The 53,697-nt window shown below is 71.7% G+C and carries 61 protein-coding genes and 3 pseudogenes (1 of these 64 only partly in view); 40 read left to right on the top strand and 24 right to left on the bottom strand.

Annotated features, from left to right (window positions below):
* The 3 genes from ACIBF8_RS20415 to ACIBF8_RS20405 all read right to left on the bottom strand — a co-directional run.
* A protein-coding gene (locus tag ACIBF8_RS20415; protein ID WP_396784798.1) for a hypothetical protein crosses the window boundary here: on the bottom strand, positions 1 to 433 show its beginning. It extends 845 nt beyond the left edge of the window; only the first 433 of its 1,278 coding nucleotides appear in the window; its start codon is at positions 431 to 433; its stop codon lies beyond the left edge, outside the window.
* Complete coding sequence (locus ACIBF8_RS20410) at positions 430 to 1,062, bottom strand: ATP-binding cassette domain-containing protein (RefSeq protein ID WP_396784797.1); 633 nt, start codon at positions 1,060 to 1,062, stop codon at positions 430 to 432. Before ACIBF8_RS20410 ends, ACIBF8_RS20415 begins: the two co-directional genes overlap by 4 nt.
* A gap of 92 nt (positions 1,063 to 1,154) precedes the next feature.
* Positions 1,155 to 2,132: a helix-turn-helix transcriptional regulator gene (locus ACIBF8_RS20405; RefSeq protein WP_396784796.1), complete on the bottom strand. Its 978-nt coding sequence runs from the start codon at positions 2,130 to 2,132 to the stop codon at positions 1,155 to 1,157.
* Between the two features lie 44 nt (positions 2,133 to 2,176).
* Here ACIBF8_RS20405 and ACIBF8_RS20400 point away from each other — a divergent pair, with 44 nt between their 5' ends.
* Positions 2,177 to 2,656 (top strand): hypothetical protein, encoded by a 480-nt coding sequence (locus tag ACIBF8_RS20400; RefSeq protein ID WP_396784794.1) that lies wholly within the window; start codon positions 2,177 to 2,179, stop codon positions 2,654 to 2,656.
* Positions 2,656 to 3,114 carry a hypothetical protein gene (locus ACIBF8_RS20395; protein ID WP_396784793.1) on the top strand — a complete coding sequence of 153 codons (459 nt, stop codon included), beginning with the start codon at positions 2,656 to 2,658 and terminating at the stop codon, positions 3,112 to 3,114. Before ACIBF8_RS20400 ends, ACIBF8_RS20395 begins: the two co-directional genes overlap by 1 nt.
* 43 nt (positions 3,115 to 3,157) lie before the next feature.
* Here the strand turns inward: ACIBF8_RS20395 and ACIBF8_RS20390 are convergent, their stop codons facing one another.
* The gene (locus tag ACIBF8_RS20390; protein ID WP_396784792.1) at positions 3,158 to 4,339 is read right to left on the bottom strand and encodes a low temperature requirement protein A; all 1,182 of its coding nucleotides are present in this window, start codon (positions 4,337 to 4,339) and stop codon (positions 3,158 to 3,160) included.
* Between the two features lie 19 nt (positions 4,340 to 4,358).
* Entirely contained in the window at positions 4,359 to 4,778 is a 420-nt protein-coding gene (locus tag ACIBF8_RS20385; RefSeq protein WP_396784791.1) for a hypothetical protein, read from the bottom strand.
* Between the two features lie 184 nt (positions 4,779 to 4,962).
* Here ACIBF8_RS20385 and ACIBF8_RS20380 point away from each other — a divergent pair, with 184 nt between their 5' ends.
* The 5 genes and pseudogenes from ACIBF8_RS20380 to ACIBF8_RS20360 all read left to right on the top strand — a co-directional run bounded on the left by ACIBF8_RS20380 (position 4,963) and on the right by ACIBF8_RS20360 (position 9,186).
* Positions 4,963 to 6,051: an S-(hydroxymethyl)mycothiol dehydrogenase gene (locus ACIBF8_RS20380; protein WP_396784789.1), complete on the top strand. Its 1,089-nt coding sequence runs from the start codon at positions 4,963 to 4,965 to the stop codon at positions 6,049 to 6,051.
* A complete protein-coding gene (locus tag ACIBF8_RS20375) occupies positions 6,048 to 6,677 on the top strand; it encodes an MBL fold metallo-hydrolase (protein ID WP_396784788.1) in 630 nt (209 codons plus the stop codon). Before ACIBF8_RS20380 ends, ACIBF8_RS20375 begins: the two co-directional genes overlap by 4 nt.
* Before the next feature lie 56 nt (positions 6,678 to 6,733).
* Positions 6,734 to 7,123: a VOC family protein gene (locus ACIBF8_RS20370; RefSeq protein WP_396784787.1), complete on the top strand. Its 390-nt coding sequence runs from the start codon at positions 6,734 to 6,736 to the stop codon at positions 7,121 to 7,123.
* A 33-nt stretch (positions 7,124 to 7,156) separates the two neighbouring features.
* Positions 7,157 to 8,035 (top strand): annotated as a pseudogene (locus tag ACIBF8_RS20365) (DUF3626 domain-containing protein); the annotation flags it as partial.
* A gap of 428 nt (positions 8,036 to 8,463) precedes the next feature.
* Positions 8,464 to 9,186 (top strand): hypothetical protein, encoded by a 723-nt coding sequence (locus ACIBF8_RS20360; RefSeq protein WP_396784785.1) that lies wholly within the window; start codon positions 8,464 to 8,466, stop codon positions 9,184 to 9,186.
* Between the two features lie 69 nt (positions 9,187 to 9,255).
* On the opposite strand, the gene ACIBF8_RS20355 is transcribed toward ACIBF8_RS20360, so the two are convergent.
* Complete coding sequence (locus ACIBF8_RS20355; RefSeq protein WP_396784784.1) at positions 9,256 to 10,623, bottom strand: alpha/beta hydrolase family protein; 1,368 nt, start codon at positions 10,621 to 10,623, stop codon at positions 9,256 to 9,258.
* A gap of 226 nt (positions 10,624 to 10,849) precedes the next feature.
* Here ACIBF8_RS20355 and ACIBF8_RS20350 point away from each other — a divergent pair, with 226 nt between their 5' ends.
* From ACIBF8_RS20350 to ACIBF8_RS20330, 5 genes are all read left to right on the top strand, one after another.
* Positions 10,850 to 11,173: a MazG-like family protein gene (locus ACIBF8_RS20350; protein ID WP_396784782.1), complete on the top strand. Its 324-nt coding sequence runs from the start codon at positions 10,850 to 10,852 to the stop codon at positions 11,171 to 11,173.
* A gap of 946 nt (positions 11,174 to 12,119) precedes the next feature.
* Entirely contained in the window at positions 12,120 to 12,704 is a 585-nt protein-coding gene (locus ACIBF8_RS20345) for a hypothetical protein (protein ID WP_396784780.1), read from the top strand.
* Between the two features lie 90 nt (positions 12,705 to 12,794).
* Entirely contained in the window at positions 12,795 to 13,946 is a 1,152-nt protein-coding gene (locus tag ACIBF8_RS20340) for a hypothetical protein (RefSeq protein WP_396784779.1), read from the top strand.
* 248 nt (positions 13,947 to 14,194) lie between these two features.
* The gene (locus tag ACIBF8_RS20335; RefSeq protein WP_396784778.1) at positions 14,195 to 15,169 is read left to right on the top strand and encodes a pirin family protein; all 975 of its coding nucleotides are present in this window, start codon (positions 14,195 to 14,197) and stop codon (positions 15,167 to 15,169) included.
* A gap of 50 nt (positions 15,170 to 15,219) precedes the next feature.
* The gene (locus tag ACIBF8_RS20330) at positions 15,220 to 15,888 is read left to right on the top strand and encodes a hypothetical protein (protein ID WP_396784776.1); all 669 of its coding nucleotides are present in this window, start codon (positions 15,220 to 15,222) and stop codon (positions 15,886 to 15,888) included.
* Positions 15,889 to 16,167: 279 nt separating this feature from the next.
* Here ACIBF8_RS20330 and ACIBF8_RS20325 read toward each other — a convergent pair whose 3' ends face one another.
* Positions 16,168 to 16,836, bottom strand: coding sequence for a DUF1345 domain-containing protein (locus ACIBF8_RS20325; RefSeq protein WP_396784775.1), 669 nt, complete (start codon positions 16,834 to 16,836; stop codon positions 16,168 to 16,170).
* Positions 16,837 to 16,878: 42 nt separating this feature from the next.
* On the bottom strand, positions 16,879 to 17,151 hold the full coding sequence (locus tag ACIBF8_RS20320) for a DUF2795 domain-containing protein (protein WP_030332551.1): 273 nt from the start codon (positions 17,149 to 17,151) through the stop codon (positions 16,879 to 16,881).
* A 157-nt stretch (positions 17,152 to 17,308) separates the two neighbouring features.
* Here ACIBF8_RS20320 and ACIBF8_RS20315 point away from each other — a divergent pair, with 157 nt between their 5' ends.
* The 6 genes from ACIBF8_RS20315 to ACIBF8_RS20290 all read left to right on the top strand — a co-directional run bounded on the left by ACIBF8_RS20315 (position 17,309) and on the right by ACIBF8_RS20290 (position 21,232).
* Positions 17,309 to 17,719 (top strand): DUF2267 domain-containing protein, encoded by a 411-nt coding sequence (locus ACIBF8_RS20315; RefSeq protein ID WP_396784774.1) that lies wholly within the window; start codon positions 17,309 to 17,311, stop codon positions 17,717 to 17,719.
* A gap of 230 nt (positions 17,720 to 17,949) precedes the next feature.
* On the top strand, positions 17,950 to 18,975 hold the full coding sequence (locus ACIBF8_RS20310) for a TerC/Alx family metal homeostasis membrane protein (RefSeq protein ID WP_396784772.1): 1,026 nt from the start codon (positions 17,950 to 17,952) through the stop codon (positions 18,973 to 18,975).
* Between the two features lie 75 nt (positions 18,976 to 19,050).
* Positions 19,051 to 19,650, top strand: coding sequence for a sulfite oxidase-like oxidoreductase (locus ACIBF8_RS20305; RefSeq protein ID WP_396784771.1), 600 nt, complete (start codon positions 19,051 to 19,053; stop codon positions 19,648 to 19,650).
* 7 nt (positions 19,651 to 19,657) lie between these two features.
* Positions 19,658 to 20,422 carry a ferredoxin reductase gene (locus ACIBF8_RS20300; protein WP_396784922.1) on the top strand — a complete coding sequence of 255 codons (765 nt, stop codon included), beginning with the start codon at positions 19,658 to 19,660 and terminating at the stop codon, positions 20,420 to 20,422.
* A 35-nt stretch (positions 20,423 to 20,457) separates the two neighbouring features.
* Positions 20,458 to 20,751, top strand: coding sequence for a DUF6510 family protein (locus ACIBF8_RS20295; RefSeq protein ID WP_396784770.1), 294 nt, complete (start codon positions 20,458 to 20,460; stop codon positions 20,749 to 20,751).
* 34 nt (positions 20,752 to 20,785) lie between these two features.
* Positions 20,786 to 21,232, top strand: a complete 447-nt coding sequence (locus ACIBF8_RS20290; RefSeq protein WP_396784769.1) for a hypothetical protein — start codon at positions 20,786 to 20,788, stop codon at positions 21,230 to 21,232.
* Here ACIBF8_RS20290 and ACIBF8_RS20285 read toward each other — a convergent pair.
* The 4 genes from ACIBF8_RS20285 to ACIBF8_RS20270 all read right to left on the bottom strand — a co-directional run bounded on the left by ACIBF8_RS20285 (position 21,211) and on the right by ACIBF8_RS20270 (position 22,787).
* Complete coding sequence (locus ACIBF8_RS20285; RefSeq protein WP_396784768.1) at positions 21,211 to 21,372, bottom strand: hypothetical protein; 162 nt, start codon at positions 21,370 to 21,372, stop codon at positions 21,211 to 21,213. The genes ACIBF8_RS20290 and ACIBF8_RS20285 overlap by 22 nt on opposite strands.
* Before the next feature lie 146 nt (positions 21,373 to 21,518).
* A complete protein-coding gene (locus tag ACIBF8_RS20280; RefSeq protein ID WP_396784766.1) occupies positions 21,519 to 21,854 on the bottom strand; it encodes a hypothetical protein in 336 nt (111 codons plus the stop codon).
* A 23-nt stretch (positions 21,855 to 21,877) separates the two neighbouring features.
* Positions 21,878 to 22,285 carry a pyridoxamine 5'-phosphate oxidase family protein gene (locus ACIBF8_RS20275; protein WP_396784765.1) on the bottom strand — a complete coding sequence of 136 codons (408 nt, stop codon included), beginning with the start codon at positions 22,283 to 22,285 and terminating at the stop codon, positions 21,878 to 21,880.
* A 313-nt stretch (positions 22,286 to 22,598) separates the two neighbouring features.
* Positions 22,599 to 22,787: a hypothetical protein gene (locus tag ACIBF8_RS20270; protein ID WP_396784764.1), complete on the bottom strand. Its 189-nt coding sequence runs from the start codon at positions 22,785 to 22,787 to the stop codon at positions 22,599 to 22,601.
* On the opposite strand from ACIBF8_RS20270, the gene ACIBF8_RS20265 reads away from it, so the two are divergent.
* The 3 genes from ACIBF8_RS20265 to ACIBF8_RS20255 all read left to right on the top strand — a co-directional run bounded on the left by ACIBF8_RS20265 (position 22,764) and on the right by ACIBF8_RS20255 (position 24,825).
* Positions 22,764 to 23,411, top strand: coding sequence for an RHS repeat-associated core domain-containing protein (locus ACIBF8_RS20265; RefSeq protein WP_396784763.1), 648 nt, complete (start codon positions 22,764 to 22,766; stop codon positions 23,409 to 23,411). The two genes, ACIBF8_RS20270 and ACIBF8_RS20265, sit on opposite strands and share 24 nt — an antisense overlap.
* 80 nt (positions 23,412 to 23,491) lie before the next feature.
* On the top strand, positions 23,492 to 24,004 hold the full coding sequence (locus ACIBF8_RS20260) for a hypothetical protein (RefSeq protein WP_396784761.1): 513 nt from the start codon (positions 23,492 to 23,494) through the stop codon (positions 24,002 to 24,004).
* Between the two features lie 155 nt (positions 24,005 to 24,159).
* Positions 24,160 to 24,825 (top strand): suppressor of fused domain protein, encoded by a 666-nt coding sequence (locus ACIBF8_RS20255; RefSeq protein ID WP_396784760.1) that lies wholly within the window; start codon positions 24,160 to 24,162, stop codon positions 24,823 to 24,825.
* A gap of 80 nt (positions 24,826 to 24,905) precedes the next feature.
* Here the strand turns inward: ACIBF8_RS20255 and ACIBF8_RS20250 are convergent.
* Positions 24,906 to 24,950, bottom strand: a pseudogene (locus ACIBF8_RS20250) (hypothetical protein); the annotation flags it as partial.
* Positions 24,951 to 25,159: 209 nt separating this feature from the next.
* On the opposite strand from ACIBF8_RS20250, the gene ACIBF8_RS20245 reads away from it, so the two are divergent.
* Together ACIBF8_RS20245 and ACIBF8_RS20240 are read left to right on the top strand one after the other, a co-directional pair.
* Positions 25,160 to 25,576 carry an antibiotic biosynthesis monooxygenase gene (locus ACIBF8_RS20245; protein WP_396784921.1) on the top strand — a complete coding sequence of 139 codons (417 nt, stop codon included), beginning with the start codon at positions 25,160 to 25,162 and terminating at the stop codon, positions 25,574 to 25,576.
* 79 nt (positions 25,577 to 25,655) lie between these two features.
* Positions 25,656 to 26,772, top strand: a pseudogene (locus tag ACIBF8_RS20240) (IS630 family transposase).
* 24 nt (positions 26,773 to 26,796) lie between these two features.
* Here the strand turns inward: ACIBF8_RS20240 and ACIBF8_RS20235 are convergent.
* Entirely contained in the window at positions 26,797 to 27,216 is a 420-nt protein-coding gene (locus tag ACIBF8_RS20235) for a GNAT family N-acetyltransferase (protein WP_396784758.1), read from the bottom strand.
* Between the two features lie 208 nt (positions 27,217 to 27,424).
* Between ACIBF8_RS20235 and ACIBF8_RS20230 the strand changes: the two genes are divergently transcribed.
* The 4 genes from ACIBF8_RS20230 (at position 27,425) to ACIBF8_RS20215 (ending at position 30,584) form a co-directional block, all read left to right on the top strand.
* On the top strand, positions 27,425 to 27,661 hold the full coding sequence (locus tag ACIBF8_RS20230) for a hypothetical protein (RefSeq protein ID WP_396784756.1): 237 nt from the start codon (positions 27,425 to 27,427) through the stop codon (positions 27,659 to 27,661).
* A 250-nt stretch (positions 27,662 to 27,911) separates the two neighbouring features.
* Positions 27,912 to 28,634, top strand: a complete 723-nt coding sequence (locus ACIBF8_RS20225) for a VOC family protein (RefSeq protein ID WP_396784754.1) — start codon at positions 27,912 to 27,914, stop codon at positions 28,632 to 28,634.
* Between the two features lie 52 nt (positions 28,635 to 28,686).
* Positions 28,687 to 29,214 (top strand): GNAT family N-acetyltransferase, encoded by a 528-nt coding sequence (locus ACIBF8_RS20220; protein WP_396784752.1) that lies wholly within the window; start codon positions 28,687 to 28,689, stop codon positions 29,212 to 29,214.
* Positions 29,215 to 29,282: 68 nt separating this feature from the next.
* On the top strand, positions 29,283 to 30,584 hold the full coding sequence (locus ACIBF8_RS20215) for an NAD(P)/FAD-dependent oxidoreductase (protein ID WP_396784750.1): 1,302 nt from the start codon (positions 29,283 to 29,285) through the stop codon (positions 30,582 to 30,584).
* Positions 30,585 to 30,599: 15 nt separating this feature from the next.
* Here the strand turns inward: ACIBF8_RS20215 and ACIBF8_RS20210 are convergent, their stop codons facing one another.
* The 3 genes from ACIBF8_RS20210 to ACIBF8_RS20200 form a co-directional block, all read right to left on the bottom strand.
* Positions 30,600 to 31,217, bottom strand: a complete 618-nt coding sequence (locus ACIBF8_RS20210; RefSeq protein ID WP_396784748.1) for an AI-2E family transporter — start codon at positions 31,215 to 31,217, stop codon at positions 30,600 to 30,602.
* A 63-nt stretch (positions 31,218 to 31,280) separates the two neighbouring features.
* Positions 31,281 to 32,075 (bottom strand): spermidine synthase, encoded by a 795-nt coding sequence (locus ACIBF8_RS20205; protein WP_396784747.1) that lies wholly within the window; start codon positions 32,073 to 32,075, stop codon positions 31,281 to 31,283.
* 115 nt (positions 32,076 to 32,190) lie between these two features.
* On the bottom strand, positions 32,191 to 33,168 hold the full coding sequence (locus ACIBF8_RS20200) for a DUF2267 domain-containing protein (RefSeq protein ID WP_396784746.1): 978 nt from the start codon (positions 33,166 to 33,168) through the stop codon (positions 32,191 to 32,193).
* Between the two features lie 200 nt (positions 33,169 to 33,368).
* On the opposite strand from ACIBF8_RS20200, the gene ACIBF8_RS20195 reads away from it, so the two are divergent.
* The 6 genes from ACIBF8_RS20195 (at position 33,369) to ACIBF8_RS20170 (ending at position 38,414) form a co-directional block, all read left to right on the top strand.
* Positions 33,369 to 33,683 carry a hypothetical protein gene (locus tag ACIBF8_RS20195; protein ID WP_396784745.1) on the top strand — a complete coding sequence of 105 codons (315 nt, stop codon included), beginning with the start codon at positions 33,369 to 33,371 and terminating at the stop codon, positions 33,681 to 33,683.
* A gap of 332 nt (positions 33,684 to 34,015) precedes the next feature.
* On the top strand, positions 34,016 to 35,776 hold the full coding sequence (locus ACIBF8_RS20190; protein ID WP_396784743.1) for a PP2C family protein-serine/threonine phosphatase: 1,761 nt from the start codon (positions 34,016 to 34,018) through the stop codon (positions 35,774 to 35,776).
* The gene (locus tag ACIBF8_RS20185) at positions 35,773 to 36,810 is read left to right on the top strand and encodes a B12-binding domain-containing protein (RefSeq protein WP_396784742.1); all 1,038 of its coding nucleotides are present in this window, start codon (positions 35,773 to 35,775) and stop codon (positions 36,808 to 36,810) included. The genes ACIBF8_RS20190 and ACIBF8_RS20185 overlap by 4 nt, the downstream gene beginning before the upstream one ends.
* A gap of 88 nt (positions 36,811 to 36,898) precedes the next feature.
* Positions 36,899 to 37,246, top strand: a complete 348-nt coding sequence (locus tag ACIBF8_RS20180) for an STAS domain-containing protein (protein ID WP_396784741.1) — start codon at positions 36,899 to 36,901, stop codon at positions 37,244 to 37,246.
* Positions 37,247 to 37,331: 85 nt separating this feature from the next.
* Positions 37,332 to 37,778 (top strand): response regulator, encoded by a 447-nt coding sequence (locus ACIBF8_RS20175; protein WP_396784740.1) that lies wholly within the window; start codon positions 37,332 to 37,334, stop codon positions 37,776 to 37,778.
* Between the two features lie 114 nt (positions 37,779 to 37,892).
* Positions 37,893 to 38,414, top strand: coding sequence for an ATPase (locus ACIBF8_RS20170; RefSeq protein WP_396784738.1), 522 nt, complete (start codon positions 37,893 to 37,895; stop codon positions 38,412 to 38,414).
* 29 nt (positions 38,415 to 38,443) lie between these two features.
* Here the strand turns inward: ACIBF8_RS20170 and ACIBF8_RS20165 are convergent, their stop codons facing one another.
* The 3 genes from ACIBF8_RS20165 to ACIBF8_RS20155 all read right to left on the bottom strand — a co-directional run bounded on the left by ACIBF8_RS20165 (position 38,444) and on the right by ACIBF8_RS20155 (position 41,115).
* Positions 38,444 to 39,292: a hypothetical protein gene (locus ACIBF8_RS20165; RefSeq protein WP_396784737.1), complete on the bottom strand. Its 849-nt coding sequence runs from the start codon at positions 39,290 to 39,292 to the stop codon at positions 38,444 to 38,446.
* Between the two features lie 378 nt (positions 39,293 to 39,670).
* On the bottom strand, positions 39,671 to 40,096 hold the full coding sequence (locus ACIBF8_RS20160; RefSeq protein WP_396784736.1) for an OsmC family protein: 426 nt from the start codon (positions 40,094 to 40,096) through the stop codon (positions 39,671 to 39,673).
* Positions 40,097 to 40,167: 71 nt separating this feature from the next.
* On the bottom strand, positions 40,168 to 41,115 hold the full coding sequence (locus ACIBF8_RS20155) for a serine/threonine-protein kinase (RefSeq protein WP_396784735.1): 948 nt from the start codon (positions 41,113 to 41,115) through the stop codon (positions 40,168 to 40,170).
* Between the two features lie 200 nt (positions 41,116 to 41,315).
* Between ACIBF8_RS20155 and ACIBF8_RS20150 the strand changes: the two genes are divergently transcribed.
* The 3 genes from ACIBF8_RS20150 (at position 41,316) to ACIBF8_RS20140 (ending at position 43,889) form a co-directional block, all read left to right on the top strand.
* A complete protein-coding gene (locus ACIBF8_RS20150; RefSeq protein ID WP_091408172.1) occupies positions 41,316 to 41,546 on the top strand; it encodes a hypothetical protein in 231 nt (76 codons plus the stop codon).
* A gap of 113 nt (positions 41,547 to 41,659) precedes the next feature.
* Complete coding sequence (locus tag ACIBF8_RS20145) at positions 41,660 to 42,406, top strand: response regulator transcription factor (protein ID WP_396784919.1); 747 nt, start codon at positions 41,660 to 41,662, stop codon at positions 42,404 to 42,406.
* Complete coding sequence (locus ACIBF8_RS20140; RefSeq protein ID WP_396784734.1) at positions 42,384 to 43,889, top strand: sensor histidine kinase; 1,506 nt, start codon at positions 42,384 to 42,386, stop codon at positions 43,887 to 43,889. The genes ACIBF8_RS20145 and ACIBF8_RS20140 overlap by 23 nt, the downstream gene beginning before the upstream one ends.
* Before the next feature lie 17 nt (positions 43,890 to 43,906).
* On the opposite strand, the gene ACIBF8_RS20135 is transcribed toward ACIBF8_RS20140, so the two are convergent.
* From ACIBF8_RS20135 to ACIBF8_RS20120, 4 genes are all read right to left on the bottom strand, one after another.
* Positions 43,907 to 45,040 (bottom strand): aromatic acid exporter family protein, encoded by a 1,134-nt coding sequence (locus ACIBF8_RS20135; RefSeq protein ID WP_396784733.1) that lies wholly within the window; start codon positions 45,038 to 45,040, stop codon positions 43,907 to 43,909.
* Between the two features lie 47 nt (positions 45,041 to 45,087).
* Positions 45,088 to 45,462, bottom strand: coding sequence for a sensory rhodopsin transducer (locus tag ACIBF8_RS20130; RefSeq protein ID WP_396784732.1), 375 nt, complete (start codon positions 45,460 to 45,462; stop codon positions 45,088 to 45,090).
* A complete protein-coding gene (locus ACIBF8_RS20125) occupies positions 45,459 to 46,676 on the bottom strand; it encodes a D-arabinono-1,4-lactone oxidase (protein WP_396784730.1) in 1,218 nt (405 codons plus the stop codon). The genes ACIBF8_RS20130 and ACIBF8_RS20125 overlap by 4 nt, the downstream gene beginning before the upstream one ends.
* A gap of 228 nt (positions 46,677 to 46,904) precedes the next feature.
* Positions 46,905 to 47,762 carry an arginase family protein gene (locus ACIBF8_RS20120; protein WP_396784729.1) on the bottom strand — a complete coding sequence of 286 codons (858 nt, stop codon included), beginning with the start codon at positions 47,760 to 47,762 and terminating at the stop codon, positions 46,905 to 46,907.
* Positions 47,763 to 47,953: 191 nt separating this feature from the next.
* Between ACIBF8_RS20120 and ACIBF8_RS20115 the strand changes: the two genes are divergently transcribed.
* From ACIBF8_RS20115 to ACIBF8_RS20100, 4 genes are all read left to right on the top strand, one after another.
* Complete coding sequence (locus ACIBF8_RS20115) at positions 47,954 to 48,103, top strand: hypothetical protein (RefSeq protein ID WP_165947858.1); 150 nt, start codon at positions 47,954 to 47,956, stop codon at positions 48,101 to 48,103.
* Between the two features lie 17 nt (positions 48,104 to 48,120).
* Positions 48,121 to 49,551, top strand: coding sequence for a class I SAM-dependent methyltransferase (locus ACIBF8_RS20110; protein ID WP_396784728.1), 1,431 nt, complete (start codon positions 48,121 to 48,123; stop codon positions 49,549 to 49,551).
* Entirely contained in the window at positions 49,544 to 51,547 is a 2,004-nt protein-coding gene (locus ACIBF8_RS20105; RefSeq protein ID WP_396784727.1) for a sulfatase-like hydrolase/transferase, read from the top strand. Before ACIBF8_RS20110 ends, ACIBF8_RS20105 begins: the two co-directional genes overlap by 8 nt.
* Before the next feature lie 289 nt (positions 51,548 to 51,836).
* A complete protein-coding gene (locus ACIBF8_RS20100; protein WP_396784726.1) occupies positions 51,837 to 53,120 on the top strand; it encodes a citrate synthase in 1,284 nt (427 codons plus the stop codon).
* Positions 53,121 to 53,697: the final 577 nt, after the last annotated feature.

Here is a 53,697-nt window from a genome sequence, read left to right as displayed (position 1 = left end):
AGGGCAGGTGCCAGACCAGTGACTTGTGCGCCGCCTTCACCCAGACGCCGTAGCGCTGCTCCTCGGCCGTCAGCAACTCGCCCAGCCCGGAGGGTACGGCGTACCCGGTGGACGGGCGCACCGGGCTCAGCCACCCGCGCTGGGCATATTCGGTGACCAGACCGGGGCGCGGCAGGATCGCCACGTCCGGGCTGGTGCCGGCGAGGTGCCGGGCCCGTAGGAAGGCGTCGATGTCGTTGCCGGCGCTGACCACCTGCACCGGGGCGGGGTAGCCAGCGACCACGTCGCGGAACCGGTCCAGCTCGCTGGTGCTCCAGACCACCGCGACCTGCACCGACCGGGCTCCGCCGGAGCAACCGGTGGCCAGCGCGGTGGCGCCCGCGGCGGCGGCGCGCAGCAGCGTCCGGCGGCTCGCCCGGGCGGCCGGCCTCATCGGGTCGCCTCGCTCGGCTCGGTGACCAGCTCGTGCTGGACCGGGATCTCGGCCAGGGTGGCCGGGTCGGCGGTGCAGACCAGCACCGCCACCCCGGGGGCGTCCGGTGGGGAGAGCCGGGGCATCAGGTCACCGAGGCGGCTGTCACCGGCCGAGCCGGCCGGCAGGTCGACCACCAGCACCTCGGGCAGGCAGGCCGCCGCGCGGGCGAGCGCCACCCGGAACCGCTGGGCGGCGGAGATCTGGTGCGGCAGCAGGGCGAGGCAGAGCCCCAACTCGAGCCGGTCGACGACGGTGGCCGTCCAGTCGTTGGCCACCTCGTGCACCCGTTCGCGTTTGCGTTGCCCGTACTCGATGTTGCGCCGCACGGTGAGCTGCGGCAGCAGTGCGCCACCCGCGGGCACGTAGCCGATCTGCCGACGCGGCGGCGGCAGGCCGGTGACGTCCCGGTCGCCGACCAGGATGCGACCGGTCACCGGCGGGGCGAGCCCGGCCAGCACCCGTGCGACCGCCGTGCCGAACCGGGGCGGCGCCACCAGGGCGGCGAGCGTGCCGGCGGGAACGTCGAGGGTCACCGGGCCGGTGCCGGGGACGGCGACCAGTGCGCGTAGCCGTAGCGTGACCCTCACCTCCGGAGACCATCGATGACCGTCCCAGGGTGGCACACCGTGCCGACAACCGACGCCCCCGAGCCTTCCACTGTGGAGACGGTCGGGGCTGTTCAGGCGGGGGAGTAGAGCGCGGCGAGCCCGGCCGCCGTGGCGGCCAGCCGCTCGCGCAGCGCCGCCGGGGTCAGCACTTCGACGTCGGCGCCGAGGCGCAGCAGGTCACCGTGGGCGTGGGTGAGCGACTCGATCGGCAGCACCGCCGTCACCCAACCCCGGGCGTCCGGTGGACCGGCGCTGGCGTCCATCGCGGTCACCACCGGAGCGCTGCCGATCTCGCGCAGCCGCTCCCGACCGGCGGGGGAGAGCCGGACGGTGGCCTCGTCGCGGTGCAGCCGCGCCCGGAACTGCACCACGTGCGCCCGCCACCAGGCCGGCAGGTCGAAGTCGGCGGGTCGGTCGAACTCCTGGGCCAGTGGAGTGAGGGTGAGGATCTGGTTGACCCGATAGGTCGCCGGCGCGCCCCGGCCGGGCTGGTCGGCCACCACATACCAGCGGCCGCCCTTGAGCACCAGGCCGTACGGCTCCAGGACCCTGCTCACCTCGCCGTTCCAGCCGCGGTAGCGCACCTCGATGCGGTGCTGCCGCCAGACCGCCTCGGCCGTGCGGGTCAGCTCGGGGGAGGCGTCGCCATCGGCGTACCAGCCGGGGGTGTCGAGGTGGAAGCGCTGCTGCAGTCGGGCCGCCCGGTCGCGCAGTGGCGCGGGGAGCGCGGCGTGCAGCTTGAGTTGCAGCGCGGCCACCACGTCGCCGTAGCCCAGCTCGTCGGCGGGGCCGGGCAACCCGGCCAGGAACAACCGGTCGGCCTCCTCGCCGGTCAGCCCGGTCAGTCGGGTCCGCCACCCGTCGACCAGCTGGTAGCCACCGGCGTGCCCGGCCTCGCCGTAGAGCGGGATGCCGGCGGCGTGCAGCGACTCGACGTCCCGGTAGATGGTGCGGGGGGAGACGGCCAACCGCTCGGCGAGCTGCGCGGCCGTCATCCGCCCGTGTGACTGGAGCAGCATCAGGACGGAGAGAAGTCGACTGGCCCGCACTTCACTGACACTAGCTGTCAGGGGACCGCTCGTACCGTCCCGGCATGGCATTTCGCGACAAGGATCTGAGAACGCCGGGACCGATCACGGTGGACGGTCGACAGCTCAAGCGCTACCACATCGACCAGCCGGAGCAGCCGCTGGAACCGGAGGTGGAGAAGGCCGCGTACGACCAGGTGCCCCTGCTGCTGGTCGACCTGGTCGACGACGGCACCCCGGCCGCCGGGTGGGTGGTGCTGCACCGGGGTGCGGACACCGGCGCCTACCTGCTGGCGTACACCTGGGTGTGGGACAACGCGGTGGAGGTCCGCGTCGCGGCGGCCGGGCAGCCGGCGCTGGACTGCCCGGACGACGACCCGACCCACTTCGTCGAGCTACGCCGCCCCGCGGTGGGCTGCGTCTGGGAGTTGGCGGTGCTGGAGCATGAGCGGGCGGCCTGGGTGCGGCACATGCTGGCCCCTGAGACTCCCAACCTGGATGGATACCTGCAGGACACGCGAGCGGAAGGGCCGGTGGGCCGCTGATGGGCGACTTCGACTTCTTTGTGGGCACCTGGAACGTGGTCAACCGGCGGCTGCGCAAGCGGCTGGTCGGCTCCGACGAGTGGGAGGAGTTCCCCGGGGTGTCGGTGGCGCACGGCTTCTTCGCCGGCGGCGGCCACTTCGACGAGATCACCTTCCCGACCAAGGGCTCCGCTGGCGCCACCGTCCGGATCTTCGACCCGGCCCGGCAGGAGTGGTCGATCTACTGGATGAGCAGCGACACCGGGGTGCTCGGGCTGCCGCCGATGGTGGGCCGCTTCGTCGACGGGGTCGGCCACTTCTACGCCGACGACCAGCACGAGGGGCGACCGGTGCGGTGCCGGTTCATCTGGTCGGACATCAGCGCGACCACCGCGCGCTGGGAGCAGGCGTTCTCGGTCGACGGTGAGCAGACCTGGGAAACCAACTGGATCATGACCTTCACGCGGGCGTCCGACTAGCGCACCGGCGGTAACTTTCGACCGTGAGGTGGCCTGACCGGAGTCAGGCCGATCCGCTCACCGTCGTGCTCGGCCCGAGGTCGCGGCGGCGCAACAGCACAGTCAGTGCCACGAGAGCGACCAGCAGTGCCGCGAGCACGTACACCGGGGCTGCGGCGAGCGGCGCGACCAGGGCCAGCAGCGCGACGACCGGGAAGGCGACGACCACCGCGCCGTGCTGCTGCCGGCGTACGTGCAGCACCCAGACCGTGAGCAGGAAGACGGCGATTGGGATGGCCACCGCGTACCCGGCGGTCCGCTCCGAGATGTGCGCGAGGTGCCGCTCGTAGTCGACCGACACGCTCAGACCCGCGCCGACCGCGGCCACCGCCGCGAAGATCAGGTAGTGGCCGTAGCCCCAGACCAACGTGTACGGCAGCTGGTGGGGCGCCTCGATGGGCCGGTCGAAGTAGAGCCACCACAGGGCGAACACGATCAGCGTGGCCGCCGCCGCCAGCGACCAGAGGTGCCGGTCACCGGCGTCCACTCCGGTCTGGATGGCCACCGACGTGGCCAGCACCACCTCACCGAGCACGATCAGGGTGAACAGCCCGTACCGCTCGGTGATGTGCCTCGGATGCCAGGGCGTCATTCCCGGCCGCTCGGCCACCGCCGGCACCAGCAGGTCGGCCACGACCAGCAGCAGCAACGTCGCGGTCCCCCAAGCCGGCGGCAGGGCCAGTCGCAGCAGCCAGCCGAGCTGGACGAGGGTGACCCCGATCGCGTACCGCCGGGCGGCCCGGCGGTGCGCCGGATCACCGGCGGCGGCCCGGCACCACTGCACCACGAGGGCGATCCGCATCACCACGTAGCCGTACGTGATGACGCTGAAGTCGCCGTCGGTGAACGCCCGGGGCACCCCGGCCGCGATGATCAGCGCCCCGGCGATCTGCACCAGGGTGGTGATCCGGTAGAGGTCGTCGTCGGTGTCGTAGGCCGAGGCGAACCAGGTGAAGTTCATCCACGACCACCAGATCGCGAAGAAGACCATCAGGTAGCTGGTCAGCGCGTGGCCGAGGTGACCCTCGGAGACATCGTGGTGCAGGTTGCCGGCGGCCTGCGCCACGGCCACCACGAAGCACAGGTCGAAGAAGAGTTCCAGCGTCGTGGCCGTGCGGTGCGGTTCGTCGCGACGACGTGGCCGCATCGGCCGGTAGAACGGCCGCACCGACCGGGGTCGAGTCAACGCAGTTCCTCAGGTCGCCTCAGCCGTGCCGACGCCCGTGGGTCAGCCCCTCCAGCACCAGGGTCAGCCCCGCGCCGACCAGCCAGACGTCCTTGGCGAGCCCCGCGCCCTGCTGGGTCGGGCGGATGCTGCCGGGTTCGCGCATTCCCGGCGTCTTCAGGTACAGCTGGATCAGGCCCGCGCCGAACGCGGTGAGGCCGAGTCCGACCAGGGGCGCCGGGACGAACGGTGCGATCAGCGCGGCCCCCAGGGCGATCTCCGAGTACGACAGCAGCTTGGCGAAGCGCGCCGGCTCCAGCTGACCGAGCTGGGGCATGGCGGCGACCGCCATCCCGTGCATGCCCTCCGCGGCGGCGCCCTCCAGGTTGCGCTTGCCCAGACCCGAGTCGAGGAAGTACGCCCCGATGCTGACCCGTAGCGGCAGGTGCGCGAATTTCATGGTCACTCCCGTTGGCCGTGGTCGAATGCGGCCCGCGTACCCCGGACCGCCCGCGATAACCCGCCGGGCCGGCTGGGCTGGCCGTGGTGGTCGCGGTAGGTTCGCCGGGGGCCCACCGCCGAGCCCGTGGCACACCCGCCCGCCCGGCGCCCGGCCCTGCCGCAGACCACCAGCAGGAGGCGAAGTGAGCCAGGAAGTCCGGGGAGTCATCTCCCGCAGCAAGGGCGCACCGGTCGAGGTCACCACCATCGTGGTGCCCGATCCCGGTCCCGGTGAGGCGATCGTCCGGATCCAGTCGTGCGGTGTCTGCCACACCGACCTGCACTATCGCGAGGGTGGCATCAACGACGACTACCCGTTCCTGCTCGGTCACGAGGCGGCTGGCATCGTCGAGCAGGTCGGCGAGGGCGTCACCGACGTCGCCCCGGGCGATTTCGTGGTCCTCAACTGGCGGGCGGTCTGCGGTGTCTGCCGCGCCTGCCGTCGCGGTCGTCCCTGGTACTGCTTCAACACCCACAACGCCGCCCAGCGGATGACCCTCACCGACGGCACCGAACTCGCCCCGGCGCTGGGCATCGGCGCGTTCGCCGAGAAGACCCTGGTGCACGCCGGGCAGTGCACCAAGGTGGACCCGGCCGCCCGACCCGCCGCCGTGGGTCTGCTCGGGTGCGGGGTGATGGCCGGGCTGGGTGCGGCGATGAACACCGGAAACGTCACCCGGGGCGACTCGGTCGCGGTGATCGGCTGCGGCGGCGTCGGGGACGCGGCGGTGGCCGGTGCGGTCCTCGCCGGCGCGACCACGATCGTCGCCGTGGACACCGACAGCCGCAAGCTCGACTGGGCTCGCAAGTTCGGCGCCACGCACACCGTGAACGCCTCCGAGACCGACCCGGTCGAGGCCATCCGGGCGGCCACCGGTGGCTTCGGCGCCGACGTGGTGATCGACGCGGTGGGCCGACCGGAGACGTGGAAGCAGGCGTTCTACGCCCGCGACCTGGCCGGCACGGTGGTGCTGGTCGGCGTACCGACCCCGCAGATGCGGATCGAGCTGCCGCTGCTGGACGTCTTCGGCCGCGGCGGCGCCCTGAAGTCCAGTTGGTACGGCGACTGCCTGCCCAGCCGGGACTTCCCGATGCTCACCGAGCTGTACCTGCAGGGCCGGCTCGACCTGGACGCGTTCGTCACCGAGGAGATCGCACTCGACCAGGTCGAGACCGCGTTCGAGCGGATGCACCACGGCGACGTGCTCCGGTCGGTGGTGGTGTTCCCGTGACCGCCCGCGTCGACCGCGCGGTCACCTCGGGCACGTTCTCCCTGGACGGGCAGACCTTCGACGTGGACAACAACGTCTGGGTGATCGGTGACGACAGCGAGTGCGTCATCCTGGACGCGCCGCACGACGTGGCGGCGATCCTCGCCCTCGTGGGCGAGCGGCAGGTCCGGGCGATCCTGGCCACCCACGCGCACGACGATCACGTCCGGGTGGCACCCGAGTTGGCCGAGGCCACCGGAGCGCCGGTGCTGCTGCACGCCGCCGACCGGGTCCTGTGGGACATGGTCCACCCGCACCTGCCGCCGAACGGCGAGCTGCACGACGGGCAGATCATCGAGGTGGCCGGCACGACGCTGCGGGTGCTGCACACCCCTGGGCACAGCCCCGGCGCGTGCAGCTTCCACGCACCGGAGCTGGGCGCCGTGTTCACCGGTGACACGCTCTTCGCCGGTGGACCTGGTGCGACCGGCCGCTCGTACAGCGATTTCGACACCATCGTCCGGTCGATCCGCACCCGCCTACTGACCCTTCCGGCGGAGACGGTCGTGCACACCGGCCACGGTGACGACACCACGATCGGCGCGGAGGCGCCGCACCTGCCGCAGTGGTTGGCCCGCGGGCACTGACTCCCGTTCAGCGTTCGTTGGCCGCGCCCAGCACCGGTTTGACGTCCAGGATCGGGGTGCCGTCGAGGGCCTCCAGGTCGGCCCAGGAGGAGGCGTTCAGCGGCGAGGGGGATGCCCGGGTGGTGATCCTGGACGCCGGCCGCGCCACCCTCGAGATCGCCAACCCCGCGCAGAACCGACTGATCGACGAGGTCGAGGTGGGTCGGCAGGTCGCGCCGCGTATCCGGGTGGCCTTCGAGGTGGACGACACGGAGGCGACCACCGCTCGTCTGGTGGCCGCCGGGGCGAGCGAGATCGCGCCGCCGACGCGGACGCCGTGGCAGTCGCTCAACTCCCGCCTCGCCGCCCCCGCCGACCTCCAGATCACCATCTTCCAGGAGCTTCTCAGGCCGCACGAGGGTGTCGGGACGCGGGAAGCGGAGCCCGTCGGTGATGGCGACAGCTGAGCCGGGCAGCTTCCGGCCCCCACCGTCAATTTCCACCCCGACCGACTGTGCGTCGACGGGCGTACCGTCGCTACCGCCCTGTTCGAGGACGGGGTGTACCGCAGTCAGTTCGTCACCGGGATCTCCAACGGTGCGTACCAACGGTCCGGGGTCGTGCCGGGTGATCGCCCCGTGTACGGCGGGGTGAACCTGCTCCACCACGCCGACGGCGCCTGCCCCCGCTTCGGCTCCTGTCATCTGCGGCTGCGTCCGGCGGTGTTGACCCGGGCGACCTTCTGCCTCGGTGACAGTCACCTCGGCCCCAGGGTGGTGGGCACCGCTGACGCCTTCGAGCCGGTGCTCGCCGGGCTCCTGACCGACCTGGCCGCCACCGGTGCGTGCCTGGGACGTGCCGGAACGGACGTCGGCGCCCTCGTCCGGACGTTACGGAACGGGCCAACTGCGCCGTTCAGGGTCGGCCGCGCGCTCGACGACTACGTGGAGGCCCAGATCCACGGCACCCTGGACCTGGCGCGTGACGTCGAGGAACTGGTGGCGGACCCGTCCTTCACCGGCACGCCGACCGGCGCGACGTTGGAATTGATCGCCCAGCGGCACGGTTTCCCGCTGCGGTGGCACCCAGGCTTCGCGCTGGCCGTCGACCGGGTCGACGCAGATTTTCGGGGCCCGGCGATCCCGGTGCTGGCGGCGCGACTGCACGGGGAGTTCGCCCGAGCGGGCGCGCCGGTGGACGCGGCGCTGATCGGCCGGGGCGCGGTGTCGGTGGTCACCGAGCCGGAGCGGTGGGCGGACCGGGGGCCGGTGGTCGAGACCCTCCAGCACCTCAAACAGCTCTGGCACGTTCTCGTCCGGCACGGCGAATCGCACGGCAACCTCACCCAGCGTGCTGGCCTGCACGCCCACTCACGGTAGCCACAAATCGCTAGCCGCCGGCCTCCCATAACCTCGCCTGGCCCCTTTGCTCTGCTTGCCTATGTGCACCACCTCCCGCGAGCTGCGAATGGGCACTTCCCGCCAGTCACGGAGGTTCCTCACCCGCAATCACGGACCGTAGCCGGTGCGTATAAGTAAGCAGAGCAAAGGCTGGCGTTCGGACATTGACCCCGGGCTCCGAAAACACCCTCCGTCACGGCCGTCCGGCCTGACGCAGACAGAGCCGCTATGTCCGATTCTGTGCCGTGACCGGGACCGCACTCGGCGGCGCTCGGGCATTTCCGGAATGCCCGACACGTGAAGCTGGTTGTGTCCCCCGTACCGCCGGAGCCCAAACCCTTTTCCGCGGTCATCTCCCGAGGAGTGTTCACCCCGGAGCACTTCGCACGATCGAAAGGGCAACCATCGTGAAGGTCGACTTCACTCGATGGCTCCCCGCCATCGCTAAGGACTCGTACCGCAAGACCGCGCTGAGCGTGGCGGGTGTGGCCGCCCTCGGCGGTCTGGCGCTCGCGCCGACCGCGGCCGCCGCCCCGGTCACCTCCGGACCGCACCAGGGCGCCGTCGCCGCCATCGACCTCGCCACCGGCAAGGCCGCCAGCCCTGCCCACCAGGATGAGCAGCCCGAGCAGCCCGTCGAGTCGGGTCTGACCACCGGCTCCGCCACGGGCAAGCCGCCGGCGGGCAAGCCGAGCCGCGACCAGCTGATCCCGCACGGCATCGAGGGCGCGCAGTCGCGGGTACCCCTCGACGACGCGCAACTGGCCAACGCCCGCGCGATCGTCGACGCCGCCAAGAAGACCGGCGTCGGTGACCGGGGCGCGGTGATCGGCGTCGCCACCTCGCTGCAGGAGTCGAAGCTGTACAACCTCGGCCACCTCGGCGCGTACAACGACCACGACTCGCAGGGCCTGTTCCAGCAGCGTCCGTCGTCCGGTTGGGGCACGCCCGAGCAGATCACCGACCCGGAGTACGCCGCCACGGCGTTCTTCACCGCACTCAAGAACGTCGGCGGCTGGCAGGACCTGCCGCTGACCACCGCTGCGCAGACCGTGCAGGTCTCCGCCTTCCCGTACGCGTACGCGCAGTGGGAGGAGCAGGCGGCGGACATCGTCCAGCAGCTCTGGTGAGAACACCCGCACACGAGGCCGGCCGGCTCCCTTCCACGGGAGCCGGCCGGTTCTTTCTGTTCGCGTATTTCAGCAGGCCGGGTAGAGACGGCGGGTGCCGACCCCGGCCGCGTACGCGTCCCGGTCACTGAACCGGCAGCCGTAGTCGGGTCGGGCCACCACCGCCGGGTCGGTCACCGTGTCGCCGGCCGGACGCTTGCCGGTGCGTACCCAGGACACCAGGTCGTCCCAGGCGGCGCCGGCCTCGGCCGGGGTGAACTCGCAGTGCTGGGTGGCCCGGATCGCCCGCTGGACGACCAGCCCGCTGCGGCCGTGCCGCGCCACGTCGTTGGCGTACGCCTGCTCCATGCTGAACGGCACGAACAGGTCACCGAGGCCGTGCAGGCTGAGCACCGGCGCGGTCGGACGGCCGGCGATCCGCGGCACCTCGGTCAGCGTCGGCAGGAGCCGCTGCACGACGTTTTCCGGTGCGACCCGCCGCACGGTCGCGTTGACGTTGACCGGGCTGTTCGGGGTGTAGCGGGTGAGCAGGTTGGTGGAGAGCTGGCCGGGCCGCTGCGCGGGGGAGTCGCCACCACTGGTCACGGTGATCGAGAAGAGAAAGTCCTTCCAGAACGCGAACGCCGCGTCCGCCCCCGGACGAGGCCCGCCGGAACGGTTCACCGTGATCGCCCGCAGCTGTTTGCCCCGGTCGGTGCTGGTGTCCGGGCCGGTGGGGGTCAGCCCGGCCAGGCCGAGCGCCACCTGGATGCGGGGCACCGCGTCGGTCAGGTAGTCAGCCGGCGTCGGATAGGCCGGCACCCCGGCGAGCGCCTGCGCGACCAGGTTGTAGTCCAGGTAGAAGTCGAGCAGCGTCTGATCGCCGAGCACCCCGCACATCGGCAGCGCGCCGTCGTAGAAGCCGGGGTACTGCTCCAACGAGCGACCGATGACGTACCCGCCCATCGACACCCCGGCGACGTAGGTGTGCTGCGGCCGGCGAACCGTCCGCCCGAAGTGGTCGGCGAGATCCTTCGTGCCCAGCACCCCGGAACGAATGTCGAAGCCGTTGCGGTCGTACGAGGACGACGCCCAGGCATACCCCTGCTCCAGGAGACGCTGGCGCAGCCCGAAGCCGGGCGGCTCCGGCGACAGCACCGTGCCCTGCCCCCGGTAGCCGTGCGCCCACAACACCAGGTCGCCGTTCCACCGGGCGGGGACCTCGATGATGTACCCGGCGTGGCGGTGCACGCCCTGACGTACCGTCGTCTGCTTGCCGCCCACGACCAGCGGGGCCAGCGGCGGATTCTGGATGGTGTAGCCGGGCAGCGGCTCACCGCCCCGCGCGTCGCGACCGGTGGCGCTGGCCGGCGCGGCACCGGCTAGCCCGACCGCGAGGGTCAGCGTCACGGTGGCGGCGAACAGCCGGCGGAGGGTACGAACTGGCGTGGACAGCATCGGTGCTCCCCATCGGACGGATGTCGCCCGGGGGGCGACCAGGCGGGACGGTTGCCTACCGGCCGGTAGCGCCCTGAACCTAGGACCGCCGTCGACCAGTGTCAATGGCTGCGCTGATCGGCCGATCAGGCGCGCCCCTGTCCGGCCGATCAGTAGTGTGCGGTCTTCCGTTCCGTGCCGTACCCGGTCGCGTGGGCTGGTGAGCCGATCGGGTTGACTGGTCGCCGTGAACGAGTCGATCTGGGAGGCGGCCCGCGCGTCGCGCACATGGCTGGACGCGGCGAACGGCACCGGGCAGACCGAGTTGACCTGCCGCATCCTCAAGCTGACCGAGGAAGCGGGGGAGGCGTCGGCCGCGTGGATCGGTCTGCTCGGGCAGAATCCGCGCAAGGGTGTCACCCACACCCACGAGGACGTAGCGGCTGAGCTGGCCGACGTCGCCTTCACGGCGTTGGTGGCGATCGAAAGCCTCGGGCTGGACGCGCAGACGACCCTGGATGCTTGCGCCGCGAAGGTGCGTTCGCGTCTGGCAGACCAAAGCCGCCCCTAGCGTCACGATCACGCCCACCCGCCCTCGGTCGCGCCGATCGCCGTCGGGCTGCCCGGGTCCTGCCTGTCGGCGTCTGGCCGCCTGGGTCACGCCCGTCGCTGTCTGTTGTCTGGGTCGTGCCTGTCGCCATCCGGCTGCGCCGGCGCGCTCGTTGTGTCCGGCTGCCTCGTTGTGCCCGTTGCGCGCGGGCCGGGGTCGTGCCTGTCGCGCCCGGCTGCCTCGGTCTCACCGGCGCGCCAGGCTGCCTCGGTCGTGCCTGTCGCCGTCCGGCTGGCGGGTCATCCCAGCCCATCCTCGCCGCAGCGCAACTTGCGGGGGGCGAGGTCAGGCGTGGCATGTCCGCATTGAGCGTTATGTCGGTACCGGCGAATCTAGATCGACTCGGGTTTCTTGATGTCGGGGTGTCGCGCCGTGCCGGATGCCCCGCTTTCAATGAAGGCGAGTGGATCATGCGCGCCGAGCAGTTTGTGGACCTTGGGCGCGCGACCGGTGCGGGCGATTTGTCCGGGTATCCGAGTCTCTGCGATGTGGTGGACCGCACCTGTGGGGCGGAATCGTGGCCGGGGTGGGGTCGTTACATACCCTGACGATCGCAGCACCACCGGCCGCCGCCCTGCCCCCCGGAGGGCTGGTCGGGCAGGTTGGAATGCCGGCCCGTGCCCGGTCGTTGTGGTCCCCACGGCCAACCGGCCACCCGCGTCGAGCAGGGCGCTGGCAGGTGGGCCGCCGGGAATGACCCCGGCCCCCGGGTCGTTACACCGGGACCCGGCGCCCCGGAGCCCCCGGGCTTGCGAGGTCGCCGTCCCCGACGCCCCAGTGAACGTGGGCGTCACCCCCCAAACCTTCCCCCCTTGTTTGTGCGGCGCCGGACGAGGTGCTCACACCCGTTACTGCCGTTCCCCCGATCGGCGTGGGCGGGTGTCCTACCCCCGAAGGAGCTACCCCCATGAACACGATCATTCGTAAGAGCGTGCTGTCGGTTGCTGGTCTCGCGTTCGCCGGTGGTGTGTTCGCCGGTCCGATCGCCGCGCACGCCAACCCCGTCGACGCCACCCCGGTCGCAATGGCGGTGCAGGCCGACAAGCCTGACACCGGCAAGCTGATCCCGCACGGTACCCAGGGCGAGCAGTCGCACATCACCCTCAACGACGAGCAGACCGCGAACGTGAAGGCGATCATCGCCGCGACGAAGAAGGCCGGCCTGCCCGAGCGGGCCGCGGTGATCTCGATCGCGACGAGTCTGCAGGAGTCGAAGCTGGAGAACCTGGGCCACCTCGGCGACGCCAACGACCACGACTCGCTGGGCCTGTTCCAGCAGCGCCCGAGCTCGGGGTGGGGCACCCCGGAACAGATCACCGACCCGCAGTACTCCACGACCGCGTTCCTGAAGGGCCTCAAGCAGGTCGACGGCTGGCAGGACATGCCACTGACCCAGGCCGCGCAGACCGTGCAGGTCTCGGCCTACCCGGACGCCTACGCCCAGTGGGAGCAGCAGGCCGCCGACCTCGTCACCCAGCACTGGAACAGCTGACCCCACAGCACCACAGCACCACCGAACAGCAGAACAGCCCGACACCGACCGCTGGCCGGCACCCGCAAACCCGGGGTGCCGGCCAACGGCATGTCCACGCTCCACGCCCGCGACGTACCGGAGTTGGGTGACCGGCGCCGGGTGATCCGATCGGCCGACGGGTACGTACCCCTGGACGGGGACCGGCGGAGGGATCGAGGCATGGCCGCAGTGGGGTACGGCGCGGATCGCGAACCGGAGTCGGCGCCCGAGCCCTCGGGCGCGGTGGCACCACGACGGTGGTCGACTGGTGCTCGTCTGTTGGTGGCTGCTGCCGCCGTCGTGTTGCTCCTGGGTACGGCGGCGGTCGCGGTGATCGTTGCCGACCCCGATCGCCTTGGCATGACCTACGCCGGCCAACCCGACGGCGCTCGCGCGGACGGTACTCGCGCCGATGATGTTCGCCCCGGCAGCCGTCCGGAGGGCGGCACTGACCCGGGCGCCGCTGGTGGTCGCCGCGGTGGTGCGGGTGCTGCCGCCGCGCAAGTGTTGACAGCGCCGCTGGCGGGTCGGCAGCAGGGCACCTTCGTGCTCGCGGATGGGCTGTCGTCGTTCGAGCTGCGGGTGGCCGAGTTGGGTGGTGACCTGTACCGGATCAGTACCCCGGCCGGCTCGGCTGTGTCGGGCCGACCGGCGGTGCGGGGGGAGACCGTGCGGCTTGACCTCGTGGAGTCCGGGACGCGCGGGCCGCGGACCGTGCGGGTGTTGCTCAACGAGCGGGTCGCCTGGCGTCTCCACCTCGTCGGCGGGGTGAGCAGCCAGGTGATGGACCTGCGCCGGGCCCGGCTGCTGGCCGTGGAACTCGCCGGCGGCTCCAGCCGCACCGAGATCCTCCTGCCGCCGATCACCGCCCCCGCCTCGGGTGACACCGCCTCGGGTGACACCGCCTCGGGCGACACCGCCTCGGGCGACACCGCCCCCGGCAACACCTCCGGCGGGAACCCCGGCGGCACCGCCAGCCCGCTGACCGTACGACTGACCGGTGGCACCAGTCAGCTCGACGTCCGGCTCCTCGGGGAGACTCCGGTGCGGGTTCGGGTGGGAGCCGGCGCCGGTTCGGTGGTGGTACGCGACGACCGCTGGGACGGGGTGGCCGCGGGTTCGGTGCTGGGTACGCCGGGTTGGGACCGGTCGGCGGAGCGCCTGTACCTGGACCTGGTGGCCGGTGCGAACAGCGTGTTCGTCTCCTCCAGCAACCAATAGGCGCGGCCGAGCCAGGCCCACGCCGAGCCAGGCGCACGCCGAGCCAGGCGCACGCCGAGCCAGGCGCACGCCGAGCCAGGCCCACGCCGACAAGCCCATGCCGAGACAGGCGCACGCCGAGCCAGGCCCAACGCCGAGACAAGCCCACGCCGAGACAAGCCCACGCGCACACGCTCACCGTGGTGAGCCCGACCGCACCTGCCGGGAAGCGCAGCGGTCGCGGGTGGGCGTGAGCGTACAGTCGGGCGGTGGAGCGTACTGAATCGATGCTGGCGCAGACCCGACCGCCTGGCGTGGCCGACGTCGATCCCGGCAGTGTGTTGTTGCCCGGCCACGACGTGCCGTTGGGTCGGTACACCACGGTGCGGCGGCTGCTGCCGCAGCGCGCTCGGCGGATGGTCGGGGCGTGGTGTTTCGTGGATCATTTCGGCCCGGACGATGTGGCGCAGCGGCCCGGCATGGAGGTGCCGCCGCACCCGCACACCGGCCTGCAGACGGTGACGTGGCTGCTCGACGGGGAGATCCTGCACCGGGACAGCCTCGGCAACGTGCAGCCGATCGTGCCCGGCCAGCTGAACGTGATGACCTCCGGCAACGGCATCGCCCACTCGGAGCGGTCGCCGGCCATCCATCCGCCGGTGATGCACGGCGTGCAGCTCTGGGTGGCGCTGCCCGACCCGGCGCGAGCCGGCGCGGCCGACTTCGCACACCACGCCGACCTGCCGCGCTGGCAGGACGGCGACCTGGACGTCACCCTGCTGGTCGGCGAGTTCGCCGGGGAGCGGTCACCGGCGGTGGTGCACACCCCGCTGGTGGGCGTGCAGCTGGAGCTGCGCGGCACCGCGCCGGCGACGCTGTCGTTGCAGCCCGATTTCGAGTACGCCGTGCTGGCGATGTCCGGGTCCGCGGAGGCGGCCGGGGTCGGGTTCGAGCCCGGGGCGCTGCTGTATCTGGGCTCGGGTCGCCGGGAGTTGACCGTGCGGGGCGGGGCCGGGGCCCGGTTGCTGCTGCTGGGCGGTACGCCGTTCGAGGAGCCGTTGGTGATGTGGTGGAACTTCGTCGGCCGCTCCCACGAGGAGATCGCCGCCGCCCGGGACGACTGGATGGCCGGCGATGCACGCTTCGGAGCGGTCGCCGACGATCCAGCGCCACCGCTGCCCGCGCCCGCCCTGCCCACCACCCGCCTCAAGGCCCGGGACCGCACGGGCGGCCTGCACGGTTGACGGGCCCGAGCGGCCGGTGTGCGACCCCGGTGGTGTGGGTAGTCGCCGGCATGGCGACCACTTTGATCACTCCGGTGGAGGACCGTAAACGTCTGGCGCGCCGGCTCGCCGGCAGCGGGCGCGGCTTCGCCGAGCAGTACGGGTTTCGGGTGACCAACAATCCGGCGAGCCTGTTCCAGGTGCTCTACCTGTCGGTGCTGCTGGCCCGTCGTGGTGACTTCCGGCGGGCGTTGGACGGGGCGCGGGCGTTGCGTGACGAGGGGTGGGACAGCGCGGCCCGGCTGGCGCGTTCGTTGCACGAGGACCGGGTGCGGGTGCTGCGTGACAGCGGCCAGCGTGGTGACGTGGACGCGCTGGCCGCCGTGCTGGGTGACCTGGCCCGGACGGTGGTCGAGCGGTACCGGGGTGATCTGCGGCGGTTGCGGGCGGTGGCGCATCACGACCCGGCCCGGGAGCGGGCGCTCCTCGCCGAGCTTCCCGGCGTGGACGACTCGGTTGTCGACCTGTTTCTCCGCGAGGCGCAGGCGCTGTGGCGGGAGGTGGCTCCGGTCGCCGACCGGCGGGCGTTGGCTGCCGCCCGCCGGCTCGGCCTGGGCCGGTCCGCGGCCGACCTAGCCGGCCTGGCCAGTGGCGAGTCGGAGCGGCTGGCCTGGTTGGTGGGGGCGCTGGCCCGGGTCGACCTGGAGCACCGGTACGCGGAGGTGGCCGGTCGAGCGTGACGTGCCGTGGCCCACACTTCGCCAGATTCTGACCAAACGGAGGATGCTCTGCCGTATGGTTGGACCCGGCAGTGCTGGCCGCTCGGTTCGAGCGGACCTCCACCGCCTGGTGACCGCGACCGGTTCGGATGCGGTTCACCGCCTGGGCAGGCTTGCGTGGCGCCCTAGGTCGCGGTTCGTGACCAGGGGCGCCCGCCTGTCCCGGCCCTTCGTTCGGCCCCGCCCCGTGTCGCGCTCCGGGGAGCCGCGCGGCCGGAAAGCGACAGCAAGCCGGCGTCTTCACCGGGCCAGACCCGCCAGCAGGTTCACCGTCACGGCGATGATGAACGCGCCGAACAGGTATGACACCAACGAGTGCCGCAGCACCGTGCGACGCATCTCGTTGCTGGTCAGGTTGGTGTCGGAAACCTGGAACGTCGTCCCGATGGTGAACGCCATGTACGCGAAGTCGGAGTAGCGCGGCGGCTCGGGCTGGTTGAAGTTCACCCCACCGTCCGGGCCGGTGTAGTAGATCCGGGCGTACCGGGCGGCGAACACGGTGTGCACCACGAACCAGGACAGCACCACGCTGAGCACGCCCAGACCGCTGTGCAGTTCCCGGGTCGTGCCGGGGGGCGCGCTCTGCGCGCTGGCCACGACCAGCCCGACGGCGAGCAGGCTGGCCAGGCAGGCGACGAGCAGCAGCGCGTCCCGGATCGCCCGGTTCGGGTCCTCGTGGACGGCCAGTTGGGCGGTGCGCTCGGCGTCCATCGGCCAGAGCTTGTGCCAGACCAGCACGAGCCAGCTCAGCGCGCCCACGTCCCAGCCGGCCAGCGCGGCGAGCGGCAGTGGCAGCACCAGCGTGAAGGCGCCGCCGGCGATGACCCCGACCACCGCCACCACGGCGAGCTGCCGCGCGGCGGGGAAGCGCACGTCCACCGGCCGGGCCGGGCCGCCGGTGTAGGTCATCGGTGACGGTCCTGCCGCCGGACTGTGGGCGTCACCGCTGGGTCAGATGCCGCGCAGGTGTTGCGAGACCCGGTTGTGCTTCTTGTCCCGGGCCTGCTCGGCACGCTGGGCGGGGCCCACCTCGGGCGCCGCCTCGATCCCGGCCGACCGGGCCACCTCGGTCCCGTTGGCGTAGTCCACCGGCGGCAGGGCGCGCAGCGCCTTCAGCACGTCCGGCGGGGCGCCCTCCCGTTCCGCTTCGCGGACCACGTCGTCCTTCTCGGCCGGGTAGTCCAGGCTCGACAGGTACTGCAGGACGTCGGCGTAGCTCGCCATGGCGTGGGCTCCCTCGGGCATCGATGTGGTGACGACCGGCGGCGGTTACCCGCCCGCCGGACGGTCACGCCCGCCCCGGAGGAGGAATCCCGGCGCCGTTTCTCCGCCGCCGCTTCGGGTACCCGCAATCGCCGACGCGAGCCCAAGGGAGTACGCGATGAACTACGACACCTTCATCGACCAGGTTTCCCAGCGCACCGCCACGTCGTCCGAGCGGGCGGTCGAGCTGACCCGGGCCGTGTTGGAGACGTTCGCCGAGCGGTTGACCGGCGGTGAGGTCCTGGACCTGGCCGCCCAGTTGCCCCAGCCGCTGCAACTGGTGCTCAAACCGAGCCCCAGCACCGAGCAGGCGGACCGGTTCGGCGCGGCGGAGTTCGTCGCCCGGGTCGCGTCGCGTGCCGGTGTGCAGGAGCCCGCCGCCCGGGATGCCACCCGGGCGGTCTTCACCACCCTGCGTGAGGCGATCACCGGAGGCGAGTTCGACGACGTGGCGACCCAGTTGCCGCGTGACTATCGGGAGCTGGTGGAGCAGGCGATGGCCCCGGGCGCGACGCTGCGCCGGGGCTGACCACGGCGGCTGACAGCGCCATCGCGGGGCACGCACAGCGGTTTACCAGGGCAACCATCGATGTACCGCTTGGCATGCCGATTCAGCCTGGCCTAACCTTGTCGTGCGAGGGGAGTACTTCCCACGAACCATTCCGGTCAGTACGGCGCGCCCGGCGCGCCTCGGGTGGTTGCCCACCAGGTGGTGGGTGAAGGAGACCTCGAACATGACGGTGTTCGAGGAGACCCCAGATGAGCCAAGTGTCATATCTGTCCGCCGCCAGCGACCTGTCGTCGGTGGGCACGCCCACGCTGTGGGCGGTCACCATCATCGGGGTCATCCTGCTGCTGGTGCTGGACTTCCTGGTCACGCGCCGCCCGCACGAGGTGTCCATGCGGGAGGCCGTCGGCTGGTCGGCGTTCTACATAGCGCTGCCGCTGGCGTTCGGCGCGTGGATCTGGTCCCGCTACGGCTCCGAGCAGGGCGTGCAGTACCTGACCGGTTACCTGGTGGAGAAGTCCCTCTCCGTCGACAACCTCTTCGTCTTCATGCTGCTGCTGGCGGCGTTCGCGGTGCCGGCGGTGCTCGCCCAGCGGGTGCTGCTCTACGGCATCGCCGGCGCGCTGGTGCTGCGGGCCGTCTTCATCGCCCTCGGCGCGGCGGCGTTGCAGACCCTCGACTTCGCCTTCCTGCTGTTCGCGATCATCCTCATCGCCACCGCGGTGAAGCTGCTGCGCGACGCCATGTCCGGGCATCAGCAGGAAGTCGACATCAACAAGATGCGGTCGGTGAAACTGCTGCGCAAGATCATGCCGGTGGTCGACGACTACCACGGCACCAAGATGACCGTCCGGCAGGGCGCGAAGCGGGCACTCACGCCGCTCGCACTGGTGGTGGTCGCGGTGCTGGCCACCGACATTGTCTTCGCGGTCGACTCGGTGCCGGCGGTCTACGGCATCACCGAGGACCCGTACCTGGTCTTCGCCACCAACGCGTTCGCCCTACTCGGCCTGCGGGCGCTCTACTTCGTCCTGCACGCGGCGCTGAGCCGGCTGGTGCACCTCAGCTACGGCCTGGCCATCATCCTGGCGTTCATCGGCCTCAAGCTGGGCCTGCACTGGGCGCACGGCATCTGGGACAGCGTGCCGCAGATCCCCACCCTCGCCTCGCTCGGCGTGATCATCGGTGTGCTGGTGGTGGTCACCCTGACCAGCCTGCGCGCGACCCGGGGCAGTGACCTGCCCGAGGACCGCAAGGTCGTCGCGGAACGGCACTGACCGCGCCGCGCCGGCTGACGACGGGGTACGCGGGAAAGCTCCCGCCCCGGCCGGCGCGGGTGGTACGACTGTGCAATGGGAATCGTGTCACCGGGCTTCCAGGGTCGGCCCCGAACGCAGGAGCCGGCCCTGCCACCCGGTCAGTATCTGACCGAGGACTTTCCGGTGCTCTCGGCCGGGCCGACGCCCCGGGTGTCCCTGGACACCTGGGAGTTCGTCATCTCCGCCGAGAACGGCAGCGAACACCGCTGGTCGTGGCAGGAGCTGATGGCCCTGCCGCAGGAGACGCCGACGGTGGACATCCACTGCGTCACCCGCTGGTCCAAGCTCGGCACCACCTGGCAGGGCGTCTCCCTGGACACGCTGCTCGCCGACGTCGACACCGGGGCGCACTTCGCGCTGGCGCACTCCTACGGCGGGTACACCACCAACCTGCCGCTGGACGACCTGCGCGGTGGTCAGGCATGGGTGGTGCACACCTTCGACGGCGCGCCGCTGCCCGCCGAGCACGGCGGGCCGGCGCGACTGCTGGTACCGCACCTGTACTTCTGGAAGTCCGCCAAGTGGGTGCGCGGCCTCCGGCTCAAGACGATGGACGAGCCGGGGTTCTGGGAGACCGCCGGGTACCACGACTACGGCGACCCGTGGCGCGAACAGCGGTACCAGGGTGACTGAGCGCGCCGTGGCGACGAGCACCCCGACCCGGACGCCCAACCGCTGGCAGGTAGGCCGGCTGGTGGAGCGCCGGGTCGAGACACCGACCGCGCAGACCCTGGTGCTGGAGGTGCCGGACTGGCCGGGGCACCTGCCCGGGCAGCACGTCGACCTGCGGCTCACCGCCGCCGACGGTTACCAGGCGGCCCGCTCGTACTCGATCGCCGGGCCGGCGGTGGACGGCCCGGGCGGCCCGCGCATCGAGGTGACCGTGCAGCGGGTGCACGACGGCGAGGTGTCCCCGTACCTCATTGATGTCTTTGGTGCCGGCGACCCGGTGGAGGTCCGCGGACCCCTCGGTGGTTGGTTCATCTGGCGGCCCGAGGAGACCGCGCCGGTGCAGCTCGTCGCCGGCGGCTCCGGCGTCGTGCCGTTGATGGCGATGATCCGGGCCCGGCGGGCGGTGGGCAGCAAGGCGCCGTTCCGGCTGATCTACTCGGTGCGCACGCCGGGCGACGTGATCTACGCCGACGAGCTGCGCCGTCGGGTCCGCGACGACTTCGGGCTGGACGTCGCGTACGTCTACACCCGCGAGGCGCCCGAGGGCTGGCGCGGCGAGCCGCACCGGATCGGGCTGGCGGACGTCAACACGCACGGGTGGCCACCGGACCTGGAACCGCTCACCTACGTCTGTGGCCCGACCGCGTTCGTGGAGACCGTGGCCGACCTGCTGGTGGGGCTCGGCCACCCGTCGCGCCGGGTCAAGACCGAACGCTTCGGCCCGACCGGCTGACCATCCGCTCGCCCACGCAGTGTCGAGGAGATTCGATGACCGAGATGTCGTACCTGGACGGCAACATGCTCGACGGCCCGATGCGTGAGCTGTTCACCGTCGACCTGAGCAGCGCGATGGGCCGCTGCGAAAACTGCGGGATGACCGGGTCGATGGCCAGCCTGCACGTCTACTCGCACGCCCCGGGTCTCGTCGCCCGCTGCCCCTCCTGTGAGGCGGTTATGGTGCGCCTGGTGCGCGGGCCGGACCGGGCCTGGCTGGACATGCGCGGCACCACCTTCCTCCAGGTCCCCATGCCGATGCAGCAGACGTTCCCCGGCCCGCTCTGACGGATCGGTTGCCCGGCTGGGGCAACATGGCCGGATGAGCACCGGTCGATGGCGTGGTGTGCCGCTCGCGGCCCGGTGCGTGGTGGCTGTCGCCGTGTTGGTCTTCGCCTACGGCACCGCGGTGCACGTGGTGCAGCTGCTCCTGCCCCAGTTCGGGCCGCAGCTCGCCCTGCCCGGGTGGCTGACGTTCTACTTCACGTCCCTGACGTTGTGGGATCCGTTGGCGGCGCTGCTGTTGGCCGCCCGCCGGGTGCAGGGGCTCGTGCTGGGCTGCGCGGTGCTGGTGACGGACGCGGCCGCGAACGGGTACGCCAACTACGTGCTGGACCCGGCGGGCGGGGTCACCCCGGGCCGGATCGGGCAGGCCGTCATCACCGCCCTCGCCGTCGGTCTCGTCGCGCTCACTCCGTGGCTAACACCGTGGTTCATCAGCTCTCGTAGTCGAAGCGGCAGGCCAGTTCAGACACGGAGGAGATCGTAGGCCCGGGCGAGGTCGTCGGCCCACGGCGAGTCGTAGTCACGTTCCCACGCGCGGTACAGGCGGTCGCGGGTCGCCGCTCGGCGTAACCAGTCGCCGAGGGCGCTCGGCTTCTGCCTGGCGAAGTTGAGTCTGCTGACCATCTCGGCCAGGTGACGGTCTGCCGACGGGGTGGGCGTGGCGTCCCAGACGTCGAGGAATCGTTCGATTCGCTCGCGGCCGCGCGTGCCGCGTCGAGGAAGGTCGCCGGATCGGTGAACGACCCGAGCCGCGGCGGGTGGTCGGCGAGCTAGGACCGCCACACCACATCGAGGTAGGCGTCGATGGCCTGCTGCTCGACGCGCGGCCAGGTGCGCCATTCCTGATAAGGGAGTTTGCCCAGAACGATGTCCGGGTCGAGGTCGTCGGAGCCGAGCAGGCGCTCAAGGAGCACGGGGAGCAGGGCCTTCACGTCCGCACGGCCGCCGACCGTGCTGCCGAGGCTGACGGTCAGTGTGAACAGGTCGTGCTCGTCGACCAGCACGGAGCCCCGGCAGTTTGGGCAGCCGTCGAGCACCGCGCGGAGAGGGTAACGGCCGAACGTGTCTCGAACGCCCGCCAGAGCCGCCCTCAGCTCGTTCTCCACCGGTCGATTCTCGCATCGACGACTCATTGCGCGGTGCCCGCGAGCAGCCACCGCCGGACCGGGATCTCCAACAGCACCCGCTCGCTGTCCGGGTTGACCTGCCTGCCGACGTCCCAGCCGTCGTACTTGCTCGCGAACGCCTCGACGACCGTGCTGGGGAACCCGGCCCGGTGCACTTGGGCGGCGCCTTCGGCCACCACGGGCGCGTTGCCGCTCTCCAGCGCCAGGGACACCCGTGGGTCGGCCACGACGTTGCGGGCCTTGACGCTGCGGCCCTCACAACCGACCCAGAACGTCGCGGAGAGGTAGACGAACCAGACCGGTGTCACGTGCGGGGACCCGTCGCGTCGCACCGTGCACAGCCAGACGTTCGACTCGTCGGTCAGTCGTACCTCGACGTCGGCTGGCGGGTGCGAGGGGGTGTGGCTCACCGGGCCAGTGGATCACGACGCCGCACGTCCCGACGACGACTTTCCGTCTGCTGTGAGGTCGCGTGCGGCCCGTCGGTTCAGGCAGTAGAGGGTTCGGAGATGGCGGTACCGGTACGGGCGGCCCGCGCGGCACCACCTTCCTCCAGGTACCGATGCCGATGGAGCAGACGTTCCCCGGCCCGCTCTGACCGTTCGGTCGGCGCTGCCCGGCTGAGGCAGACTGCCCGGATCGGGCAAACAGTCATCACCGTGCTCGCCGTCGCACTCACCCCGTGGTGGGCGCCGTGGTTCGTCCGTCCCACGATCCAGCACGTCAGTCCGGTGGTGGCGAGACGAAAGTCCGGCGGTACGGGGTCCAGCCGACGAACCGAGCGAACATCGCCTGCGGGCCGGGTGCCTCGGCGGGGTTGAGCCGGTAGAGGTCCCGGGTGGCCTCGTGCAGTTGCCCGCACAGGTAGATGGCCAGGCCGATCAGGTCGTGCTCGTGTTCGGCCTTCAGCACCAGCCGGGCGGTCGGGCAGGGCCACGGGCCGCCACAGGCCCGGCAGCCACCTCCAACACCGGCGACATCCGGTTACAACTGGTCAACCTGCACGGCGACGTGGCCGCGACGATCGACACGGCACTGCTGGAGCCGGAGTTCTACGGCTACGACGAGTTCGGCGTTCCAGTGGCCGGGCAGGCTGATCAGCGCTACGGCTGGCTGGGCGGCAAGCAGCGCTCCGGCGAGGCAATGGGCGACGCCATCCTGATGGGCGTCCGCCTCTACTCACCAGGAATTGGGCGCTTCCTCCGGATCGGCCCGGTCGACGGCGGTAACGCCACCGCCTACGACTACTGCGCAGGCGACCCGGTCAACTGCGTCGACCTCGACGGCAGATTAGGCTGGGGCAGCATCAAACGTGGCCTTTCCAAGGTCGCCAAGGTTGCCTCCTACGCCTCGATGATCCCCGGGCCCATCGGCACCATCGCCGGCGTGGTATCCGCCGTCTCATACGCAGCGACCGGCAACTGGCGCGAAGCCGCCCGGGCCATCGGTGGCGCTGCTGCGGCGATGGTCGGCGCGGGGGCTGCCGTGAAGGGGGCCCGCCTGGCAGTAGGCGCCGCCCGTGCCGCAGCTACGTAAGGCGCGCAAGATGCGCAAAGTGGCGAAGGGCTGCGAGGCTCGGGCGCTGCAACTCGTTCACGGCCGACACGCCGGTAATGATGGGCGATTATGCGCCCATTGCGAGCATCGGAATCGGCGATTACGTTGTGGCGGTCGACCCGGATACCGGAGCGGTCCACCAAGAAAGCGTTCTGGAGGTCTTCTCTGGTCGGCGGGGCATTCGCCCCGGCGATGTCCTGGTCGAGGATGGCGACGGTGGCGTCACGAAGGTTGGCGCAGTCGTCGACCGTGGCTGGGTGGCCGACAGTGAGGTCTACAACCTCAATGTCGCTGCTGTCCACACTTTTGTCGTCGCGGTAGACGGTATCGATGTTCTCGCCCACAACAACAGTGCGGTCTGCAAGCGCCCACGCGGTTTCCGTTCGGGAATCGCGAAAAAAGTACTCGACCGATCGCGAGACAGTAGCGGCGTTTCGCGCTGCACGACTTGCGGCATTCAGATCGGCGGGAAGGTTAAGCAAGGGAAACGGTGGTTCCGGGACTGGGACATCGACCACATCTACAAGTTGCGCAAGTTAAAGAAGCGTGGGCGAGCCGCAAGGCATTCCTGAACGCCTACAACCACCTGCTCAATCTTCGGGCAAGATGTCAGCAGTGTAACCGCGCCGACCAGTGACGTGCCGCTGAGGTGGGGGTCCGGCCGGACCCCCACCTCAGCCTTCGGTCGATTGCGTTAATCTAGGGGAACTACCAGAATGGGGCGATCATGGTGAAGTTCAGTCGCCGGGGAGCGGTTTCGCACGACGTCGAGAGTCATCTCCGCCAATTTCTCGGCAAACCTTTCAGCGTCCTTGATGAGGCTGTCCCTGATGGGGCTGTGATTCGTCTTCATGGATTCGCCGAGGTGCCGAATGACGGGCAGGTGACCATGGTCACGGATGGGCTGGCCAGCCTCGCCCGTCAGCGTGGCTGGGCTCGTCGGGACGGTTACGCCCAGGAGTTGCTCTTCGTGTTGGATGGCCAATTTATGGGCCCAGATATGCTGGACTTCGTGATGTCCTGCGCGGTGCGTTACGCGCAGCAGGGGCGACTCCTTTCGTGGGATGAGCCGATTCGCTTGGACGTCGACGTGCCGTCCAGCTTCGGGATGAGGTTTCTCCTGCCAACCCCGGCAGCCCTTTTCGAGGAGGATTTCCAGTTCGTCGCTGGCCCCACGGGTGAGACCAATTTCTGCCTGTTGGTACCCGCCTACGAGGTGGAAGCCGATCTTGTGGCGTCCCGGGGACCCGAGCATCTCTACGATGTCCTTGAGGAGCAGGACGTCGATATTTCCGACCTCCGGCGGTCAGCACTACGCACACGTGGGCACGGCCGAGCGGGCCAGCAACCAGCCGGCGATGCAGGTGGCACGCCCGAGCACGGCCTCACGTAGAAGTTGCGTTCACAGCCTTTTTCATCCTCGGTGAGCCGGTACTCGACATGAGGTGATGTGGTCTCGTGGTCGTGCCGCAGGACGAGCCCGTCGGCCTCCAACTCGCGCAGACGCTTTGTCGGCATCTTCTCGCCTTGAGATGGGCCAGGATCACCGGTCGCCATTTTCCGCCGACAACGTCGACGGCGAGCTCCACCGGGCAGTGGTATCGCTTGGGCATCGTGGCCTCCCTCGGCACGTACCAAATGGTGCGTACTTGATCATCACCGCTGCGGGTGTTGAGCTGTAGCCATGGTGATCGAGAACATCAGGTACCGCGTCCCGCAGGAAACGGCTGGACGGTTTCGAGGCGGCGTACGAGCGGGCCGCTGTCGCGTTACGTGCCGCGCCGCAGTGTATGGATTACGAGTTGAGCCGCTGCCTGGACGACCCCGCCTGCTACCTGCTGCGCATCACCTGGACATCTGTGGATGAGCACCTCAAAGGGTTTCGGGGCGGCCCGGTATTCGGGCAGTTCTTCGCTGCGATCAAGCCGTACGTTGAGGACATTCAGGAGATGCGGCATTACGCCCGAACGTCGGTTGCCGGCCCTGGTGGCGCCGCGCCGCCGAGCTTGTACCAGTGGGCCGGCGGCACCGACGCGTTCATGAGGCTCTGCGATGCCTTCTACCGCCTGGTCCGCTCCGACGACCTGCTTGCGCCGATGTTCGCGCACATGCACCCCGACCACGCCCGGTACGCAGTGCCGTGACCACGAACGTTCACGGTGTTGGTATGACACGCCGCGCGGACTGTCGGCCGGGCGGCGTTGTGCCGGTCAGGCTGTGGCGGTGGCAGATCTTGTACGTGTGCGGCGGCTGAGTGATCAGGAAGGTCAACAGCTGCTCAGAATCACTCGCCGGGGCACCGGCTCGGCGATCCGACTGAGGCGGGCGATGGTCGTGCTCGCCTCGGCCGGTGGGAACACGGTGCCGGCGATCGCCCGCCTGGTGCAGGCTGATGAGGACACGATCCGGCAGGTCATCCACCGGTTCAACGAGATGGGCATGGCGAGCCTGGCCCCTCAGTGGGCGGGTCGCCGTCCCCGCCAGATCAGTAGCGACGAAGAGCAGCTCATCGTCGCGACGGCCAACACCCGCCCCGAGAAGCTGGGGCGGCCGTTCACCCGGTGGAGCCTCCGCAAGCTCGCCGACCACCTGCACCTTCATGCCGCGCGTCGGATCGTGGTGGGGCGGGAACGGCTGCGGCAGATCCTGCACCAGCACCGGATCACCTTCCAGCGGACCAAGACGTGGAGGAGTCCACCGACCCGCACCGCGATGCCAAACTCGCCCGCATCGAGTACGTCAGCGCCCACTTCCCGCAGCGAGTGTTCGCCTTCGACGAGTTCGGACCCCTCGTGATCCGCCCCCAGGCCGGCACCGGGTGGGCACCCGCGGGCCATCCGCGCCGACTGCCCGCGAACTACCACAAGCTGCACGGCGTCCGACAGTTCCACGGCTGCTACTCCGTCGGCGACGACCAACTCTGGGGCGTCGTCCGACGTCGCAAGAGCGCCGCGAACACCTCGCCGCGCTCAAGTCGATCCGCGCCGCCCGCCCGGACGGGGCACCGATCTACGTCATCCTGGACAACCTGTCCGCCCACAAAGGCTCGAAGATCCGCAGGTGGGCGGCCCGGAACAAGGTCGAACTCTGCTTCACCCCGACCTATGCCTCCTGGGCCAACCCGATCGAGGCCCAGTTCGGGCCACTGCGCACCTTCGTCGTCGCCGGCTCCAACTATCCGAACCACCCGGCGATGACCCGAAAGCTGCAGGCCTACCTGCGGTGGCGCAACGTCAACGCCCGCCACCCCGACGTCCTGACCGCCCAACGCCGCCAACGCGCCCGAATCCGTAGCGAACGACAACGACGCTGGGGCCAACCCGCCGCACACGCAGCCTGACCCCAACACCTCAAACGTTCGTGTTCACGACACCAGCGACGGCGCCTGCACGTCGCGGACCATGCGAATCTCCCGCACGCCGTCCTCGACCTGGGCCGTCCCATCAGCAACGAAGCCGTGCTTGCGGTAGAACGCCTGCGCGCGAGGGTTCGGATCGGCGACCCACAGCGCCGCCGACTCCCCGGGGTCGATAACGGCCTGCAACAACGCCCGCCCAGCACCCCTACCGTGATCGGCGGCATGCACATAGAGCACATACAGCTGCCTCGCCCACGTCGCCGCAGCGTCCAGCGGCGGACCCGACATCGCGATCCCGACCAGCTTGCCCTCCCGCTCGGCCACAGCCGCCCGGTTCTCGCGATAGCGCTTGTCGGTCAAAGCAGCAGTCCAAAACCGTTCCCGAGCAGCCGGGAAACCCGGATCATCCAGCACCGCATCCGACATGAGTCCTCGATACGTCTCCTGCCAGCACCGAACATGCACACACGCCATCTGGGCGACGTCATCGACCCGGGCTGGGCGAACAGCCAGCAAGGAGCCCACCGCCGAATCCTAGGCCGCACCCAGATGCTCGCCAACATCCGGACTCGCGGCAACCGCCCAGCCGTCAGCCCGGGTGCCGTGTCACCCAACACCGCAAACGTTCTTGGTCATGGCAGTAGCGGTGTGGCTTGCCGAGGTCTTCGGCGGACCGGCCACCTACAGGATGGAGCACGGCGGCTACCTCCACATGCTCGGCCAGCACCTGGGCAGGACGATCAGCGAGGTGCAGCGTCGGCGGTGGGTCAACGTGATGATGGACGCTGCCGACGAGTCGGCCTACCCGATGACCCCGAGTTTCGCACCGCCTTCACGAGCTACCTCGAGTGGGGCACCCGGTTGGCGGTAGGCAATTCCCAACCGGACGCAGACCCGATCCGGCAGGCACCGGTCCCGCGCTGGGGCTGGGGTGTGGCCCCGCCCTACCGGGGATGACCCGCCAGATCCCGGCGAGGCACACGAACCAGACCGGCGTCAGGTGCGGGGAGCCGTCGCGGACCGCTTGACCCGAAACTCGGGTGCGGTCGACCTGGCACACCCCTAGGCTCCCGCTCCGACGGCTGGCATGACGTCCGGTCGGATGGGGGATGAGCGCAGCGATGACCACACACCTGTTCGCGATCAGCTTCGATGCGAGCGAGCCTCCGCGGCTCGCGCAGTTCTGGGCCGGGCTCCTGGGGCGGGAGATCGTCGACGATCCACACGACGGCGTCCTGCTCCTAGCCACCAACGACCACGATTTCCACCTCCGCTTCGCCCCGAACCAGCAGCCGAAGGTCGTCCAGAATCGGATGCACTTCGATCTGACCAGCAGTTCGCTGGAGGACCAGCGGCAGACGGTGGCCAGGGCACTGGAACTCGGCGCACGGCACATCGACATCGGCCAGGACCCAGACGACGATCACGTAGTGCTCGCCGACCCCGAGGGCAACGAGTTCGACGTCATCGGGCCGGGCAACAACTTCCTCGCCGGTTGCGGCTTCATCGGTGCGCTGGCCTGCGACGGATCGCAGCAGGTCGGGTACTTCTGGAGCCAGGCGCTGGGGTGGCCGCTGGTCTGGGACCAGGACGAGGAGACCGCGATCCAGTCGCCGCACGGCGGCACGAAGATCAGCTGGGGTGGCCCACCGCTGATGCCGAACGGCGGCCGGGATCGGGTGCGTTTCGACATCACCCCGGCTGCTGGCGACGATTGGCAGGCCGAGGTCGACCGGCTGCTCTCGCTCGGGGCGACCCGAATCGGCACCGACCCGGATGGGGTGGGCCGACTGGTGCTGGCCGACCCCGATGGTCAGGAGTTCAGCCTGCGGGCGGCCCGCTAGCTCGATCACCCGGTTGGACAATGGTCGTAACGGTCGGTCAGAGTGGTCCGCCGTGAGATACCTGCGTAGCGGTGGTCCCGCCGCGATCCGGCGGCCCCGGCCCACCGACGCCGACGAGTTCATCGCCGCGGCGCGGCGCAGTCGGGACCTGCACCACCCGTGGTTGGCCGCGCCGGCGACCCCCGAGGAGTACGACAGCTATCTGCGCCGGATCCGCCGCCGCGACAGCGCCGGCTACCTGATCTGCGACCGGGCCAGCGGCGCGATCGCCGGCTATGTGAACATCAGCGGGATCGTGCTCGGCGCGCTGCGTGGTGGCTACCTCGGGTACGCGGCGTTCCTGCCGTACAGCGGGACCGGGCACGCCTCGGCGGGCGTCGCCCTGGTGATCGACCACGCGTTCACCTCGGTCGGGTTGCACCGGCTGGAGGCGAACATCCAGCCGGGCAACGAGCCGTCCCGGCGGGTGGCCCGCAAGCTCGGTTTCCGGTTGGAGGGCTACTCCCCGGACTACCTGTTCATCGACGGCGCCTGGCGCGACCACGAGCGGTGGGCGATCACCGCGCCAACCCCCGCCTGACCGGCGGCCCGCCTCACGGGGTGGCGCGTCGGACGTTTGCCGCGGGCGTCGACGGGAAACGGCCCGCAATGACGAAACCTCGTGTGGTGATCGTGGGGGCCGGGTTCGCCGGTTACCACGCGGCGAAGACGTTGAGCCGGATCGCCCGGGATCGGGCCGAGATCGTGGTGCTGAACTCCACCGACTACTTCCTGTATCTGCCGTTGCTGCCCGAGGTGGCGGCCGGGGTGGTCGAGCCCAGACGGATCGCCGTGCCGCTGACCGGGACGCTCAAGGGCGTACGGGTGGTGGTCGGCGAGGCGGACCACGTCGACCTACAGAACCGTTGGGTGGGCTTCACCCAGGCCGAGGGGGAGAAGAACCGGCTGGCGTACGACCGGCTGGTGCTCGCCGTGGGTAGCGTCAACAAGCTGCTACCCATCCCGGGGGTGACCGAGTACGCGCACGGCTTCCGTGGCCTGCCCGAGGCCGTCTACCTGCATGATCACATCGTCCGGCAGGTCGAGCTGGCCGAGCAGGCCGAGGACCCGGCCGAGCAGCAGGCCCGGGCCACCTTTGTGGTGGTCGGGGCGGGCTACACCGGCACCGAGGTCGCCGCGCACGGGCAGTTGTTCACCGACGCGCTGCACGCCCAGCGGCCCCGGCTCACCGTCCGGCCCCGCTGGATGTTGCTCGACGTGGCGCCCCGGGTGCTGCCGGAGCTGGACCAGCGGATGTCGGACACCTCGCACAAGGTGCTCAACCGGCGTGGGGTGGACGTCCGGATGGGCACCTCGGTGGCCGAGGCGACCTGCGACGGGGTGAAACTCACCGACGGCGAGTACGTGCCGACCTGCACCCTGGTGTGGTGTGTGGGGGTGCGCCCCGACCCGTTCGTCAACGAGCTGGGCCTGCGCACCGACCGGGGCCGGCTGGTGACCGACGAGTTCCTCAACGTCCCGGGCTACCCCGAGGTGTACGCGTGCGGCGACGCCGCGGCCGTGCCCGACCTGGTCAACCCGGGGAAGGTCTGCGGGATGACGGCCCAGCACGCGCAGCGGCAGGGCAAGCGCGCGGCGTACAACATCGCCGCGTCGTACGGCTTCGGCCGGCGCAAGCCGTACAAGCACCACGATCTGGGCTGGGTCGTCGACCTGGGTGGCAAGGACGCGGCGGCGAACCCGTTGCAGGTCAACCTGGCCGGGCTGCCGGCCAAGGCGGTCACGCGGGCGTACCACCTGATGGCGATGCCGGGGAACCGTACGCGGGTCAGTGCCGACTGGGCGTTGGACGCCGCGTTGACCCGCTCGGCGGTCCAACTGGGTTTGGTGCCGGCGAACGCCGTGCCGTTGGAGAGCACCACACCCGAGGTCGCGAGCCGATCCCGCTGAGCGCTCCCGCGCCGGTCAGTCGGCGGACCCGGTCGGCCGCGCGGCCGGACCGGCCGGCGGGGCGGGCCGGAGCCGGCGCGGGCCGTACTCACGCAGCAGGGTCTGGACGATGCCGGCGGCGGGAATGGCCAGCAACGCGCCGAGCAGACCGGCCAGCTCCTCCGCGAGCAGCACGCTGACCAGCACCGTCAGTGGGTTCAGCCGCACCGCGCGGGACAGGATGAGTGGCTGGAGCAGGTGATTCTCCAGTTGCTGGTAGACCACGAAGAAGACCAGCACCACCACCCCGGCGGTGGGGGAGTGCAGGAAACCCGCCCCGGCCGCGATCACCGCCCCGAGGGTCGCCCCGACCAGCGGTATCAGGTCGGCGACCGCCACCAGCAGGGCGATCACGGCCGCGAACGGCACCCCGGTGAGGGCCAGCACCGCGTAGGTCAACACCCCGCAGATCACGCTGATCAGCAGGTTTCCGGTGAGATAGCCGGTGACGGTACGCGACACCTCCCGGCCCACCCGGCGCAGCCGCTCACCCTGACCGTCCCCGGCCGCCGCGAGCACGCCACGGGTGATCCGCGGCGCCTCCAACACCATGAGGTACGCGAGCACGATGACCGTGAGCAGCCCGGCGACCATCGGCTCCGACGCGCCTTCCCCGCCCGCGCCGCCGAAAACCCGGCATTGCGGGCGCAACGGCGATCAGGGGCGCGAGCTGCCGTCCGCGTCGGTGACGGGGTGGGCGCCGGCGACGAACGTGTTGAGCGCGTCGGCGTGCAGCAGACCGCCCGGCACCGGGTCGCGCAGGGCGGCCACCGCCAGTCGGGCCACCGGCAGCCCGCCGGGGCGGGAGGTCGCGGCCAGCACCAGGTTGCCGTACCGCCGGCCGCGCAGCATCCGGCGGTCGCCGATCACGCAGACGTCGGCGAAGGCCGCCCGCAGGGTCGCCACCTGCGCGCGGGTGCCGACCAACGGCGGCAGGTCCGTGACGTTGACCAGGTACAACCCGTCGGGACGCAGGGTGCGGGCCACCTCGGCGGCGAACTCGACGGTGCGGACGTGCCGGGGCATCCGGGCCGCCCGGTAGATGTCGGCGATCACCACGTCGTACCGACCGGCCGGGGTGGCGGTGAGCGCGTCGCGGGCGTCGGCGACCTCCACCCGCACCTCCGACGGCAGCGGTGGCAACTCCCGGGCGACCAACTCGACCACCGCCGCCTCCCGCTCGACCACCCGTTGCGAAGAGCCGGGCCGGGTGGCAGCCAACCAGCGGGGCAGGGTCAACGCGCCGCCGCCCAGGTGCAGGACGCTCAGCGCAGCGCCGGCCGGGGCGGCCACCTCCACCGCCGAGGCGATCCGCCGGACGTACTCGAAATGCAGGTGGCGGGGGTCCTCGACGTCCACGTACGACTGCTCGACCCCGGCGGACAGCAGTGTCCGCCCGGTCCGGCGGACCGGGTCGGCGACCAGCTCCAGCCGGTCGGCGGCGCGGTTCATATTCGGCACGCTAACCCAGTCCACAGTCCGTCCCGCCGGTGGCCCGGCCCGGCAGACGGGCCGGCGGCGCAGGGTTGCCCCCGCTCCGCCGGCCCGCCGATGTCACCGTGTCCGGTCAACCGCCGGCCATGCCGGCCCCCACCTCGTCGATCGCGTCGTCGATCTGGCGGGCGAGGTCCACGTCGAGCGCGGTCACCCCGTTGGCCTGGTTGGTCCGCACGGTCAACACCGCGGCGGTGTCTCCCGGACGTCCGATGCTCGGGCCACGGCCGTTGTCCTGGCGCAGCCGGTCGAGCCGGGCCAGCACCCGGTCCAGGTTGTCCGGCGGCAGCGCGACCACCCGGTAGAGGCCCTGGCTGTCGCCGGACCAGTAGGGCAGGTCGGCCAGCGCCGCGCTGATCTCGTCGGCGTCCAGGGTGGGTGTGGTGGTGGAGGCGCCCACCAGGCCGCCGCCGGCCTCCGGCGGGTTCAGCAGGTCGCGCAACCCGTCGGGTACGTGCAACGACTCGACCAGGTCGCCGTCCTGCTCGGCGAGCGCGGCCATCGTCGCCTCCGCCTGGTACCGGGCCTGCTCCGGGGTGTTGCCGCTGATCCGGCCCACCTCAGCCAGGAAGCCGGGCAGGTCCTGGTGCCGCTCGATGCCGTCGACCGGCACCACGTCGTGCAGCGACGCCGGCACCGCCGCGAGCAGCCGCTGCCGCTCGGCGGCCTCCAGGGCGAACGCGAGAACCAGCACGGTGGCCTCGGTGCCTACCTTGGCGGTCTTGAAGTCGACCCCGGCACGCCGCCGGACCTCGTCGACCAGGTCGTGATAGCCCATGCTGCCCACGCCGGCCGCGTCACTCGGCGGGGACGGTTGGGGCCTCGGATTGTCGGCGCTGCCGACCGCCGGCGGTGCCGGCCCACCGCGCGTGGTGTCCGGTTTGTGCGGTCCGGCCGGCGGTGGGCCGGCGCGCTTGCCCTGGTCCAGGCTGGTGAGCTGCTTGGAGGCGCTCAGGCTGGCGCCGATCTCGCTGGGCTGGCGATTCTGCTCGCGGGCCTGCCGGGCCAGCGCCCGGCGCCGCTGGTTGTCGCCCTCCATCTGCTTGCGCATGGTGGCACCCCTTCCGCTGGGGATCGTGGCTGCGCCAGTCGCCTTCCCGCCGTCCCGGAGAACGAAACGGAGCCCGCCGACCCGGGTCGACCCGGCTCCGCCACGCTTCATCCGGCACGGGTGAGGGGTGCTCACCCAACCGGCCCGCACGATCGGGTCAGGACCGGAGTTCTTCCGAGGTACGCGGAAGGAAGGCCGTCATGAAGGAGATCGTCGAGATCGTCCCCGCCCGCCCCGGCTGGTACGCCCGCTGGCAGGTCACACCCGAGATCACCAGGTGCTACCCGGTGAGCCTGTGGGCGCTGCTGGAGGAGGCAGACGGGACCGGCCGCGAGGTGATCGGCATGGACTGCATCGGTCAGTGGCCCGGCGCGGACGACAACGAGTCGGGTGGGCAGTTCGTCCGCTACCTGTACCAGACGCCCGATTCGGGAGAGCCCGAGGACGTCGAGTCGACCCCGACCGGCGAGCTGCGCGAGAACGGCCCCCGCCTCCAGCAGACGACGGCGCCCTAGACATTCCTCCGGCCCCCGACCCCAGGTCCCAGGGTCGGGGGCCATCCCCGTCTCGGGATGGCCGCGGATCAGCCGGTGGCGCGGACGTCGTCGTCGGCGTACGCCACGGCCAGCAACTCGCTCAGGCCCGTGCGATCGAGCATCCGCTGCAGTTGGGGGCTGACCCCGGTCAGGTCGACCAGAACCGGGGCGTCCCGTGTCGCCCACGGCGCCCGCCACCGGCCGTGAGATGCCGCTATCGGCGTCGCGGCGTAGGGTGGGTTGGAAGGTTTTGACGGTAGACGCCGGTTCCGGCATGGGTTCGGTGAACGACAAGGAGTGAGGCTCAGCTGGTGACTGCTTCCGACGTCAGGGACTGCGACCCGGGCGACGGACGGCAGACCACGCCGAGCACGACACGACCCTCGGCGTGGTCTGCCGACGTTCGTCCCCGCTCCCCGGAGGCCCTGCCGCCACTGGCCCCCGAGCAGGGCCAGGCCGCGCCCGACTGGGTCGAGGTCGTCGAGCATTTCCAGGAGGGCCTGGTGGTCTGCGACGCCGATGGCGTCGTGCGGCACGTCAGCCCGTTGGCCGAGCGGTTGCTGCCCGAGGTGACGCCCGGCGAGCTGCTCAGCGCGGCAGGTGTGCCGGGGCTGAGCGACGGCGCCGGGGGCGCCTTCACCCACCGCGGGCGTCGGCTCAACGCGCGCCAGGTGCCGCTTTCGGGTGCCCGCTGCTGCTGGTACGTCGAGGACGTCACTGACAGCGCCACCCGCGCCGACGCGCTGCTCGCCGAGCGGGCCCGCTCGGCGTTCCTGGCTGTCGTCGGCGACAAGCTGGGCAACCCGCTGCACCCCGACCGGGCCGCTGCCGCGGTGGTTCGACTCGCCGTGCCGACCCTGGCCGAGGTGGCGGTGCTGGTGCTCGCCCCGCGCGGCGGCCGGTCCCGCTGGTGGCGGGCCTCCCGTGCCGACGACGAGGCGCCGATGGTTCACAGCGGTGTGTTGGCCGGCGGTGAGCTGCCGGCCGCCATCGCCGAGGGGCTCACCGGGGTCGAGCCGCACGCGGTGGATTGGCTGGTCGAGCAGGCGGTCGACGCCGGTTGGCTGCCGGGGCTCGCCGGCACCGAGAGCGCCGCCCGGGTCGTTCCGCTGCCGGGTCGGGACGCGCCGGTCGGTGTGCTGCTGGTGGCCCGCCGCGCCACCCGCTGGTACGACGACGCCGACGTGGATTTGATCCGCGCGTTCGCGGCCCGGGCCGGCGCGGCGTTGACCACCGCGCTGCTCTATCGCGATCAGGCGGAGGTGGCCGACACCCTCCAGGCCAGCCTGCTGCCGGTCGAGCCGGTCGAGGCCGTCGGCGTGCAGTGGGGCACCGCGTACCGGCCCGCGCAGGCCGGGTTGCGCATCGGTGGCGACTTCTACGGTTCGCACCGACTCGCCGACGGCGGCTCGGTGTTCTTCCTCGGCGATGTGTCCGGCAAGGGCGTCGAGGCTGCCGTCTTCACCGGCCAGCTGCGTCAGTGCCTTCAGGCGCTGCACCGGTTGGAGTCGCACCCCGCGCGCCTGCTGCGGCTGCTCAACGACGCGCTGCTGGAGACGACCCAGGCACACGGCCAGGGCCGGTTCGCCACCATGGTGCTCGGCGTGGCCCGCCCGGAGCGCGACGGTGGCCTCACCCTCACGATGGCCGGCGGCGGGCATCTGCCACCGCTGGTGCTGCGCGCCTCCGGCGAGGTGGAGCAGGTGTCGCTGCGCGGCATGCTGATCGGCGTGGTGCCCGACCCCCGGGTCGGCGAGGTGACCGTGCGGCTGGCACCGGGCGAGACCTGCCTGCTCTACAGCGACGGGGTGACCGAGGCCCGCGGCGGCCGGCGCGGCGACGAGCAGTTCGGTCCCGAGCGGCTGGTCACCGCCCTGACCGGCTGTCAGCGGATGCCCGCTCCCGCCCTGGCCGAGCGGGTCGAGCAGGTCACCTGCGACTGGCTGGGGCACGGCGACCACGACGACATCGCCGTGCTGGCGCTGCGGGCGGCCGGCCTGGATGGGCGCGGGGCCCGGCACCTGCACGCGGTGCCCACCGCCGTCGACCAGACCGAGGGAGCTGACGCGTGACCGCCGCCACGACCGCCGCCGACCTGGACGGCGCGTACTCCGGCTATCTGGACTGCCTCGCCGACGCGGACGAGTACGCCGCGACCGACCTGGCGATCGGCCTGCTCGACGCGGGCGTCCCGGCGGAGCGGGTGCTGCTCGACCTGGTCGCTCCCGCCCAGGCCGAGGTGGGCGAACGGTGGGCGCGCAACGAGTGGAGCGTCGCCCAGGAGCACGCGGCCACCCACATCAGCGAGCAGGTGGTGGCGGCGGTGGCCGCGCACGTCAAACCCCGGCCGACCGGCGGTCGGGTCGTGGTCGCCTGCATGGACGGCGAGTGGCACGCCCTGCCGCCCCGACTGGTGGCGGAGGTGCTGCGGTTGCGTGGGTGGCAGGTGACCTTCCTGGGCGCCAGCGTGCCGGCGGCGCACCTCGTGTCGTATCTGCACCGCTACGACGCGCACGCGATCGCGTTGGCGTGCGCGCTGCCGATGCGGCTGCCGTACGCCCACCGGATGATCGAGGCATGCCGCCGCTCGGACGTGCCGGTGGTGGTCGGTGGGCGCGGCTTCGGCGCGGATGGCCGGTGGGCGCGCCGGCTCGGCGTGGCCTGGGCGCCGGACGCGTCCTCGGCGGCCGAGCTGATCGCTGACGAGCGGGCGCTGCGCGCGGTGCCGCCGGCGCGGCTGACCCACCTGGCCGACGACGAGTACGCCGGCCTGGTGCGCCGTCGTGGCGAGCTGATCGACAGCGCGTTGGCAGCGCTGCGGGACCGGGTTCCGGCGGCACGCGCGTACACCGCCGTCCAGCTCGACGCGACCATCAGCGACCTCGGTCACGTCGTGGATTTCCTGGCCGCCGCGGTCTACGTCGACGACGCCTCGTTGTTCACCGAGTTCGTGGAGTGGCTGACGGGGATTCTGCGGAGTCGTGGGGTGCCCGTTGGCGCGATCGCCCTGCCCTTGGAGCACTACGCCGCCGCGTTACGGGACTTCCCCCGGGCGCAGCGGGCGCTGGCGCGGGGATGCGCGGCGCTGCCCGCCACCGCCCGCTGAGCGGCGTCCGGATCGATCCGGCCACCTCTGCGTATACTTGCCGGACTGCAAACGTCCCACCCCCGAGGGTGGAGCGAGGGGGAGAACGGTGACGTTCAGCGTCAGCTACGTCGGGCGCGACGATAGTGGCGCCTGCCTGCGGCTCGCCGGCGAGCTGGACCTGAGCACCGCCCCCGAGTTGACCGCCGCGCTCGATCGGCTCACCGCCGCCGGCGAGACCCGGGTGCTGCTCGACCTCACCGACCTCACGTTCTGTGACTCGACCGGGATGGCCGTGTTCGTGCGGGGGGACAATCAGGCGGCGGCCGACGGGGGTTGGCTTCGGCTCACCGGCGCCAGCGGCCGGGTCGAGCGGGTGCTGCGGGTGACCGGTCTGGCCGACGTGTTGCGCTACGAGCCAGAGTCGGTCGACCCCGCGTCCCGCAGTGCCTCCTGATGGGCTAGATTTCCCCGCCAGCATTTCCCCCGCCAACGCGGTGACCGTCAGGGTCCCGTCCCCGCCGACCCCGAGGCAGGTAGTGATGGGCGCAGACAGCCCGCAGCCGGTACGCATCCTGGTGGTCGACGACGACCCCGGTGACGTGCTGATGATCGAGGAAGCACTGGCCGACTCCGACGTCGACAAGATCATCGACGTGGTCAGTGACGGCGAGGAGGCGATGGAGTTCCTCCGCGCCGAGGGCCGGCACGAGCAGGCCCGGCGGCCGGACGTGATCCTGCTGGATCTGAACATGCCGCGGATGGACGGTCGGCAGGTGCTCGGGGCGGTCAAGCAGGACGAGGATCTGCGAACCATTCCGATCGTCGTGCTGACCACCTCCAACGCCGACACCGACATCGTCGGCAGCTACACGTTGCAGGCCAACGCGTACGTCACCAAGCCGATCGACCTGGACGACTTCAACGACGTGGTTCGCCGCATCGACGAGTTCTTCGGCCGGGTCGTCGTGCTGCCCAAGCGCACCTGACTCCTGCGCCGCCTGCGCGCATGCTGAACATTTTCCCCGAACCCCCTCGGCGGCCGTCGTCGCCGCCGAGGATCCAGGTGGGGAAGTAACAGCAGCTGCCTGGGGGGCGACAGTATGAGGTTCTCCGTCGTTGAGACCGGTTACGACCAGCGGCAGGTGGATTACTGCCTGGAGCAGTTGGGGATCCGGTTGTCCCGACTCGCGGCGCGGGCCGAGGACGCGGCCGGGGCGGCCCGGGAGTGGGACGAGATCCGCCAGGAGGCGGCCTGGCTCAGCGGGCTCCTGCAACGGCTGGACCTGGGCGACGCCGCCGTCACCCGGCACGCCGGTGACGCGGTGCGGCGCGAGGCCGCCGAGATCCTGGCCCGGGCCCGCGTCGAGCTGGACGAGGCCCGCGAGGAGGCACGGCGGGTACGGGAGCGGGCGTACGAGGACGCCGTGCAGGCCCGACGTGACTTCGAGGCGGCGCTGGACGCCCGTCGACGTCGCGAGGCACGGATGGACGAGATCCTCAGCCAGGCGACGGTCGATCAGGTGCCCGCCGACACCCCGACGGCGGCTGCCGGCGTACCCGGCAGTCGGCTCGGCGTCGGCGGGCTGGACGCGGGGGCGCAGAACCCGCCCGGCCGTCGCTGAGACGCGCGGTCGCGGGCCTGGTGCCTGGCTCAGGCGGTGAGCGCCGCCGCGACCGTCGTCGCCCGGTCCTCGTGCTGGGCGTACGCGTCCGGGTAGGCGGAGATCTGCACGGCCTGGGCGGCGGCGGTGACGCTCATGTCCTGCCAGCCGGGGATCTCGTTCAGCGCGGTGTAGAAGGCCCGCGCGGCGTACGACGGGCGCATCAGCTGGGCCACCGTCCCCCAGCCGCTGCTGGGTCGCTGCTGGAACAGCCCCACCGAGTCGTGGTCGGAGCCGCTGCCCTGGTTCGGGTATTGCGCCGACTCCGGCAGGACGTCGCTGGCCAGGTTGTAGAGGTTGCTCTCCTGCATGGCGGTGGCCAGTGCCACCACCAGGGCGCGGCGCGGCATCTTCATCTCCAGGCCGACATCCACGATGATCTTCGCGTTGTCCATCTGTGCCTGGTCGAGGCCGGCGACCGGCCGGGGTCGGCGCGGCTTCACTGGCTTCTTGGCGGCCTTGCGGACGGCGGTGGGGGTGGGCGTGGGCTTCGCCGTGGGGCTGGGCAGGATCCGTGCGGGGGCGGCGTCGCGGTCCAGTGACCGGGAGGCGCGCTCGTCGGCGATGCCGGCGCGGTCGGCTACCGCCTCGGCGAGCGGCTCGACCGTGCGGGGTGAATCGTCGTTGCCGCGCGCGCTGGCGACCGCGACGAGGCTGAGGCAGCAGGTGACACCGGTGGCCAGCGCCACCCGGACCGGGGTCGAGCCCAGCAGGGTGCGTCGCGGCGGGTCGAGGGCCCGGTGACGGCCGATCGTCCGTTCGGTTGATGCGGCGTCGTCCGAAGGGGTGGTCGGGCGGGCGTCGGTCAGCTTCTGGTCGGAGGGGTCGTCGGGATGCACCTGCCGAGGTTAGAGAGCTGAAGGCCGGATGCCATCGGTCCATACGGTGGCATGCGCCACAATTTGCCCTGATCATGGCGACTTTAGCCGGCAAAACGCCAGCCAAGCTGATCAACCTCGCGGATCACTCCAGACGGTTATTCCCGACTTGCCGGGTGAATGCACTCGCGCCGCCCATCTACCGAACGGGCCCGCAGCCATGCCAGGCGGTCATCCGAACACCCGAGGCACGCCTCCACCAACCGGCCCCCCAACCCCCACCTCGGCGATCTTGCACTTGCTGTCGCGGCATAGGGGGCATCCCCCTCATATCGACGACCGAAAGTGCAAGATCGGCGCGGTGGGGCGTGCGGGTGGCGGGCAGACTGGAGCGCGGCGTCAGTGGCGACCGTTCTCGGCCGGGGTGACGGTCAGTCGGTGTCGGCTGGCGTCGCCGCTGGAGAACGGCCAGAGCCGATCGGCGTACTCGACCAGGTCGGCCAGCTGATCTCGGCTCAGGCCGGCCGAGGAGATTTCCGCGTGCACGTCGGCCCGGTACCGGCCGTCGGTGTCGCGCCCCAGCTTCGCCTCCGCCCGGACCTGGACGGTGTGCGCCTCGTCGGTGACCTCCCCGGCCACCTCCACCGCCGCGTGGTGCAGGCAGGAGGCGAAGGCCGCGGCCAGCAACTGCTCCGGGGTCAGCCCGGTGCAGTGCGGCGCCAGCGGTGAGGCCAGCGCGGTCGAGAGCCCGCCATCGTCGGTGCGTACGTGACCGCCCTCGGCGGTCGCTGTGGCCTCACGCAGCCAGGAACTCTGATCCGGCATCGCGTTTCTCCCGTCGCTCACCGGGTCGGCTACCCCGCCGCCACCCCGGCAAACCGTCGCGGGCCGGACGGTCAACGCCCGGCGGGCCGGTTGGGCTCGTCGACGACCGCCACCGCCTCGGTGACCTCCGCGGCGGCCCGATCGGTCCACGGCGACGTCGGAACCGGACGGCGGGACGTCGGGATGGTCATCGGCACGTACACCCGGGCGTCCACCGCCTCGGCCAGCACCAGCGCGGCGAGCAGGCTGGTCGGGCGCTGCTCGGGATCGTCGGCGAGGCAGGAGTGGCACAGGTCGGCGACCTCCGGCGGGAGCCCGTCGATGTCGGGCAGCGGCTCCGGCGGCTGACCTCGGCGTACGCCGAGCAGCTCGGTGGCGGTCTCCGCGCGGTACGGCAGGCGGGCGGTGAGGCTGTAGTAGAGCAGCACACCGAGGGCGTACATGTCGGCGGCGGGGGTGGCCGGCGCCTCGTCCAACTGTTCGGGTGCCAGGTACGCCGGGGTGCCCAGCACGACCCCGCTCGGCATCGGGTCCGGTGTTCCGGCGGGGATGGCGATGCCGAAGTCGAGCACCTTCACCCCGGCCGGGGTGAGCATGACGTTGGCGGGCTTGACGTCACGGTGCACGATGCCTTCGGCGTGTGCGGCGGCCAACGCGGCGGCGACCTCCGCGCAGACCCGTACCGCGATCCGCCAGTCCAGCGGCCCGGCGCGCAGGTGCGCGGCCAGCGTCTCACCCTCGGCCAACTCCATCACGATGTACGGCACCGGCCGGCCCGGCCAGGTCGATGACGTGCCGAAGTCGTGCACGCTCGCCACGTTCGGGTGCACCAGGCGGGCCGCCGAGCGGGCCTCCGCGCGGATCCGGTCCACCGGGCCGTGCCGATCGTCTGGACCGGGGGAGATGAGCTTCACCGCGACCGGTCGGTCCAGCACCTGGTCGTGCGCCCGCCACACCTCGGACATCCCGCCAACGCCGATTCGCTGATCGAGCCGGTACCGCCCGTCCAGCGTGCGCATCGACCACTCCTCGCCCTCGCCCCGCCGACGGCGGGTGCTCAGCTCGCGGTACCCGGGCCCCGAGCTGGGCAAACCGCCGGCCGGTTTGCGAGGGGCCTGCCCCGCGCAGCCCGCTGCGCCCCGGCGGCGGGTGCGGTAGCTTGCGAGCCAGAGCCGGCGTCACCGATTGTGCCGGCACGGTCACCCGAGGGGACACCGCGATGAGCGAGGTCACCGTACGCTTCGTCGGCGGGCCCGCGGACGGGCTGGTCCGGCTGCTGCCGGCCGGGTCGGACGGCGCCCCACCCCAGCGTTGGATCATGCGGCACCCGGACGGCACCGGTCCGGTGCAGCCCGGCCCCGATCACCTCTACGAACGCGACCGGCCCGACGAGGCGGGCGGGTGGAGCATGCGGTTCGTGCGCACCGACGCGTACGGGGTGTCCGAGTGACCACGAGGCGGGGCTGACCGGTGGTGACGCCGGCGTCGCGTCGCCCCGGCCGCACAGCTGGCACACAGCTTCCGCAGGGGCGCGGTACAGGTGCCGCGGCCACGATGGGCGACATGGTCATGAACGGGCAGGCCGCCCCGAGCCGCATCGAGCTGCGCCGCCCCGACGGCGAACCCGTCCGGGTGCTGGTGGTCGACGACGAGCCGACCCTCACCGATCTGCTGTCGATGGCGCTGCGCTACGAGGGTTGGCAGGTCCGCGCCGCCGGCAACGGCATGGCGGCGTTGAGCACCGCCCGGCAGTTCCAGCCGGACGCCGTGGTGCTCGACGTGATGCTGCCCGACCTGGACGGCTTCCAGGTGCTGCGCCGGCTGCGCGAGCACGCACCCACCGTGCCGGTGCTTTTCCTGACCGCCCGCGACGCGGTCGAGGAGCGCATCGCCGGGTTGACCGTCGGCGGCGACGACTACGTCACCAAGCCGTTCAGCCTGGAGGAGGTGATCGCCCGGCTGCGCGCACTGCTGCGTCGCTCCGGGCTCGCGATCGCCGCCCGGGAGGAGGCGGTGCTGACCGTCGGTGACCTCAGCCTCGACGAGGACAGCCACGAGGTTCGTCGCGACGGCCAGCTCATCACCCTCACCGCGACCGAGTTCGAGCTGCTGCGCTACCTGATGCGCAACCCGCGCCGGGTGCTCAGCAAGGCGCAGATCCTCGACCGGGTGTGGAACTACGACTTCGGCGGCCAGGCCAACGTGGTGGAGCTGTACATCTCGTACCTGCGCAAGAAGATCGACGCCGGTCGGGCGCCGATGATCCACACGCTGCGCGGCGCGGGCTATGTCCTCAAGCCCGCCGAGTAACCGTCGCCCGCTGCGCGCCGCCGGCCGCTGGCTGGCCGGCCGCTCCCTACGTACCCGACTGGTGTTTGCCCTGCTCGCGCTGCTGGCGCTGGTCAGCGTCGCGATCGGTGGCCTGACCACGCTGGCCTTGCGGCACTTCCTGATCGACCGGCTCGACGCCCAACTCGCCCCCGCGACGGCCATGCGGGGAGATTGGCCGGGACGGCCGGCCTTCCCCGGCAACGGACCTGGCATCCCACCCGGACTGCCGTCCGGCGCGGTGGTTGCCGAGATCACCGACGGTCGGGTGACCAGCGCCCGGACCCTGACCAGGAGCGCCTCCAGCGCCGACCCGTTCCCCGACGAGCAGTCCGTCCCGGTGGGCGAGGTCGCCGCGCTGGCGGACCTGCCGGTCGACGCCAGACCGCGCACCGTCGACCTCGGCGATCGCGGTGACTACCGGGCCGTGGGCCGGCGGTACTGGGACGGCCGGGTACGCGTCGTCGCGGTCCCCCTCTCCGGCGTCCAGGAGACCGTCTGGGCGCTGGTCGCGGCGCAGGTCGGGGTGGCCGCCGTCGGGTTGATCATCGCCGGTGCCGCCGGCGCGCTGATCGTGCGGGCCACCCTGCGGCCACTCAACCGGGTGGCCGCCACCGCCACCCGGGTCACCGAGCTGCCCCTGGACCGGGGCGAGGTGGCGCTCGCCGTCCGGGTCCCGGCCGCCGACACCGACCCGCGCACCGAGGTCGGTCAGGTCGGCGCGGCGCTGAACCGGATGCTGGGCCACGTCGCCGACGCGCTCTCCGCCCGGCAGGCCAGCGAGACCCGGGTACGCCAGTTCGTCGCCGACGCCAGCCACGAGCTGCGGACGCCCCTCGCGGCGATCCGCGGCTACGCCGAGGTGGCCCGGCGTGGCCGCGACGAGGTTCCCGCCGACGTGGCGCACGCGCTGCGCCGGGTGGAGTCGGAGAGCACCCGGATGACCAGCCTCGTCGACGACCTGCTGCTGCTGGCCCGCCTCGACACCGGCCGTCCGCTCGCGGTCGAGCCGGTGGACCTGACCGCCCTGGTGGTGGACGCGGTCAGCGACGCGCACGTCGCCGGCCCCGACCACCGTTGGCAGCTCGAACTGCCCGAGGTGGCGATCCGGGTGCCCGGCGACGCCGCCCGGCTGCACCAGGTGGTGGCGAACCTGCTCACCAACGCCCGGGTGCACACCCCGCCGGGCAGCACGGTCACCACCACGCTGGCCGTCGACGGCGCCAGTGCCGTGCTCACCGTCGCCGACGACGGGCCCGGGGTGCCGGCGGAGCTGCAACCGGAGATGTTCGAACGGTTCGCCCGGGGCGACAGCTCACGGTCCCGCGCGCACGGCAGCACCGGCCTCGGCCTAGCGATCGTGGCGGCCGTGGTGGAGGCCCACCGGGGCGCGGTGGGCGTGGACAGCCGTCCCGGCCGTACCGTGATCACGGTCCGCCTGCCGAATCCCACCGCCGACGTGTAGGTCACCGTCCTGCCGGTTCAGCCGGCGGCGGCCTCGCGAACCAGCCGGCGGGCCTCGTCGCGGGGTACGCCGGTGGCCCGTAGGAGCTCGTTGGCGGCGGTACGCAGCTGGGACACCACGATCGTCCCGGAGAAGCCCAGGTCCTGCCGGCACGCCACGCCCGCCTCCCGGACCGCGCGCAGCACCCGCTCCCGGGCCTGCACCGGCTCCTGCGCGGCGACGAACTCCCGGTGCAACAGCCGGACCGCCTCGCCGAGGTGCTCCACCGCCACGGGCAGGGCCGCCGGCACCGGTTCCTCGTCGCGCAGGGTGGTGCCGATCCGGCGGACCAGACCGCGACTGTTGCGGAAGGCCCGCTCCAGGTGCGTCACCCCGGCGCGGTACGCGGCGATCGCCGGGCGTCGTCGCCACCGCACCGGGGAGAGACGGACCACCTCGTCGGCGGCGGTCGTCACGGCCACGAGCTGTCGCAGCTGCGGGTCGCCGTCGCGCATCCGGTTCAGCGCCGCCTGCGCCCGGCCCCGGTCCGCCTCGGCCAGCGCCCGCGCCGACGCGGTCATCTCCCGGGCGAACAGGTCCAGGGCGGGCTCGGCGGAGCGCCGCACCATCCGCATCGGATTGAGGGGCAGTAGGACGAGCATCACGAACAGTCCCGCCGCCCCGCCGACCAGGGCGTTCACCGTTCGGGACAGCTCCAGGTCCGGTGCGGTCGGGGTGAGGGTGGCGATGAGCACGGCGGTACCACCGGCCTGCGTCATCAGCGCGCCGGTGCCGCGTACCAGCACCGACGCGGCGATCGCCAGGAAGACGATCACACCGGTCTGCCAGGGGCCGGTGCCGAACAGACTGATCAGCAGATCGCCCACGCCGATGCCGAGTACCACCCCGGCGACCAGTTCCAGCGCGCGGGGAGCACGGTTGCCCAGCGACGCCGCGATGACGCCGACCGCCGCGGCCGGCGCGAAGGTCGGCTCCGGGTTGCCGAGCACCTCGCGGGCCACCAGCCAGGCCAGGGCGGCAGCAAGGCCGGCCTGGAGCGCCACGATCAGATAGAGCCGGGCCCGCTGACGACTCTCCCGAACGGCCTGCGCGGCGCGGGTCCGCAGCTTGCCCGCCGCCCGCGCCCCGGTCGCCCCGGCCGTGAATCTCATGGCGGGGGATACCCGGCCCAACACACGGCCGAACCTGCGCCGAACGGCTACGCCGGGTACGCCATGGCCGCGGTGAGGGCGATCACCCCCGGCAGCCGGGTGTCTTGGCGCAGGAACTGCACCACCACCGGCACCGGGGAGCGCAGCAGACAGCCGTACGGCCGGTCGAGCCGCACCGCCTCCGGGTCGATCAGGTCGTTGAGCCGGACATGTCGCACCCGACGGGCGTCAACCGTGATGGCGTACGGGCCGACCGGCTCGGCGTCCTCGTAGTAGAGGTGCAGCTCGGCGTCGGCGCGGGTGTCGGTGGCGTTGAGGACGCAGAGCTTGTCGAAGCTGGTGAACGCCGGCTCCGGGCCGGTGCTGGGAAACGGGATGTGCCCGCCCGGCACGACCCACAGGCGGGCCCCGATCTCGGTCATCGGCTCACCTCCAGCAGCCGGGCGAGGTCGGGGCTGAGGAACACCCCGTCCGGGTCGAGCCGGCGGCGGGCGTCCTGGAAGTCGTCCCAGCGCGGATAGAGGGGCCGCAGGTCGCGGGCGGTCAACCAGTGCTTCTTGCCCCAGTGCGGCCGGCCCCCGTACTGACGGAAGACCGCCTCCATGTCCCGGAAGTAGTCCTCGTACGGCAGCGACGTGTTCTGCAGGCAGGCGATGGTGGTGGTCGGCCGGCCGTACGCGTTGCTCAACCAGATGTCGTCGGCGGCGATGCTGCGCACCAGGACCCGCCAGCCGACAACCGTGCGGTGCCGTTGCAGGATCCGGCGTCGGACCTCGGCGAAGCACGCCGGGAACGCCTCCGACGGCAGCATGTACTCGATCTCCTCGAACCGCAGCTCCCGCTCCTGGGGGATGGTGCGGTGGATCGGACCGGACCGGATCTCGTGCGGTGCGCCCCACGGGCCGGAGCCCGGCACCCGCGGCGCGGCCCACACCCGCACGTCGGACGTCCCGTCCGGCCGGTTGAGGGTGCGGATCTGGGTCTGGTCGCTGCGCGGGTACCAGTAGAAGTCCATGTTGCGGTTGGTGTGCTGCAACTCGGCGAGGTGGTCGAGGGTCCAGTCGATGTGCGCGCACCACGCCCGGCGGTGCAACTCGTAGTGCGGTTGCACGTCCAGGGTGACCTGGGTGACCACCCCGAGCGCGCCCAGCGACAGCCGGGCCGCCGGCAGCAGGTCTGCGTTGTCGTCGGCGGAGATGTCCAGAACTTCGCCGGTGCCGGTGACCAGGCGAACGCCGGCCACCTGGGTGCACAGGTTGCCGAAACCGATGCCGGTGCCGTGCGTGCCGGTGGCGGTCGCGCCAGCGATCGACTGGTAGTCCACGTCGCCGAGGTTGTCCATGGCCAGCCCGGCGTCGTACAACCCCTCACCGAGGGCCTTGAGTTTGGTGCCCGCCCAGGCCCGCGCCCGGTCGGTGTCCTCGGTGATGACACCGGCGAGCCGGTCGACGCTGAGCAGGATGTCGTCGGTGCGGGTCAGTGGGCTCGACGAGTGGCCGGAGCCCACCGGGCGGATCGTCCGCCGGGACTCCCGGGCCCGGACGACCAGCTCCCGCACCGCGTCCTCGTCGGCCGGCTCGGCGAACTCCCTCGGGGTGAACGAGAGGCTGCCGGACCAGTTGACGAACCGTCGCATGCGGCGGTGTACCCACCGGCACCACCGGTAGTCGCGCTTCCGCACCGACCCGCCGGGTAAGCAGTCGCGCGCCGGCCGGTACCACAGCGTTGGGCAACTACCCGCAGGCCTTCACCCACCTCGCGTTGATCGAGGCGGCGCTGAACCTCGACGGCGCCGGCGACCGCGACGCTCTGCACGCCTGGGCGGAGCGTGCGGCGTGAACGGGAACGGCCGAGGGCTGGCCGGTCAGCCGGCCAGCATCTCGGTGAGGACCTCGACGACGCGTCGGCTGTGCCGCCCGTCGGGGTCCTCGTCGATGTTGAGGTCGGTCACGCTCATTCCGAGCAGCCGGTCGGCGCGGGCCAGGGGGGTGACCAGCGCGATCAGGTCCGCCCAGGGCAGCCCGTCCGGCTCGGGGTAGGTCACGGCCGGCAGGTCGCGCGGGTCGACCACGTCCAGGTCGAGGTGCAGCCAGGCCGGCCCGTCGCCGTCGGCGGCCAGGCCCGCGCCGATCGTTGCCGCGCCCCGGCGTCGCACCTCGGCGGCGTTGACCTGGTGGATCGCCGGATCGATCCGGGCCGCCTCGACCTGGCTGCTCTCGTCGGTGGCCGGGCGGTGCCCGAGCAGGTGGACGCGACTCGGCTCGATCAGCGCGCCGTCCGGGCCGACGGCGGCGGCCGGGCCGTGGCCGGTGACCACCGAGAGGTCCATGTCGGCGGCCTCGCCGGTCGGCGAGGTCACGCCGTCGAGGAAGTCCGGATGGGCGTCGACGAACCACAGCTCGGTCGTCGGGGGCAGGGCCCGGCAGATGCCGGGCAGGATCGCGCAGTCCCCGCCGAGCACCAGCGGTCGATGGCCGTCCGCGACCAGCGCGCCGACCCGGGCGGCGATCGCGCCGCCGGCCCGGACCAGGCCTGCCGCGCCGATCACACCGCTGGCCGGGTCGCGGGTCGGGTCACGCAGTCGCGCCTCGTCGATCCGCCCGTCGTCGTCGGCGGCCAGCGCCTCGCGCAGGCCGGCGCGGCGCAGCGCGGCCGGGGCCCGCTCCTCGCCGCGCCCGGCGCCGGAGGAGTCCAGCGGCGCGTCCACGATTATCCAGCGCACGTCCGCAGCGTACCGGCGCGGTCCGCCGTCCCGGCCGCATTCTGTGCCGAGGCTGGGAGTACGCCAATGTGCCCGCGACGGCGATGACGACCAGCGTACGGTGTTGGACAAGTCCGGCTTTCTAGGTCAAAAGCCTCACCGGTGTACGACCGGGACGCCGGTGTAGAGACGGCGAAGGCAAGGAGCGATCGGTGGAACATCTGGCCTACCTGGACGCGGGATCCGGCAGCCTGATCGTGCAGGCGGTCGTCGGCGGGGTGGCTGGCGCCGCGGTCGCCGCGAAACTCTACTGGCGGCGGCTGGTCGACCGGTTCCGCCGGCAGCCCACCGACCAGCGCTGAGCGGGCCAGTCCCGACGATGGCGATCTCACCCACCGAGGTACGGCCCGAGCCGGCCTCGTTCCGCGACCCGGCCAACCGAATCTTCCACGTCGGCGACGAGGTACTGCGCGGGCTGGACACCCAGTCCGCCGCGCACTGGCGGGCACTGGCCGGCAGCACGTTCTTCCCGGCGCTCGTCGCCGCGCGAAAGGTCTGCGCCACCGAGGACGCCCCGCCCGCGCTGGTGCCCGCCGCGACCGGGGCCCCGTGGGCGGCCGTGTTGCGCCACGAACGCATCCCGTTCGTCTCCCACCCGTACGAGTGGTCGTTCAGCATGCTGCGCGACGCCGCGCTGCTGCACCTGGAGATCCTGAACGCCGCGCTGCGCGAGGGCTTCACCACCAAGGACGGATCGGCGTACAACCTGCAGTGGCGTGGCGCCCAGCCGGTCTTCATCGACATCGGCTCCTTCGAGCCGGTGCGCGACGGCGAACCGTGGGCCGGCTACCGGCAGTTCTGCCAGACCGTGCTCTACCCGCTGATGCTCACCGCCCACCTGGGTGTCGACTTCCAACCGTGGCTGCGCGCCCGGGTCGACGGCATCGAGGCCGACGAGCTGCGACCGCTCTTCACCGGTGCCCGCCGGCTGCGCCCCGGCGTGCTCACCCACCTGCACCTGCACGGGGCGATGCAGAAGCGCAACGCCGCCGCCAGCACCAGTGACGTCCGTGACCAACTGCGGGCCGCCGGATTCTCCCGGGAGTTGCTGCTCGCCACCGTCCGCGGCATCGAGAAACTGGTCCGCAAACTGGACCGCCGCCCGCCGGAGAGCCACTGGTCGGACTACCAGCGCAGCTGCGGCTACTCGGCCCGCGACCGGGTGGCGAAGGAGCAGTTCGTGGCCGCCTCGGTGGCCGCCGGCGCCCGTCCCCGCCTGGTGCTCGACCTGGGCGCCAACGACGGCCGGTACTCCCGGCTGGCGGTCGGGCACGCCGACTACGTGGTCGCCGTCGAGCAGGACCCGACCGTGGTCGACGAGCTGTACCGGCGGCTGCGTTCCGAGGGGCAGCGCCGCATCCTGCCGCTGGTGCTGGACCTGGCCGACCCGTCGCCGGGCGGTGGCTGGCGGGGCGTCGAGCGGGCCGGCTTCGCCGAGCGGGCGTCCGCCGACGTGGTGCTCGCCCTGGCCGTGGTGCACCACCTGGCGATCGGACGCAACGTGCCGCTGCCGGAGGTCATCGACTGGCTGACCGGGCTCACCGCGCCGGGCGGCGCGGTGGTGGTGGAGTTCGTCCACCCGGAAGACCCGATGGCCACCCGGCTGCTGGCCAACAAGCCCGCCGGCCTCTTCCCGGACTACCGCCGCGACACCTTCGAGACGTTGCTCGCCGCCCGAGGGCGGATCACCGACCGGCTGGAACTGCCCTCCGGCACCCGCACGCTCTACCGGACGGTGACGGGTGGTTGAACCGCGGTGGGACCGGGGCTGGCGAGGCGAGCTGGGCCGCCTGCTGGAGATCGTCGCGCTGGTCGGGCTCGTGGTCACCCAACCACTGCTGGACGTGCTCGGTCGCAGCCCCGACTTCTTCCTCTTCCACCGCGCCGACCCGGCCCAGATCCTGCTGCTGGTCGCCCTGGTGACGGTGGTCCCCACGGCCGCGGTGGCGCTGCTCGGGGCGGTCAGCCGGCTGGCCGGCCGGACCGCCCGCGCGCTGGCACACACCGGGCTGGTCGGGCTGCTGGTCGCCGCCCTGGCCGTGCAGGTGGGCCGGCACGTGACGCCACTTCGGGGCGTACCGCTGCTGCTGGCGGCCGTGCTGGCCGGCGGTGCCGGCGCGGCCGCACACCGGCGGTGGCGGGCCCCGGGCCGGGTGCTGCGACTGGCCGCCGCCGGCCCGGTGGCCTTCGTGGCGCTCTTCCTGCTCGTCTCACCCACCTCGGCGGTGGTGCTGCCGCGCGGCGACGGGGGTACGGCCGGCACCGCGCAGGGCTCGGCCATGCACCCGCCGGTGGTCATGCTGATCCTCGACGAACTGCCACTGGTCAGCCTGCTCGGCGCGGACGGGAAGATCGACGCCGCGCGTTACCCGCACTTCGCCGAGCTGGCCGGCGGGTCGACCTGGTACCGCAACTCCACCGGGGTCAGCGGGTGGACGCCCAACGCGCTGCCGGCGATGCTCACCGGCCGCTACCCGGCACGGTCGGTCGCCCCGCACTACTCGCAGTACCCGGACAACATCTTCACCGCCTTCGGCGGCCTGTACGACATCCGCGCCGAGGAGAGCATCACCCGGCTCTGCCCGCCCAGCCGCTGCGAGCAGCCGGCCACCCCGGAGCAGGGGCTCGGCGTGCTGGTCCGGGAGACCGGCAAGCTGCTCGGCCGGGTCGCCGGGCCGACGGAGAGCGCGGTCGACCCGGAGGACTCCTACCGCGAGCAGACTCGGGCCGAGGCCGGCCTGGACGCCGCCGAGCCGGTCCCGGCCGACCCGAAGTTCCGCTGGGACAGTCTGGACGACAACCAGCCGGCCCGGTTCACCAGCTTCCTCGCCGGGCTGAAGCCCACGTCCCGGCCCACCCTGCACTTCCTGCACCTGCTGATGCCGCACTCACCGTGGGCGTACCTGCCCTCCGGGGCGCGTTACGACGCCCCCGAGGACCTGCCCAACGACGGCGCCGGCTGGGTCGACCTGGCCCGGCAACGGCACCTCGCCCAACTCGGCTACACCGACCGGCTGATCGGCGAGACGCTGCGGACGCTGCGCGCCAGCGGCCTCTACGACCAGGCCCTCGTCGTGGTGACCGCCGACCACGGGGTCAGCTTCCGGCCGGGGGCCCAGGGCCGGGGCATGGACGCGATCAAGGCCGCCGCCGGCGAGGTCGCCTGGGTGCCGACCTTCGTCAAGGAGCCCCGGCAACAGACCGGCCGGGTGGACGACCGCAACTGGGAACACGTCGACCTGCTGCCGACGGTGGCCGACGAGGCCGGCATCCGGTTGCCGTGGCGGGTCGACGGCCGCTCCGCCCGGCAGGCCCCCCGCACCGACGGCACGAAACACTTCTACGACCGCCCCGGGGAACCGGTCACCTTCCCCGGTGGGGTGCCCACCCCGCCGGCCCTGCCGACGCCGCACCCCCTGGTCGGCACCGAGGTACGCGCCGGCCCGGCCGCCGGCAGCGCCCGGGTCGCCGATCTGGCCGCGTTCACCGCCGCGGACCCGGACACCGGCACCCTCCCGGCGTTGGTCTGGGGGGACGTCCCGGACCAGATCCCGGACGGCACCCTGCTCGCGGTCGCCGTCAACGGCCGCATCGGGGCCGTCGTCCCGGTGGTGCCGGCCGACCCCGGCGGACGCCGGTTCGCCGCGCTGCTCAGCGACGACAAGCTGTTTCACGCCGGCACCAACAAGCTCGACGTCTATCAGGTCGCGACGAACGGTACGCTGCGACGCCTCGCCCTGTCCTGACCTGGCACCCGGTCTGGCTCCGGGGTCTGGTGCGGCCTGGCTCCGGGGTCTGGTCCGGTCTGGCTCCGGGGTCTGGTCCGGTCTGGCTCCGGGGTCTGGTCCGGGCTGGCTCCGGGTCTGGTCCGGTCTGGTCCCGGCTGGCGGGATGCGGGGTTTCCCGGCGGCCGGGTCGGGAATCGGGTGACGCATACCTCACCGCCGAACCACGGCGGGCGTTGTCCCCCGAGCCGCAATTACGGTAGAAGCGAAGGCAATTCAACGTAGATCTGCCGGCGAAGCGAGGAACCACATGACGGAAGTCAAGCTCGATCACCCCGGTGGGCAGCTGTCGATGCCAGTGCATCCTGCGGTCGAAGGCCCCGCCGGTATCGGGGTGAGCAAGTTGCTGAAAGAAACCGGGATGACGACGTACGACCCCGGTTTCGTCAACACCGCCGCTGCCTCATCCGCGATCACCTACATCGACGGCGACGCAGGGATCCTGCGTTACCGGGGATACCCGATCGAGCAGCTGGCCGAGAAGTCCTCCTTCCTGGAGGTCTCCTACCTGCTCATCTACGGTGAGCTGCCGACCGAGCAGCAGCTGACCGAGTTCACCGAGTGGATTCGGCGGCACTCGCTGCTGCACGAGGAGATGCGCCGCTTCTTCGACGGCTTTCCCCGGGACGCCCACCCGATGGCGGTGCTCTCGTCCGCGGTGAGCGCCCTGTCCACCTTCTACCAGGACAGCCTGGACCCGTTCGACTCCGAGCACGTGGAGATCTCCACGGTCCGGCTGATGGCGAAGGTGCCCACCATCGCCTCCTACGCCTACAAGAAGTCCATCGGTCAGCCGCTGCTGTACCCGGACAACTCGCTGGGTTACGTGGACAACCTGCTGCGGATGACGTTCGGCGTGCCGGCGGAGCCGTACGAGGTCGACCCGGTGATGTCGAAGGTGCTGGACATGCTCTTCGTCCTGCACGCCGACCACGAGCAGAACTGCTCCACGTCGACCGTGCGCCTGGTCGGCTCCAGCAACGCCAACCTGTTCGCCTCCGTCTCGGCCGGCGTGAACGCGCTGTTCGGCCCGCTGCACGGTGGCGCCAACCAGGCGGTGCTGGAGATGCTCCAGCAGATCCACGCCGGCGACGGCGACGTCCGGTCCTTCGTCCGCAAGGTGAAGGACAAGCAGGACGGCGTCAAGCTGATGGGCTTCGGCCACCGGGTCTACAAGAACTACGACCCGCGGGCGGCGATCGTCAAGAAGGCAGCGCAGGACGTGCTGGGCCGGATGGCCAAGCCGGACCCGCTGCTGGACATCGCCATGGAGCTGGAGGAGATCGCGCTCGCCGACGACTTCTTCGTCTCCCGTCGGCTCTACCCGAACGTGGACTTCTACACCGGCCTGATCTACAAGGCCATGGGCTTCCCGACCAAGATGTTCACCGTGCTCTTCGCGCTCGGCCGGCTCCCCGGCTGGATCGCCCAGTGGCGCGAGATGATCAACGACCCGGAGACGAAGATCGGCCGTCCGCGGCAGGTCTACGTCGGCTCCGCCGAGCGGGACTACGTCCCCTTCAACGAGCGCTGACCCGCTCCTCGCTTCACCGTCAGGCCGTCGACCCGTACCGGGTCGGCGGCCTGACGCCTTTCCGGCGTAGCCGCCCCGGTGCCTGTTGACGGTGCCCTGGTGGAGCAAGGGTGTCTTTTGGCACCTGTAGAGCTGCCCCGCGGGTGGGGCGGTGCTGGCGCGACGGCCCTAGGTCGATCGACTCCGCCTCATGGAGATCGGGGTGTCCGCGGCGCTGGATACCGCGACTTCCAGGGAAACGAAGTCGATCAAGCGGGTGAGACGCCGTGGCCTGGCCTGGCCCGTGGCCTGGCCTGGCCCGTGGCCTGGCCTGGCCCGTGGCCTGGCCTGTGGCCCGTGGCTTGGCCTGGCCACGGGCCAGGCCTGTGGCCTGGCCCGTGGCCGTGACCCCTGTGGCCTCGCCCGTGCAGCCCGGTGCCTCCGTGGGCCCGCCCCATTTCCGGGGCAGCTCGACAGGGCCCGTAGGAGGTGGATGGGCGGGCACCGCACGCGCCGGATGGGCGGCACCGCACGCGCCGGATGGGCGGCACCGCACGCGCCGGATGGGCGGGCACCGCACGCGCCGGATGGGCGGGCA

Source organism: Micromonospora sp. NPDC050276, from assembly GCF_044459545.1.
Taxonomy (GTDB): domain Bacteria; phylum Actinomycetota; class Actinomycetes; order Mycobacteriales; family Micromonosporaceae; genus Micromonospora.
This window is presented reverse-complemented; position numbering and strand designations above follow the sequence as displayed.

What these genes read in the sequence shown, in the direction of transcription:
- ACIBF8_RS20325 (WP_396784775.1), bottom strand. Translation starts at nt 16,836, where the DNA reads ATGACCTACACCGGCGGCCCGGCCCGGCCGGTGGACGTGCGCTTCCCC.
- ACIBF8_RS20260 (WP_396784761.1), top strand. Translation starts at nt 23,492, where the DNA reads ATGGGCGATTATGCGCCCATTGCGAGCATCGGAATCGGCGATTACGTT.
- ACIBF8_RS20235 (WP_396784758.1), bottom strand. Translation starts at nt 27,216, where the DNA reads ATGTCGGATGCGGTGCTGGATGATCCGGGTTTCCCGGCTGCTCGGGAA.
- ACIBF8_RS20345 (WP_396784780.1), top strand. Translation starts at nt 12,120, where the DNA reads ATGAACACGATCATTCGTAAGAGCGTGCTGTCGGTTGCTGGTCTCGCG.
- ACIBF8_RS20170 (WP_396784738.1), top strand. Translation starts at nt 37,893, where the DNA reads ATGAGGTTCTCCGTCGTTGAGACCGGTTACGACCAGCGGCAGGTGGAT.
- ACIBF8_RS20315 (WP_396784774.1), top strand. Translation starts at nt 17,309, where the DNA reads ATGAACTACGACACCTTCATCGACCAGGTTTCCCAGCGCACCGCCACG.
- ACIBF8_RS20150 (WP_091408172.1), top strand. Translation starts at nt 41,316, where the DNA reads ATGAGCGAGGTCACCGTACGCTTCGTCGGCGGGCCCGCGGACGGGCTG.
- ACIBF8_RS20110 (WP_396784728.1), top strand. Translation starts at nt 48,121, where the DNA reads ATGGCGATCTCACCCACCGAGGTACGGCCCGAGCCGGCCTCGTTCCGC.
- ACIBF8_RS20340 (WP_396784779.1), top strand. Translation starts at nt 12,795, where the DNA reads ATGTCCACGCTCCACGCCCGCGACGTACCGGAGTTGGGTGACCGGCGC.
- ACIBF8_RS20135 (WP_396784733.1), bottom strand. Translation starts at nt 45,040, where the DNA reads ATGAGATTCACGGCCGGGGCGACCGGGGCGCGGGCGGCGGGCAAGCTG.
- ACIBF8_RS20145 (WP_396784919.1), top strand. Translation starts at nt 41,660, where the DNA reads ATGGTCATGAACGGGCAGGCCGCCCCGAGCCGCATCGAGCTGCGCCGC.
- ACIBF8_RS20255 (WP_396784760.1), top strand. Translation starts at nt 24,160, where the DNA reads ATGGTGAAGTTCAGTCGCCGGGGAGCGGTTTCGCACGACGTCGAGAGT.
- ACIBF8_RS20225 (WP_396784754.1), top strand. Translation starts at nt 27,912, where the DNA reads ATGACCACACACCTGTTCGCGATCAGCTTCGATGCGAGCGAGCCTCCG.
- ACIBF8_RS20320 (WP_030332551.1), bottom strand. Translation starts at nt 17,151, where the DNA reads ATGGCGAGCTACGCCGACGTCCTGCAGTACCTGTCGAGCCTGGACTAC.
- ACIBF8_RS20355 (WP_396784784.1), bottom strand. Translation starts at nt 10,623, where the DNA reads ATGCTGTCCACGCCAGTTCGTACCCTCCGCCGGCTGTTCGCCGCCACC.
- ACIBF8_RS20330 (WP_396784776.1), top strand. Translation starts at nt 15,220, where the DNA reads ATGGCGACCACTTTGATCACTCCGGTGGAGGACCGTAAACGTCTGGCG.
- ACIBF8_RS20385 (WP_396784791.1), bottom strand. Translation starts at nt 4,778, where the DNA reads ATGAAATTCGCGCACCTGCCGCTACGGGTCAGCATCGGGGCGTACTTC.
- ACIBF8_RS20230 (WP_396784756.1), top strand. Translation starts at nt 27,425, where the DNA reads ATGGCAGTAGCGGTGTGGCTTGCCGAGGTCTTCGGCGGACCGGCCACC.
- ACIBF8_RS20130 (WP_396784732.1), bottom strand. Translation starts at nt 45,462, where the DNA reads ATGACCGAGATCGGGGCCCGCCTGTGGGTCGTGCCGGGCGGGCACATC.
- ACIBF8_RS20100 (WP_396784726.1), top strand. Translation starts at nt 51,837, where the DNA reads ATGACGGAAGTCAAGCTCGATCACCCCGGTGGGCAGCTGTCGATGCCA.
- ACIBF8_RS20140 (WP_396784734.1), top strand. Translation starts at nt 42,384, where the DNA reads ATGTCCTCAAGCCCGCCGAGTAACCGTCGCCCGCTGCGCGCCGCCGGC.
- ACIBF8_RS20215 (WP_396784750.1), top strand. Translation starts at nt 29,283, where the DNA reads ATGACGAAACCTCGTGTGGTGATCGTGGGGGCCGGGTTCGCCGGTTAC.
- ACIBF8_RS20160 (WP_396784736.1), bottom strand. Translation starts at nt 40,096, where the DNA reads ATGCCGGATCAGAGTTCCTGGCTGCGTGAGGCCACAGCGACCGCCGAG.
- ACIBF8_RS20305 (WP_396784771.1), top strand. Translation starts at nt 19,051, where the DNA reads ATGGGAATCGTGTCACCGGGCTTCCAGGGTCGGCCCCGAACGCAGGAG.
- ACIBF8_RS20290 (WP_396784769.1), top strand. Translation starts at nt 20,786, where the DNA reads ATGAGCACCGGTCGATGGCGTGGTGTGCCGCTCGCGGCCCGGTGCGTG.
- ACIBF8_RS20400 (WP_396784794.1), top strand. Translation starts at nt 2,177, where the DNA reads ATGGCATTTCGCGACAAGGATCTGAGAACGCCGGGACCGATCACGGTG.
- ACIBF8_RS20210 (WP_396784748.1), bottom strand. Translation starts at nt 31,217, where the DNA reads ATGGTCGCCGGGCTGCTCACGGTCATCGTGCTCGCGTACCTCATGGTG.
- ACIBF8_RS20125 (WP_396784730.1), bottom strand. Translation starts at nt 46,676, where the DNA reads ATGCGACGGTTCGTCAACTGGTCCGGCAGCCTCTCGTTCACCCCGAGG.
- ACIBF8_RS20310 (WP_396784772.1), top strand. Translation starts at nt 17,950, where the DNA reads ATGAGCCAAGTGTCATATCTGTCCGCCGCCAGCGACCTGTCGTCGGTG.
- ACIBF8_RS20200 (WP_396784746.1), bottom strand. Translation starts at nt 33,168, where the DNA reads ATGCGCAAGCAGATGGAGGGCGACAACCAGCGGCGCCGGGCGCTGGCC.
- ACIBF8_RS20395 (WP_396784793.1), top strand. Translation starts at nt 2,656, where the DNA reads ATGGGCGACTTCGACTTCTTTGTGGGCACCTGGAACGTGGTCAACCGG.
- ACIBF8_RS20285 (WP_396784768.1), bottom strand. Translation starts at nt 21,372, where the DNA reads ATGGTCAGCAGACTCAACTTCGCCAGGCAGAAGCCGAGCGCCCTCGGC.
- ACIBF8_RS20295 (WP_396784770.1), top strand. Translation starts at nt 20,458, where the DNA reads ATGACCGAGATGTCGTACCTGGACGGCAACATGCTCGACGGCCCGATG.
- ACIBF8_RS20205 (WP_396784747.1), bottom strand. Translation starts at nt 32,075, where the DNA reads ATGAACCGCGCCGCCGACCGGCTGGAGCTGGTCGCCGACCCGGTCCGC.
- ACIBF8_RS20175 (WP_396784740.1), top strand. Translation starts at nt 37,332, where the DNA reads ATGGGCGCAGACAGCCCGCAGCCGGTACGCATCCTGGTGGTCGACGAC.
- ACIBF8_RS20195 (WP_396784745.1), top strand. Translation starts at nt 33,369, where the DNA reads ATGAAGGAGATCGTCGAGATCGTCCCCGCCCGCCCCGGCTGGTACGCC.
- ACIBF8_RS20155 (WP_396784735.1), bottom strand. Translation starts at nt 41,115, where the DNA reads ATGCGCACGCTGGACGGGCGGTACCGGCTCGATCAGCGAATCGGCGTT.